This window comes from Rhizobium sp. YS-1r, assembly GCF_000757525.1.
In the GTDB taxonomy this organism is placed as follows: Bacteria; Pseudomonadota; Alphaproteobacteria; order Rhizobiales; family Rhizobiaceae; genus Neorhizobium; species Neorhizobium petrolearium.
In genome coordinates, this window is the sequence record NZ_JPYQ01000006.1 from 913959 (window position 1) to 971036 (window position 57078).

The 57078-nt window shown below is 60.4% G+C and carries 53 protein-coding genes and 1 pseudogene (1 of these 54 cut by a window edge); 20 read left to right on the plus strand and 34 right to left on the minus strand.

Going from position 1 to position 57078, the window contains the following annotated elements:
- Positions 1 to 24 precede the first annotated feature (24 nt).
- Positions 25 to 942, minus strand: a complete 918-nt coding sequence (locus JL39_RS08830; RefSeq protein WP_037148317.1) for a M14 family metallopeptidase — start codon at positions 940 to 942, stop codon at positions 25 to 27.
- 89 nt (positions 943 to 1031) lie between these two features.
- Positions 1032 to 2555, minus strand: coding sequence for an ABC transporter substrate-binding protein (locus JL39_RS08835; RefSeq protein ID WP_200883922.1), 1524 nt, complete (start codon positions 2553 to 2555; stop codon positions 1032 to 1034).
- Between the two features lie 398 nt (positions 2556 to 2953).
- On the opposite strand from JL39_RS08835, the gene JL39_RS08840 reads away from it, so the two are divergent.
- Positions 2954 to 4450: an ABC transporter substrate-binding protein gene (locus tag JL39_RS08840; RefSeq protein WP_037148319.1), complete on the plus strand. Its 1497-nt coding sequence runs from the start codon at positions 2954 to 2956 to the stop codon at positions 4448 to 4450.
- A gap of 51 nt (positions 4451 to 4501) precedes the next feature.
- On the opposite strand, the gene JL39_RS08845 is transcribed toward JL39_RS08840, so the two are convergent.
- The 7 genes from JL39_RS08845 to JL39_RS08875 are packed head-to-tail and all read right to left on the minus strand — an operon-like array spanning position 4502 to position 11764.
- A complete protein-coding gene (locus JL39_RS08845; protein ID WP_152601073.1) occupies positions 4502 to 5443 on the minus strand; it encodes an acetamidase/formamidase family protein in 942 nt (313 codons plus the stop codon).
- 58 nt (positions 5444 to 5501) lie between these two features.
- Positions 5502 to 6863, minus strand: coding sequence for an amidase (locus JL39_RS08850; protein ID WP_161784747.1), 1362 nt, complete (start codon positions 6861 to 6863; stop codon positions 5502 to 5504).
- A 2-nt stretch (positions 6864 to 6865) separates the two neighbouring features.
- Complete coding sequence (locus JL39_RS08855) at positions 6866 to 8281, minus strand: dipeptidase (RefSeq protein ID WP_037148324.1); 1416 nt, start codon at positions 8279 to 8281, stop codon at positions 6866 to 6868.
- Complete coding sequence (locus tag JL39_RS08860) at positions 8278 to 9024, minus strand: glucose 1-dehydrogenase (protein ID WP_037148326.1); 747 nt, start codon at positions 9022 to 9024, stop codon at positions 8278 to 8280. The genes JL39_RS08855 and JL39_RS08860 overlap by 4 nt, the downstream gene beginning before the upstream one ends.
- The gene (locus JL39_RS08865; protein ID WP_037148328.1) at positions 9021 to 10040 is read right to left on the minus strand and encodes a 2-dehydropantoate 2-reductase; all 1020 of its coding nucleotides are present in this window, start codon (positions 10038 to 10040) and stop codon (positions 9021 to 9023) included. Before JL39_RS08865 ends, JL39_RS08860 begins: the two co-directional genes overlap by 4 nt.
- A complete protein-coding gene (locus tag JL39_RS08870; RefSeq protein WP_037148330.1) occupies positions 10037 to 10738 on the minus strand; it encodes a creatininase family protein in 702 nt (233 codons plus the stop codon). The genes JL39_RS08865 and JL39_RS08870 overlap by 4 nt, the downstream gene beginning before the upstream one ends.
- A gap of 15 nt (positions 10739 to 10753) precedes the next feature.
- Positions 10754 to 11764, minus strand: coding sequence for a GntR family transcriptional regulator (locus JL39_RS08875; RefSeq protein ID WP_161784748.1), 1011 nt, complete (start codon positions 11762 to 11764; stop codon positions 10754 to 10756).
- 172 nt (positions 11765 to 11936) lie between these two features.
- On the opposite strand from JL39_RS08875, the gene JL39_RS08880 reads away from it, so the two are divergent.
- From JL39_RS08880 to JL39_RS08930, 11 genes are all read left to right on the plus strand, one after another.
- Positions 11937 to 13514, plus strand: coding sequence for an ABC transporter substrate-binding protein (locus tag JL39_RS08880; protein WP_052182750.1), 1578 nt, complete (start codon positions 11937 to 11939; stop codon positions 13512 to 13514).
- Between the two features lie 73 nt (positions 13515 to 13587).
- Positions 13588 to 14526, plus strand: coding sequence for an ABC transporter permease (locus JL39_RS08885; RefSeq protein ID WP_037148332.1), 939 nt, complete (start codon positions 13588 to 13590; stop codon positions 14524 to 14526).
- On the plus strand, positions 14523 to 15368 hold the full coding sequence (locus JL39_RS08890) for an ABC transporter permease (protein ID WP_037148334.1): 846 nt from the start codon (positions 14523 to 14525) through the stop codon (positions 15366 to 15368). The genes JL39_RS08885 and JL39_RS08890 overlap by 4 nt, the downstream gene beginning before the upstream one ends.
- The gene (locus JL39_RS08895; RefSeq protein WP_244446848.1) at positions 15368 to 16405 is read left to right on the plus strand and encodes an ABC transporter ATP-binding protein; all 1038 of its coding nucleotides are present in this window, start codon (positions 15368 to 15370) and stop codon (positions 16403 to 16405) included. The genes JL39_RS08890 and JL39_RS08895 overlap by 1 nt, the downstream gene beginning before the upstream one ends.
- The gene (locus JL39_RS08900) at positions 16402 to 17439 is read left to right on the plus strand and encodes an oligopeptide/dipeptide ABC transporter ATP-binding protein (protein ID WP_052182751.1); all 1038 of its coding nucleotides are present in this window, start codon (positions 16402 to 16404) and stop codon (positions 17437 to 17439) included. Before JL39_RS08895 ends, JL39_RS08900 begins: the two co-directional genes overlap by 4 nt.
- Positions 17436 to 18950 carry a carboxypeptidase M32 gene (locus JL39_RS08905; RefSeq protein ID WP_037148336.1) on the plus strand — a complete coding sequence of 505 codons (1515 nt, stop codon included), beginning with the start codon at positions 17436 to 17438 and terminating at the stop codon, positions 18948 to 18950. Before JL39_RS08900 ends, JL39_RS08905 begins: the two co-directional genes overlap by 4 nt.
- 301 nt (positions 18951 to 19251) lie before the next feature.
- Positions 19252 to 19749, plus strand: a complete 498-nt coding sequence (locus JL39_RS08910) for a DUF305 domain-containing protein (RefSeq protein ID WP_052182752.1) — start codon at positions 19252 to 19254, stop codon at positions 19747 to 19749.
- 13 nt (positions 19750 to 19762) lie between these two features.
- Positions 19763 to 21217 carry a YncE family protein gene (locus tag JL39_RS08915; RefSeq protein WP_037148338.1) on the plus strand — a complete coding sequence of 485 codons (1455 nt, stop codon included), beginning with the start codon at positions 19763 to 19765 and terminating at the stop codon, positions 21215 to 21217.
- A 52-nt stretch (positions 21218 to 21269) separates the two neighbouring features.
- Positions 21270 to 21794, plus strand: a complete 525-nt coding sequence (locus JL39_RS08920; RefSeq protein ID WP_037148340.1) for a sigma-70 family RNA polymerase sigma factor — start codon at positions 21270 to 21272, stop codon at positions 21792 to 21794.
- Complete coding sequence (locus JL39_RS08925) at positions 21791 to 22567, plus strand: anti-sigma factor (protein WP_037148342.1); 777 nt, start codon at positions 21791 to 21793, stop codon at positions 22565 to 22567. The genes JL39_RS08920 and JL39_RS08925 overlap by 4 nt, the downstream gene beginning before the upstream one ends.
- A gap of 194 nt (positions 22568 to 22761) precedes the next feature.
- Positions 22762 to 23142, plus strand: coding sequence for a lipoprotein (locus JL39_RS08930; RefSeq protein ID WP_037148344.1), 381 nt, complete (start codon positions 22762 to 22764; stop codon positions 23140 to 23142).
- 366 nt (positions 23143 to 23508) lie between these two features.
- Here the strand turns inward: JL39_RS08930 and JL39_RS08935 are convergent, their stop codons facing one another.
- From JL39_RS08935 to JL39_RS08960, 6 genes are all read right to left on the minus strand, one after another.
- On the minus strand, positions 23509 to 24510 hold the full coding sequence (locus JL39_RS08935) for an oligopeptide/dipeptide ABC transporter ATP-binding protein (protein WP_037148807.1): 1002 nt from the start codon (positions 24508 to 24510) through the stop codon (positions 23509 to 23511).
- A 13-nt stretch (positions 24511 to 24523) separates the two neighbouring features.
- Positions 24524 to 25492 carry an ABC transporter ATP-binding protein gene (locus JL39_RS08940; RefSeq protein ID WP_037148346.1) on the minus strand — a complete coding sequence of 323 codons (969 nt, stop codon included), beginning with the start codon at positions 25490 to 25492 and terminating at the stop codon, positions 24524 to 24526.
- A gap of 14 nt (positions 25493 to 25506) precedes the next feature.
- Positions 25507 to 26718 (minus strand): ABC transporter permease, encoded by a 1212-nt coding sequence (locus JL39_RS30885; RefSeq protein WP_081952750.1) that lies wholly within the window; start codon positions 26716 to 26718, stop codon positions 25507 to 25509.
- A complete protein-coding gene (locus JL39_RS08950; RefSeq protein ID WP_037148348.1) occupies positions 26715 to 27698 on the minus strand; it encodes an ABC transporter permease in 984 nt (327 codons plus the stop codon). The genes JL39_RS30885 and JL39_RS08950 overlap by 4 nt, the downstream gene beginning before the upstream one ends.
- Positions 27698 to 29101 (minus strand): adenylosuccinate lyase family protein, encoded by a 1404-nt coding sequence (locus JL39_RS08955; RefSeq protein ID WP_052182753.1) that lies wholly within the window; start codon positions 29099 to 29101, stop codon positions 27698 to 27700. Before JL39_RS08955 ends, JL39_RS08950 begins: the two co-directional genes overlap by 1 nt.
- A gap of 66 nt (positions 29102 to 29167) precedes the next feature.
- Positions 29168 to 30775 (minus strand): ABC transporter substrate-binding protein, encoded by a 1608-nt coding sequence (locus JL39_RS08960; RefSeq protein WP_037148350.1) that lies wholly within the window; start codon positions 30773 to 30775, stop codon positions 29168 to 29170.
- 154 nt (positions 30776 to 30929) lie between these two features.
- Here JL39_RS08960 and JL39_RS08965 point away from each other — a divergent pair, with 154 nt between their 5' ends.
- Entirely contained in the window at positions 30930 to 31784 is an 855-nt protein-coding gene (locus JL39_RS08965) for a LysR substrate-binding domain-containing protein (RefSeq protein ID WP_037148352.1), read from the plus strand.
- Positions 31785 to 31963: 179 nt separating this feature from the next.
- On the opposite strand, the gene JL39_RS08970 is transcribed toward JL39_RS08965, so the two are convergent.
- The 4 genes and pseudogenes from JL39_RS08970 to JL39_RS08985 all read right to left on the minus strand — a co-directional run.
- On the minus strand, positions 31964 to 32167 hold the full coding sequence (locus tag JL39_RS08970; RefSeq protein WP_152601074.1) for a hypothetical protein: 204 nt from the start codon (positions 32165 to 32167) through the stop codon (positions 31964 to 31966).
- Positions 32168 to 32696: 529 nt separating this feature from the next.
- Positions 32697 to 33137, minus strand: a complete 441-nt coding sequence (locus JL39_RS08975; protein WP_037148356.1) for a type II toxin-antitoxin system VapC family toxin — start codon at positions 33135 to 33137, stop codon at positions 32697 to 32699.
- A 2-nt stretch (positions 33138 to 33139) separates the two neighbouring features.
- Positions 33140 to 33391, minus strand: a complete 252-nt coding sequence (locus JL39_RS08980) for a type II toxin-antitoxin system Phd/YefM family antitoxin (protein WP_037148358.1) — start codon at positions 33389 to 33391, stop codon at positions 33140 to 33142.
- A 74-nt stretch (positions 33392 to 33465) separates the two neighbouring features.
- Positions 33466 to 34014, minus strand: a pseudogene (locus JL39_RS08985) (DUF3363 domain-containing protein); the annotation flags it as partial.
- Positions 34015 to 34399: 385 nt separating this feature from the next.
- On the opposite strand from JL39_RS08985, the gene JL39_RS08990 reads away from it, so the two are divergent.
- Positions 34400 to 35236 carry an alpha/beta hydrolase gene (locus tag JL39_RS08990; RefSeq protein ID WP_037148820.1) on the plus strand — a complete coding sequence of 279 codons (837 nt, stop codon included), beginning with the start codon at positions 34400 to 34402 and terminating at the stop codon, positions 35234 to 35236.
- Between the two features lie 361 nt (positions 35237 to 35597).
- Entirely contained in the window at positions 35598 to 36530 is a 933-nt protein-coding gene (locus JL39_RS08995; RefSeq protein WP_052182756.1) for a helix-turn-helix transcriptional regulator, read from the plus strand.
- Positions 36531 to 36621: 91 nt separating this feature from the next.
- Here JL39_RS08995 and JL39_RS09000 read toward each other — a convergent pair whose 3' ends face one another.
- Positions 36622 to 37041 carry a hypothetical protein gene (locus JL39_RS09000; protein ID WP_037148360.1) on the minus strand — a complete coding sequence of 140 codons (420 nt, stop codon included), beginning with the start codon at positions 37039 to 37041 and terminating at the stop codon, positions 36622 to 36624.
- Between the two features lie 12 nt (positions 37042 to 37053).
- Positions 37054 to 37803, minus strand: a complete 750-nt coding sequence (locus JL39_RS09005) for a glucose 1-dehydrogenase (protein ID WP_037148361.1) — start codon at positions 37801 to 37803, stop codon at positions 37054 to 37056.
- 98 nt (positions 37804 to 37901) lie between these two features.
- Between JL39_RS09005 and JL39_RS09010 the strand changes: the two genes are divergently transcribed.
- Positions 37902 to 38798, plus strand: coding sequence for a LysR family transcriptional regulator (locus JL39_RS09010; RefSeq protein WP_037148363.1), 897 nt, complete (start codon positions 37902 to 37904; stop codon positions 38796 to 38798).
- Positions 38799 to 38953: 155 nt separating this feature from the next.
- On the opposite strand, the gene JL39_RS09015 is transcribed toward JL39_RS09010, so the two are convergent.
- From JL39_RS09015 to JL39_RS09065, 11 genes are all read right to left on the minus strand, one after another.
- Positions 38954 to 39601, minus strand: coding sequence for a hypothetical protein (locus tag JL39_RS09015; protein ID WP_037148365.1), 648 nt, complete (start codon positions 39599 to 39601; stop codon positions 38954 to 38956).
- 96 nt (positions 39602 to 39697) lie between these two features.
- A complete protein-coding gene (locus JL39_RS09020) occupies positions 39698 to 40666 on the minus strand; it encodes an MBL fold metallo-hydrolase (protein WP_037148366.1) in 969 nt (322 codons plus the stop codon).
- A gap of 345 nt (positions 40667 to 41011) precedes the next feature.
- Positions 41012 to 41377 carry a response regulator gene (locus tag JL39_RS09025; protein ID WP_037148368.1) on the minus strand — a complete coding sequence of 122 codons (366 nt, stop codon included), beginning with the start codon at positions 41375 to 41377 and terminating at the stop codon, positions 41012 to 41014.
- 28 nt (positions 41378 to 41405) lie between these two features.
- Positions 41406 to 44057 (minus strand): PAS domain-containing protein, encoded by a 2652-nt coding sequence (locus JL39_RS09030; RefSeq protein WP_037148370.1) that lies wholly within the window; start codon positions 44055 to 44057, stop codon positions 41406 to 41408.
- 264 nt (positions 44058 to 44321) lie between these two features.
- Positions 44322 to 45812: a mechanosensitive ion channel family protein gene (locus JL39_RS09035; protein WP_052182757.1), complete on the minus strand. Its 1491-nt coding sequence runs from the start codon at positions 45810 to 45812 to the stop codon at positions 44322 to 44324.
- 29 nt (positions 45813 to 45841) lie between these two features.
- Positions 45842 to 46273: a CBS domain-containing protein gene (locus JL39_RS09040; RefSeq protein WP_037148372.1), complete on the minus strand. Its 432-nt coding sequence runs from the start codon at positions 46271 to 46273 to the stop codon at positions 45842 to 45844.
- 133 nt (positions 46274 to 46406) lie between these two features.
- Positions 46407 to 46817, minus strand: coding sequence for a cupin domain-containing protein (locus tag JL39_RS09045; RefSeq protein ID WP_037148374.1), 411 nt, complete (start codon positions 46815 to 46817; stop codon positions 46407 to 46409).
- 80 nt (positions 46818 to 46897) lie between these two features.
- Positions 46898 to 47656, minus strand: coding sequence for an SDR family oxidoreductase (locus tag JL39_RS09050; RefSeq protein WP_037148376.1), 759 nt, complete (start codon positions 47654 to 47656; stop codon positions 46898 to 46900).
- 54 nt (positions 47657 to 47710) lie between these two features.
- Positions 47711 to 48496 carry an alpha/beta hydrolase gene (locus JL39_RS09055; protein ID WP_037148378.1) on the minus strand — a complete coding sequence of 262 codons (786 nt, stop codon included), beginning with the start codon at positions 48494 to 48496 and terminating at the stop codon, positions 47711 to 47713.
- A 325-nt stretch (positions 48497 to 48821) separates the two neighbouring features.
- Positions 48822 to 49472: a response regulator transcription factor gene (locus JL39_RS09060; RefSeq protein ID WP_037148381.1), complete on the minus strand. Its 651-nt coding sequence runs from the start codon at positions 49470 to 49472 to the stop codon at positions 48822 to 48824.
- A gap of 216 nt (positions 49473 to 49688) precedes the next feature.
- Positions 49689 to 50222, minus strand: a complete 534-nt coding sequence (locus JL39_RS09065; protein WP_037148383.1) for an Rrf2 family transcriptional regulator — start codon at positions 50220 to 50222, stop codon at positions 49689 to 49691.
- 255 nt (positions 50223 to 50477) lie between these two features.
- Between JL39_RS09065 and JL39_RS09070 the strand changes: the two genes are divergently transcribed.
- Complete coding sequence (locus tag JL39_RS09070; RefSeq protein ID WP_052182758.1) at positions 50478 to 52073, plus strand: MFS transporter; 1596 nt, start codon at positions 50478 to 50480, stop codon at positions 52071 to 52073.
- Positions 52074 to 52129: 56 nt separating this feature from the next.
- Here JL39_RS09070 and JL39_RS09075 read toward each other — a convergent pair whose 3' ends face one another.
- Positions 52130 to 53029: a LysR family transcriptional regulator gene (locus tag JL39_RS09075; RefSeq protein WP_037148385.1), complete on the minus strand. Its 900-nt coding sequence runs from the start codon at positions 53027 to 53029 to the stop codon at positions 52130 to 52132.
- Between the two features lie 132 nt (positions 53030 to 53161).
- On the opposite strand from JL39_RS09075, the gene JL39_RS09080 reads away from it, so the two are divergent.
- Complete coding sequence (locus JL39_RS09080; protein WP_037148387.1) at positions 53162 to 54364, plus strand: HlyD family secretion protein; 1203 nt, start codon at positions 53162 to 53164, stop codon at positions 54362 to 54364.
- Between the two features lie 165 nt (positions 54365 to 54529).
- Here the strand turns inward: JL39_RS09080 and JL39_RS09085 are convergent, their stop codons facing one another.
- Entirely contained in the window at positions 54530 to 55450 is a 921-nt protein-coding gene (locus tag JL39_RS09085; protein ID WP_037148389.1) for a LysR substrate-binding domain-containing protein, read from the minus strand.
- Between the two features lie 127 nt (positions 55451 to 55577).
- Between JL39_RS09085 and JL39_RS09090 the strand changes: the two genes are divergently transcribed.
- Both JL39_RS09090 and JL39_RS09095 read left to right on the plus strand, forming a co-directional pair.
- Positions 55578 to 56498 (plus strand): ABC transporter permease, encoded by a 921-nt coding sequence (locus tag JL39_RS09090; RefSeq protein ID WP_037148391.1) that lies wholly within the window; start codon positions 55578 to 55580, stop codon positions 56496 to 56498.
- Between the two features lie 10 nt (positions 56499 to 56508).
- On the plus strand, positions 56509 to 57078 hold the 5' portion of the coding sequence (locus tag JL39_RS09095; RefSeq protein WP_037148393.1) for an ABC transporter permease. It continues 270 nt past the right edge of the window; 570 of the gene's 840 nt are visible here — the first part of the coding sequence; its start codon is at positions 56509 to 56511; its stop codon lies beyond the right edge, outside the window.

Consider the following 57078-nt stretch of genomic DNA (forward strand, 5'->3'; position numbering starts at 1 on the left):
AGAAGGAAGATCGAGGCGTCATCTTCAAACCGGCGTGCCGACGCCGAGCAACGCTTCCTTCTCGTTCACCGACAGGCTCGTCAGCCGGTAGAGAATGAAGCCTTCCTTTTTAGAATGGATGCTGACCAGCACCTCGCCGAACACGGTCCGGATTTCGCCGAGCAATTCGCCCTGGGCGACCGGTTCGCAGAGATCCTTCCGCGGGTACCAGAGCCCGGTCGCGGGCGCTACCGGCACCCACATCGTCACGACGTCGAGCGGCGTGACCGGAGCCGCGCCTGGCAGCATGCCGATATGCCGCATGACACCACGAATGCCGTCCGTCATCTGGGCGACGGTCGCGTCTCCCCATAGCCCGTTGCCGCTCACCTCCGGCAGGATGCTCGGGACTCCGAGCTTGTGGGCCGCATCCACTGTATAACCGGCTCCGCCGGTCGCGACGGCGACCGGAATGCCGAAGGCGGCCGCAAGCGCCTTCGACTTCTCGCATCCGGCGGGAAAGATCGTGAAGGGCTGAAGACCTTCGTCGAGGTCGCCGCCATGGCAATCGACATAGGCGTCGGCTTTCGGAAACACTTCCGTCACCAGCCAATGGGCGAGGCGCTCGCTGGTCGTGCCGTCCGGCCTGCCGGGGAACATGCGGTTCAGGTTCTTGCCGTCCTGCGGCATGATGTAGATGTTGCGCTTGCGGAACGCCTGCGTGTTGAGGATCGGCAGGATCAGCAGCGTCCCCTTGATCTCCACCGGCCTCGTCTGCATCAGGCGGACAGCCGCTTCGATCGAGCAATATTCCGAGCCGTGTACGCCGGCCGTGATCAGCAGGCAGGGACCCGGCTCGGCGCCTTCAATGATGGCGAAGGGGATTTCGAGTTCCTCCGTCGGACGGACATAGCCGAATTCCATACGCGGCTTCCCGCTACGAAGAGCTGGCAAGACGTTCATCGAACAAAATCCTCAAAGCGATTGAACCTGCTCGGCGAAAGGCGCTCGAGCGCCTTCCGTGAAATCGGCGTCTCTCCCGGCGGAGCTGGTCAGCTCTTCCTCACCCCCTGCAGCCGGATAAGCCCGTCCGGATAAGGAACGAAGCCGTCGACATTGCTGCGTGCCGCCCAGATCGACTTGTAGTGATAGAGCGGGATGAACGGCACGTCGGTGAGATAGATGCCGACGCTTTGCGCATAGAGCTTGGCGCGCTCCTTTTCATCGGTGACCTGCCGCGCCTGGGCGAGCAGCTTGTCCAACGCGGGATTGCAGTAGCGCCCCCAGTTCAGAAAGCCGTCGCAGGCGACCCACGGGCTGATATTGCCGTCCGGATCGGGCCGCCCGCTCCAGATCGCCATCGAGGCCTGATATTTGCCGGCATCCGAATTGGCGGCGAGCGTCGAGGATTCGAGCGACTGGATCTTCACGTCGAAGCCGGCCTCGGCAGCCATGACCTGAACCATCTGGCCGACCTGGGCGAGCGTCGGGCTGTTGGCGACGGAAAGTGTGAAGGACGGGCTCGTCACCCCCGCTTCCGCAAGCAGCATCTTCGCCCTGGCGACATCGCGGCCCTTCAGTGCGTGGGTCGGGTCGTAATAGGGCGCCCCGACGGGCTCCGTCTGGTTGGCCGGCGGGAACAGGCCCTCATAGACAACCTCGCTGATCGCGCCGCGATCGATCGAAAGCTCCAGCGCCTGGCGCACCTTCGCATTCCGGCCGAGCGGATTGTCGGCGCTTTCGCCATGGGCGATGTTGATGGAAATGACGTCGAAGGCAATCGATGGCCCTTCGATGGCCTTGACGCCCCTGTCGTCCTTGATCGCCGCGACATCGCTCGGCGACAGCCGCTCGATGAGGTCGAGGTCGCCGGAACGCAGGCTGAGCAGGCGCACGGCATCGTCCGGGATCATCCGGTAGGTGACGGAATCGAGCGAGATCGCGTCCTTGTTCCAGTATTGGTCGAAGCGCTTCAGAGTGATGTGGTCCTGCGACACGCGCTCCACGAACTGAAACGGGCCGGCGCAAACGGGATGCGCTCCGATATTGGCGCTGTCTTTTGCGAGCGCCGCCGGCGACATGATCATGCCGGCTCGATCGGCGAGCACGCTGACGAGTGGCGCATAGGCCTGGCTGAGCTTGATCGCCACGGTCAGCGGATCAACGACATCGACGCTCGCCACCGGCTTCAGCTCGGTCTTGCGCCTGGAGATCGGATCGGTGCGGTAGCGGTCGAGATTCACCTTGACCGCAGCGGCATCCATCGGCTGCCCGTCGTGGAAGACCACCTGATCGCGAAGCTTGAGCGTCAGCGTCAGACTGTCCGGCGACCATGACCAGGACGTGGCGAGTTGCGGCTGGAACGTGCCTTCGGGTGTCGTATCGATCAGCTTGTCGCACAGCGCCGCGAAGATCACGCGGCCGGCAACCGAGCCTCCTGTCGCGGGGTCGAGAGCATCCGGATCGGCTCTGAGGCCGATCTTCAGGTCTGCCGCCGAAGCGGAAGCGGTGACGAGAATTGCGGCAAGGAAAGCGGACATCGATCCGATGTCGCGCCGCCCGGTCATGGAAATCATGGACAATACCTCTCTCTTGTTTGCGGAAGGTACCCGCTGCCGGAAAGCAGTTCTAAAATTGTACTAACATAAGAGAACAGCAATGCACAATCTCGTGCATTGCCCATTTTATGGGCTCCATCACTGTTGTTCTTTTAGAATTTTCTTGGTCATTTTTGGAAATCATCCGATAAAAATTTGAAATCGACGAAACGACCGGTTCCTATTGACATGCTCAACCGCCTGCTCTGTTATAAAGATGTATAACGATTATAGATTTTGAACCGACTCAGATGTCCTTCCGGTCCTTCACGGCGCCACCGGTGTCACCTCCCGCCCGGCCCGCCGGAAGAAGGCCGGCAAGGAACATCGGACCGGCACCTTCCTGGTGAAAAACCAGCAACCAGAGGAGAATGAAAATGAGATTTTCGTCGCTGCTGCCTGCCGTGATGACTGCATTCATCGCGGCCGGCGCCCAGGCCGACGACCTGAAGATCGGTCTGCAGGACGATCTTGACGGTCTCGACCCGGCCCGCTCGCGCACCTTCGTCGGCGAGGTCGTATTCGAATCCCTGTGCGACAGCCTCGTCGCCATAGGGGCCGATCTCGTCGTCAAACCCGAACTCGCCGAAAAGTGGTCGTGGAACGCCGACGGCACCGAACTGACCCTGACGCTTTCCCCGAACCTGAAATTCCATGACGGCAGCGCCATCGATGCTGCCGCCGTCAAGGCCAATCTCGACCGCGCCGTCACTTTGCCCGACAGCATGCGCAGATCGGAATTGCAATCGGTCAAGGGCGTCGAGGTGGTCGACGGTCTGACGGTCAAGATCATGCTGAAGCAGCCGGATCCGACCCTGCTGCCGCAGCTTTCCAACCGTGCCGGCATGATGCTGTCGCCGGCGAGCTTCGAGAAAGCCGTGACCGCGCCCTCCTGCTCCGGTCCCTACAAGTTCGTCGCCCGCCAGCAGAACTACAAAATCGACCTGGAGAAGTTCGCCGATTACCGCAACGCGGCCGACTACCATTTCGACAAGCTGACATTCATGATCATCCCGGACACGACGGTCAGGCTCGCGAACCTCAGATCGGGCGCGCTCGACATGCTCGAACGTCTCGCCCCCTCCGACATTCCCTCGGTCAAGGCGGACGACAAATTGCAGCTCGCGCAGGTCACGAGCGTTGGCTACCAGGGCATGACGATCAATGTCGGTAACGGTACAACCCGCGCCAAGGGTCTGCTCGCCAAGGACAAGCGCATCCGGCTCGCGCTCGAACTCGCCATCGACCGCAACGTCATCAACGACGTGGTAGGCTCGGGCATCTTTCAGCCGGCGCAGCAGCCATTCGCCGGCGTCAGCCCCTATCACAACAAGGACATCAAGGTAACGGCCCGCGATGTCGCCAAGGCGAAGTCGATTCTCAAGGAAGCGGGCGTCGAAAAGGTTTCGTTCGAACTGCTCTTCGCCAATTCCACGACCAGCCAGCAGGTCGCCGAACTCATCCAGGCCATGGCGGCGGAAGCGGGCTTCGACATCAAGCTGCGCGCCGTCGAATTCACCTCGATGCTCGCCCAGACCCAGAGCGGCGATTTCGATGCCGTGCTGACCGGCTGGTCGGGTCGCTACGACCCGGACGGCAACCTGCATCAGTTCGTCACCTGCAAGGCATCGCTCAACTATGCCGGCTTCTGCAACGAACAGGTCGACAAGGACCTGAACACCGCCAAGGTGACGGCCGATTTCGAGACCCGAAAGAAGTTCTATGACGACGCCCAGTCGATCCTGCAGGACCAGCTGCCGATCATCTATCTCTACCACCAGCCCTGGCCTTTCGTACTTGCCAAGAACCTGAAGGGCTTCACGCCGCTGCCGACCGGCCTGATCAGCATCAAGGGCATGACCAGGGCCTCGTAGGTCCCGGTCCGATGCGCCCGGAACGGCCGGCAGCAAGGCCGGCCCTTTCCCTCAAGCCTCCCGGTGGACGAGCTTCTTCGCCATCATCATGTGAATGCCCTTGCAGCCGTTGACCGTCTGCGTGACGCGCAGGTCGCCGGCCAGGCTGCAAAGCGTGTAGGCGTCTTCCCGCGACAGCCCGCCCTTCTCGCCGAGCAGCACGATCATGTCGCGCAGCGCCATCACAGCGCACTGGTCGAGGTCCGGGTCCATGCCCATGGTGATGTAATGGGTCGGCGTCTCGGCGCGGGGATAGATGAAATCGAGGTCGTCGCGCACGATCATCTGGAACGTGCCGCGCAACGCTGTCTCGATCGCCGTGATGCAGACTTCACCATCACCTTGCGCACCGTGACCGTCGCCGCAGGAAAACAGCGCGCCATCGTTGAAGATCGGCAGGTAAAGCGTGGTGCCGGCGACGAGTTCCTTGTTGTCGATATTGCCGGCATGCGCGCGCGGCATGATCGAGGTGATGCGGCCCCAGTTCGGCGGCGGCGCGACGCCCATGACGCCGAAGAAGGGGGCGAGCGGCAGGTCGAGCCCCCAGGGCAGCCGCGCGACGTTCTTCTCCTTGTCGAGCGGAATGTTGAGGAGCCGCGAGGTCTCGAAATCGTAAGGCAACGTACCGGCGAGCGGGCGGATGACATTGTAACCCCAGTCCTGACGAAGCTCGATATCGAGGATCTTCACCTCCAGAACCTGGCCAGGTTTGGCGCCGCGCACCGCGACCGGGCCGGTCAGGATATGGCCCTGCATGATCGGCCGGCAGTTCTCATGGATCTCCAGATGTTCGGGAAGGATGGTGAACCCCTTCTTCGGCAGCACCTCGACCGGCCCAGAGACCGTGTCGATCACCACCGTGTCGCCGCTATCAATGGTGACGACCGGCTCCCGGGTGGGATCGAAATAGCCCCACGCGCAATTGGTCGAGGATGCCGGGACTTTATGTAACATGGCTTTATGCTCCATTGTTCCGCCCCGCAGGATCTGAAGCGGAGCACTCTTAAACTTCTTAAATCATCGGCCGGTGATAGGCGCCGAGCGCCGCCTCGATGGAATGCGCGGCCTGCAGCAATTTTTCGTCCCCGCCGAGCCTGCCTGTCAATTGGATGCCGAGCGGCAGATGGCCGTCCATGCCGCAGGGGATGCTGACCGAGGGATGCCCGGTCATGTTGGAAAATCCGCTCGACAACATTTCTCCCTCCTCGCCGTCCTCGGTGAATTCCGGATCCTCGACGGGCGACGGAAAGGGAACGCTCGGGCTGAGCAGCACATCCACGTCCGCAAGACGCGCTTCCACCGCCTGCCGGAGCTTTGCCTGAAACTGCTGCGCCCTCAGATAGTCGACCGCCAGCGTCTCGAAACCGGAAACGATCTGGGTCAGCGTCCGCGGCGCATAGCCCTGCGGATTTTCATGGTGCAGGTCCGCATGGATGAGCGACGCCTCCGGCTTGATGATGTGGCGCAGCATGGAATTGGCCGGCGACAGTTCGGGAATGTCGATCGTCCTGACGATCGCTCCCCGCTCCTTCAGCGCCTCGACGACCTCCCTGAGGTTCTGCGCCACCGCCGGTGTCAGTTCGGGACTGTCGCAATGATAGCTGGCAAAGCCGATCCGCAGGCCGGAAAGCGACGGCGGTGACAGCGCGATATCCAGGCCGGCAAGGCAGCCGAGCATCAACGCCGCATCGGCGACGCTGCGCGCCAGCGGCCCGGCATGATCGAGGCTCCAGGAGAGCGGGAAGACGCCCTCCGTCGGCACCAGCCCATAGCTCGGCTTCAGCCCGACGATGCCGCAATAGGAGGCGGGAATGCGGATCGAACCGCCCGTATCCGTGCCGACCGAAAGCGGCACGATGCCGGCTGCGACGAGCGCCGCCGAACCGCCGCTCGAACCGCCGGACGTGCGCGATGGATCATGCGGATTGTTGGTCTGGCCGATATCGGGATGCGCTATGCCATAGGCATATTCCAGCAGGTTGGTCTTGCAAAGGATGATGGCGCCGGCGGCACGCAGCCGGGCAACGAGCGGCGCGTCATCCGCAGCGATGGCCGGCTTGCGGACACGGCTTGCGAAACCGGTCGGCGCGCCGCGAACGTCGATGATATCCTTGATGGCGACCGGGATACCGTGCAGCGGCCCCAGGTTTGTCCCGGAACGAAGTGCAGCGGCGGCGCGCTCCGCATCGCGCATCGCCTCCTCCGGCATGACATGGGCGACGGCGTTCAGGCGTGGTTCGAGCGCCTCAAGCCGCTCCAGCGCCTGCGCCACCACGTCGACGGGAGACAGGGAACCGTTCCGATAACGGGCAGCGAACTCCTCCACGCCGAGAAAACCGATATCGCCTTCCGGCATGCGCCGTATCCCTTCCACGCTCATTCCTCCTTTTGCGAAATCCTCCGCTCCTGCGACGATATCAGTGGGGTTTCGGCAAGCCGTCTCAACAGCATCGTCCAGGCCTTCATACCGAGGCGGAAATTCTCCAGCCGGAAGAACTCGTTCGGAGCATGGTAATCCTCGTCCGCGGTCGAGAAGGAAAAGAAGATTGAAGCACAGCCGAGATGCTTGCGGAAAGCGCTGCCGATCGGGATCGTCGCGCCCATGGCGACGCGCAGCGGCTTTTGGCCGAGCAACTCGCCCAGCACATCCTCGGAAATCTTCAATGCCGGCAGATCCGGATCGATGGAATCCGCTTCGCTGCCCGGCCCGTGGCGGTGGACTTGGAGCGTGAACCCCTTCGGCAGGCGCTTTTCGAGATAGCTTGTGATCGCAGCAACAACCGCGTCCGGCTTCTGCCCGGCGATCAGCCGGCAGGTAATCTTGACGCTCGCCGAATTCGGGATGACGGTCTTGGTGCCCATGCCCTGGTAGCCGCCGGAAATGCCGTTGAATTCCAGCGTCGGCTCCAGCCATTGCCGGATCAGGAGTTCGCGGCCGGTCTCGACCGGGGCGGCTCCCGGAACGCCAATCTCGCGATAATAGGCTTCATTGTCGAACTCCGAAGCCTCGATCGCCGCGATGATGCGCGGATCCGGCGGGCTCGTGCCGTCGAGAAATCCGTCGACGCCGACGCGGCCGTCCGGCCCGTGCATCGAGGCGAGGAGCGCTGCAAGCGCCGCGATCGGGTTCGGCGCGCTGCCGCCATGGCGGCCGGAATGCAGGTCCTTCGCGGCGCCCGTCACCGTGACATCCAACGCGACGAGGCCGCGGCTTGCGACCGTGATCGACGGCCTGTCCGGCCGCCACATGGCGCCATCGGCCGAAAGCACGAGATTGCAGCAAAGCTTTTCACGGTACTTTTCGAGCGTCAGCTCGAAATGCGGACTGCCGGATTCCTCCTCGCCCTCGATCAGCACCTTGAGGTTGACGGGCAGCCGCCCCTCCTCGCGCATGAACGCCTCTGCGACGAGGATCGGGATCAAGAGCGGCCCCTTGTCGTCGGAGACCCCGCGGGCATAGAGCCGATCATCCCGTTCATCCGGTTCGAAAGCCGGCGTCTTCCATTTGTCGAGCGGGTCCGGCGGCTGCACGTCGTAATGTCCGTAGACGAGGAAGGTCGGCAGCGACGGGTCACGTACGAGCTCGCCGTAGACGGCGGGATGGCCGCCTGTTTCCAGCAATTCGACCTCGGAAAAGCCCGCACGGGTGAGCCGGTCCGCCACGAAATGTGCAGCCGCCTTGATGCCCTCCGCATAGGCCGGATCGGTGCTAACGCTCGGAATGCGGCAGAAAGCCTTCAGGTCTTCCAGAGCGGCGGTATAATTGGCGTCAAGAAAGGCCTCGACGCTCATTTGCCGCCGTCCACGCTGATAATCTGGCCGGAAATCCAGCCGGCATAGTCCGACGCAAAGAACATCACCATGGCGGCGATATCATCGGGCGAGCCGAGCCGCTTCAGCGCGATGTTCTGCAGGAGCCGCGCCTGTCCCTCCTCGCCCATCGCCTCCCACTGCTTTTCCGTCGTTGGGTTGGAGCGCACGAAGCCGGGCGCGACGTTGTTGACGGTGATATTCCAGGGGCCGAGTTCGTGGGCAAGCTGGCGGGTCAGCCCAATCTGGCCGGCCTTGGCGCTGGCATAGGCCTGGATGCCGGTGAGCGAAATGCCGATGCCGGCACCACTGGAAATGTTGATGATGCGCCCCGCCCGCTTCTTCTTCATCGCCGGCGCCACCGCCTGCGCCATGAAGAAGGCGCCCGAAAGGTTGACGTCGAAGATCGTCTGCCAGTCGCCTTCGGAAATCTCCTCGATCGGCCGGCCGGTCTGGCCGCGCACACCGCCGGCATTGTTGACGAGGATATCGACGTCGCCGAAGGTCGGGACGAGCTTCTGCACATCGGCGCGGCTGCCCACATCGAGCACGTGCGCGGACGTGTTCGGGCCGCAGAGTTTTACCGTTTCCTCGAGCCCCGCGGCATTGATGTCGCAGACATGCACCGTTGCTCCGCGGCTTGCGAACCCTTGTGCGATCGCTCGACCGAAGCCATGCGCCGCGCCGGTGACGATGACTATCCTGCCGTCGAAGGAAATGTTCATGCCGCAGCCCTCGCAAGTTCGTCGATATTGGCCATGTCGAGCGGCCGCTTGCCGTCCTCGATCTCATGGATCATCTCGATGACGCGCGCGGCGAGCGGCGTCGGCACGCAGGATTCCCGGCCGATCTCGACCACCGGAAGCACCTGCGCGTCCACTTCGGTCTTCCGCTTGCGGATCGCCAGATCCCGCCAGATGCCGGAATGGGATTTGGCCGACCTGCGGTTATGCGCCACCATATCGTCGAAGGACTTGTTGGTCTGTTCCGGCGTCGCGAGCGGCCCGAAGGCTGCGGGGTCGAAGCCGTCGAAGGCCTCTGGCTTGATATTGTTGACGGCCGCGACGGTCGCCACTTCCAGCGCGAGCTTGCGCAGCACCGGCCGGGCGACCGGATTTTCGAGCACGTCGGCGATGCTGTCATTGGTGAGCGCCGTGCCGAACAAGAGCGCGCCATAGATCAGCTTGCCCCAGAGGAAGCCCCAGATATTGTTGGTGATCAGCGCCTTCGGCTCGAAGGTCTTCATGAGCTGGTAGATGCTTTCGGCGCGGTCCGTGAAACGGCCGTCGAGCTCGCCGATGACGACGGCGCCGCGGCCGCTATATTGCACCACGCCGGGCTCGAAATAATCGGCGCCGAAATTCACGAAACAGCCGATCACCCGGCTATCGCCGGTGATGCGGGCGATCACCCGTTCGTTCAGGCCGTTCTGCGCCGAGACGATGTAACCGTCCGGCGCGAGATGTCTGACCAGCGCCTTCGCCGCCTCTTCCGTGTGATGGGCTTTGACGCAGAGGAAGGTGCGCTTATATTGGCCTTCGAGCTCTTCCGGCAGATAGGCCTTTGCCTTCACCACGTCCTCGAAGATCGGACCGACGATCTTCAGCCCTTTCTCGTTGATCGCGTCCACATGTTCCTTGACGTTGTCGACGAAGATCACCTCTTCGCCGGCCCGGATGAAGGCAGCCCCCAGCGTCCCGCCGATCGCGCCGGCACCCCAGATCAGGACCGGCCCGCTCATGCCCAGTCTCCTTCGAGAAGCGCGCGCGTCTCTTCGATCGCCACGTCCCAGATCGCCTGCATCTCCTCGTCCGGCCGCTCGTAGTAACCGCCGAAATTGCCGTCGCCGAGATAGGTCTTGACGGCCTCCGGCGACATCACCCGCATCCGCGCCGTGTCGATCATGGGCTTGCGCTGCAAGGGTTGCGCGACGCCCTCAAGTCGCGTCCAGGGAAAATTTTCCATCCAGGAAGCGTGCGAGGCGACGGTGTCGGTCTCTTGCACCTTGGCGAAGGTCTTCGGCGCGTTCCACCAGTTGTGAAACTTGACGGCGGTGTCCGGATTGTCCGCCATCCATTCCACCGCGAGGCTCCCGGCCGGTTGGTTGCCGCCATGGCCGTTGACGATCAGGATGCGGCGGAAACCCTGCCGCCTCAGCCCGTCGAGGATATCGCGGACGAGACGGACATAGGTTTCCTGGCGGATGCTGATGGTGCCCGGATAGGAAAGGAAATAGGGCGTAATACCATAGGCCACCACGGGAAAGACCGGAATGCCGAGAGGTGCCGCCGCCTCCACCGCCACTTTCTCCGACAGGATGGAATCGACGGATAGCGAAAGTCCTGCATGCTGCTCGGTGCTGCCGAGCGGCAGGACTGCTCTGTCGTCAGTCTTCAGATAGGCCTCGATCTGCTGCCAGTTACATTCCGATATTCTCATCTCCGTCTGCCTTCCTTATCCTTGCACATCGATCGGCGCTCGTTTCGCGTCGTCCACGGGCTGCGGCGAGACGCCGGCAGCGCGTATGATCGGCACGATTACCCGCTCGATATCGGCCGTATCGGGCGCATGGCGATATTCGATCGCCGGCACACCTTCTGGAACGTCAGCGAGAATGCTCTCCGCCCCGGAGGCGTAGACGACTACGGTGGCATTCGCGATCACCGCATCGAGGCCCGGCGTATCGAGCACGCCGGCGGCAACCTCTCCCACATGTGGCGCGAAGCGCTGCACGCCGCTCTTCATGATCGGCAGGAATTCAGGGAACCGCGAGATGACGGCGATGCGAGCAAGCGAGTCCAGCGAGGCGAGCGCCCGGCGCGTTTCCTCCGACGGCGTGAAGCTGATCGTCACGACCTTCGTATTCGGCACCAGCATCGCCACGTCTCGGTGCCGGTTGGCGATGGTGACGGCGAGGTCGGCGGAATTGGCAAGCGCCTTGATCTTGGCATCCCGCTCCAGGGCCGCGACCGTCACAGGCTCCACGGTGACATCGCGCCCCAGCCGGGCGGCGATGAAACGGGCATAGCTCGCAGTCGCGTCCTGAAACAGACCGATCATGACAATCCTGAGGCGCGGTCCGACGCTGTCGCGGTAGAAGACACGGGCACTGACTAGCGAGACGAGTTCGGTCGGCCGGATGCCGAGCGCCCGGCTTTCGTCGATCAGCTGATCGATATGCCGGCGTAACCCGCTGGCCTCGGTCCTGCCAGCCACCCGCGCCTGCTGGCTGTCACTGACAAAAGTGCCGGCGCCCGGCCTCGTATCGATGAGGCCTGCAGCTTTCAGATCGGCATAAACCTGGCTCACCGTCATCGGCGCAACACCGATCTTCTCGGCAAGCTCCCGCACCGAAGGCAAGGCTTCCCCAGGCGCCAGTTCCCCGTAGGTGATGCCGTATTCGATAAGCCCCTGAAGCTGCGTGCGCAGCGGCACCGGCAGCTCTCGGTCGATGAAAAATTCCATGAAGCTGTTCGTCATTGTCCGTTATAGTTGAATATAACGATTATCGCTCCACAGAAGGTGTGGTCAAGAACTATCCAACGTTCGGCGCGGAAATTCAGTTGACAGCGTTTCCAGCGCATGAAATCGTTATTACCAACAAGAACAGTTTCGTAAAATAACCAGGGGAATGGCCATGAAAACAATCGCTATGGCGGTGTTTACCGCTGCATTTCTTTTGGGAACCGGCATCTCGGCGTTCGCCTTGGAACGGGGCGGCACGCTGACCTACGGCCGCTACGCCGACAGCCTTTTTCTCGACCCGGTCCTGAACGACGCCAATGTCGACATATGGATTCTCTCCAACCTTTACGACACTCTGCTTCTGCCGACGGATGATGGCAAAGGAGTTCAGCCGGGGCTCGCCAGCGAATACAAGCTCGCAGACGACGGCATGAACCTCACGCTGACTTTGCGCGACGGCATCAGGTTTTCCGACGGCTCGCCCATCACGCCCGCCGATGCCGCATGGTCGCTGAAGCGTGCCGCCAAGAAGGATAACGGCATATGGGGCTTCATGATCGAGTCCATCGACGATGTGACGACCGAAGGCGATAAGACCATCCTCATCAAGCTCAAACATCCGGACCCAGCCATCCTGGCCGCACTGACCGTTTTCAATACCGCGATCCTGCCGCAGAAGCAGTTCGAGGCTTCGCCGGGCGCAACCGACGAGGAAAAGGCCAAGGCCTTCGCCGAGCATCCGATCGGTTCCGGCCCGTTCGTGCTGAAATCCTGGGATCGCGGCTCCAGCATGAAGCTGGTCCGCAACGAATATTACTGGGCCAAAGGCGAGGATGGCCAGCCGCTGCCCTATCTCGACGGCATCAACTTCGAGCTGATCCCGGATGACGCCACACGCATTCTGAAACTTACGTCCGGCGAGATCGACGGCGCCGAATTCATCCCCTACTCCCGCGTCAACGAGTTGAAGTCCTCGGGCAACCTCGACATGGAGCTCTTCCCCTCCACACGCGTCGCCTACATCACGCTCAATGTACGCCCGCAGCTCGGCGGCAAGGACAATCCACTGTCCAACCCGAAAGTGCGCCAGGCGATGAATTTTGCCGTCAACAAGGAAGCGATCATCCAAATCGTCACCCACGGCGTCGGCAAACCGCAGACCTCCTATATGTCCACCGCAACGCCGCTGCATGTCGGCGACAAGCCGCTTTATCCTTACGACCTTGACAAGGCGAAGGTCCTCATGAAGGAGGCCGGCTTCGAGGAAGGCTTCTCGACCAGCATCCTCGTGCTCGCCGGCAACCAGGACGAGATCGCCGCCTCGACAGCACTGCAGCAGATGTGGGCGCAGATCGGCATCAAGCTGGAATTGCAGCAGGTCGACAATCCGACCCGCACACAGCAGTATCGCGACGGCACCTTCGTGATGCGCAATGCCGCCTGGACCGACGACATCGCCGATCCGAACGAGATCACCTCCTACTTCGTCTATTCGAAGACTATCGACGCTCTGCATACCGGATGGAAGAGCGACGAGGCGGACCAGCTCTTCGAAGCCTCGCAGAAGGAGATGGATCCGAAGAAGCGGGCCGAGCAATACGCCCGGATGCAGGATATCTACAACGCGGAAGGTCCGACCGTGCCGCTCTACGAGACGCCCTATCCGGTGGCGCTCAGCAAGAAGGTTCACGGCTTCCTTCAGATTCCGCTTGGCAACAACATCTTCGCCAAGACCTGGAAAGAGAAATAAATCCGAGCCTGCTGCGCAGGCCTCGCTTTCGAGGCCTGCGGCCTTTTTCCGATAGAAAGTCCGGGAGAGGCTTTTGCCACTTTTCAGTTTCGTTATTCGCCGCCTGCTCCAGATGATACCGACGGTGATCTTCATCCTCATCGTCACCTTCATCCTCGTGCGTCTTCTTCCCGGTGATCCCGCCAGCGCCATGCTCGGCGACCGCGCCCGGGATGCAGACGTGGAGCGGATCAACCGCCAGCTCGGCCTCGACCAACCCGTCGTCGTGCAATTCTTCTATTTCGTGAGGCGCGTCGTCACCGGCGATCTTGGCAATTCGATCGGCCTCAAGGTATCGGTTTCGTCACTGATCCTGCAGCGCCTGCCGGTGACATTGATGCTGACGGGCATGTCGGCTCTGATCGCGCTTGTTCTTGCCGTGCCGCTCGCCTTCATAGCGGCGTCGAAACGGGAGCGGCTGCCGGACAGCATCATCCGCGGTGCGTTCCAGATGGGGCTCTCCATGCCGGTCTTCTATGTCGGCATCGTACTTCTCACCGTTTTTGCGGCCCAGTTGAAACTCTTCCCGGTCGGCGGCTATGGCGACACGCTGGGCGACCGGCTCTACCATCTCTTCCTACCGGCATTGACGCTGGCGCTGAGCTTCGCCGCAGTGCTGATGCGCAACCTGCGCGCCTCGATCATCGAGGTGATGAATGCCGAATATGTCGATTTCGCTACGGCCAAAGGCCTGCGCTCGCGGGTCATCCTCTTCCGGCATATCCTACGCAACGCACTGATCTCCACCGTCACCCTGTTCGGCCTGCAAATCGGCACGCTGCTCGGCGGCGCAGTCATCACCGAAACGGTCTTCGCCGTGCCCGGCGCCGGCCGCCTGCTGATCGACAGCATTTACGGTCGCGATTATCCGGTACTGCAAGGGCTGACGATCGCGCTCGCCGTTCTCGTCTCGCTGACCTTTCTGATCACCGACATAGTCCAGGCCTGGCTCGATCCAAGGATTGCCCGATGAGCGCCGCCTGGGCTGCGGCAAGATCCGCCTTTCGCCTGAAGGCGCTGCCGCGATCGCTTGTATCGGGCGGCGTCATTCTCGGCCTCAGCCTTGTCCTGGCGCTTTGGCCTTCTCTTCTGGCACCTTATGATCCGACCGCGTTCGACTACAGCGCATTGCTGGCGCCGCCGAGCTGGGCGCATCCCTTCGGCACCGACAATTTCGGCCGTGACGTGCTCTCGCGCGTTATCCATGCCTATACGATCGACATGCAGATCGCGATCTTCGCAACCATCGGGCCTTTCATTTTCGGCACGATCGTCGGCGCTTTCGTCGGTTATGCCGGTGGCCTCTCGGAGGCGATCTTCGGACGCATCGTCGATGCGACGATCACTTTCCCTTTCCTGGTCCTGGTCATCGCCATCGTCTCCGTACTCGGACCCGGCCTTGGTAATATGTATGTCGCCGTCGGCGTCGTTGGCTGGGTCTTCTATGCCCGGCTGGTGGCCGCCGAGATCAAAGTGCAGAAACGGCTCGATTATGCCGATGCCGGTCGGGTGATGGGCTACACGCCGCTGCGCATCATCTTCCGGCATCTGCTGCCCAACGCGATTACGCCAGCGATCGTCTACTGGATGACTGACATGGCGCTGGCGATCTTGCTCGGCTCCAGCCTTGGTTATCTCGGCCTCGGCGCTCAGCCGCCAGCCGCCGAATGGGGCGTGCAGATCGCCGACGGCAAGAATTTCATGAATACGGCCTGGTGGATTTCAGTCTTCCCGGGCGTGGCAATCGTCCTGACCGGTCTCGGCTTCAGCCTCGCCGGCGACGGGGTCGCAGACCTTCTGAGGGTGCGGCGGTGATGGCGATGTCCGCAAACATGGGGCCGAACGGAAACACCGGCGGAAACGAGAATGCCGGGCTCGTCGTGCGCGGCCTGACCACGACGTTCGATACGCCGCGCGGGCTGGCGATCGCCGCGGCCGATGTCGATTTCGATGTGGCACCGGGCGAGATCGTCGGGCTTGTCGGCGAATCCGGTTCGGGCAAGAGCGTCACGCTGCGTTCCATCATGGGGTTGATCCGCAAGCCGGGACGCACGACCGGCCATGTCGACTGGCGCGGCCGCGATCTCGTTGCCATGTCGGCAGAGGAACTCCGCAGGATCCGTGGCAGCGAGATCGCGATGATCTTCCAGGAACCGATGACGGCGCTCAATCCGGTCCTGCCGGTCGGCATGCAGATCGAAGAGAATCTGATCGCCCATACGACGCTCACCGCCAGACAGCGGCGGTCGCGAGCACTGGAGCTGATGAACATCGTCGGCATTCCCGCCGCCGACCGACGTCTCGACGAATATCCGCACCAGTTCTCTGGCGGCATGCGGCAGCGCGTGATGATTGCGATTGCGCTCGCCTGTTCGCCGAAACTTCTGCTCGCCGACGAACCGACGACGGCGCTCGACGTGACGATCCAGGACCAGATCCTCAAATTGCTGCTCGATCTGCGCGACCGGATGGCGATGAGCGTCGTGCTCGTCACCCACGATCTCGGCGTGGTTGCCGCGACCTGCGACCGGATGGCGGTCATGTATGCCGGCCGCATCGTCGAGACGGGCACGGTTGCGGAGGTTTTCGCTCGGCCGCGTCATTCCTATACGCGCGGATTGCTAGGCTCCGTGCCCCGATCCGGCACTTCGCGCACCATGCTGCAATCGATCGAGGGCACGCCGCCGAGCCTCACCAACCTGCCGACCGGCTGCGCCTTTCATCCGCGCTGCAGCTTCGCTACGGATATCTGTCTCAAGGAACGCCCGGTGCTGGAGGCTGTGACCTCGCCAACCCGCACGGTCGCCTGTTTCCACCACGAGCGAGTGGCGGCGGCGGAGGCGATCCTGTGAACGCGACCCTTCCCATTCTTTCGATCGACGGCGTCTCGAAACGGTTTCGCGGCCCTTATTCGCTGATGCGGCGCCTGAAAGGCGAACCGCCACTCATCGTGCACGCACTGAACAACGTGACGCTCGAAGTCCATCGCGGCGAGACGCTCGGCATCGTCGGCGAATCCGGCTGCGGCAAATCCACTCTTGCGCGCTGCCTGGTGCGCCTGCACGAGGCCGATGCCGGGGCGGTGCGCTTCGAGGGCAAGGACATCGCGCTCCTGCGCGGCGACGCACGGCGCGCCTTCAACAGAAGGGTGCAGATGATCTTTCAGGATCCCTACGGCTCGCTCAACCCGCGCATGACCGTATCGCAGATCCTGGGTGAAGCGCTTTTCGTCCACCGGATGCGGTCGAAACCGGAGATACCCGGCCGCATCGCCGAACTGCTGGACCTCGTCCGCCTGCCGCAGGATGCGGCGGCGCGCTACCCGCATGAATTCTCCGGCGGCCAGCGGCAGCGCATCGGCATTGCCCGGGCGCTCGCTGTGGAACCCGATGTGATCGTCGCCGACGAACTCGTCTCAGCGCTCGACGTCTCGGTACAGGCGCAGGTGATCAATCTGCTGCTGCAGCTCCAGTCAAGGCTCCATCTCACTGTTGTCTTCGTCGCTCATGACCTGCGCCTCGTGCGGCATATCTCGCACCGGGTGGCGGTCATGTATCTCGGCCAGGTGATGGAGGTGAACACCTCGGAAGGCCTGTTCGCCGCGCCGCGCCACCCCTATTCCAAGGCGCTGCTCGAAGCCGCGCCCGAGCTCGACCCGGGCCAGCGCAATCGCAAGGTCGCGTTGCGCGGCGAACTGCCGAGCCCGCTCAACCTGCCGCCCGGCTGTCCCTTCGCAGGCCGCTGTCCGAATGTCTTCGACCGCTGCCGCACCGAGCGGCCGCTTCTTTCGTCCCGCGGCCGCGGTCAGTTCGCCGCCTGCCATCTGACCGATTTCGGCACGCCGGCGCCAAACGCAAACGATCCAACAGGACTATTGCTTCCATGAGCTACGCAGCCTTCAAAAGCGAGGTCGCCAAGGTCAACGACATCCTTTGCGCAGTGAACCTGCTGACCTGGGATTCGCGGGTGATGATGCCGCCGGGCGGCGTCGATGCGCGCGGCAAGCAGATCGCGACCCTGATCGGCCTCGCCCGGGATATTGCGACCGGCGACGGTTTGCAGCGAGCAATCGAGGAGGCCCGCGCAGAGCTTTCCGGCGTCGCTCCCGGTGATACCCGCCTTCTTGCCGTCGAACAGGCGGCCGATGCAATCGGCACGCTTTCCCGCATCCCGGCATCGCTTGTCGGCGCTGCAGCGGAACTCAAGACCGTCTCCCAGGCGGCCTGGAGCAGAGCGCGAGCCGCCAACGACTTCGCGGCCTTCGCCCCCATGCTTGAACGCACGATGGATATGCAGCGCGAAATCGCCTCGGCGATCGGCTATGACGATCATCCCTATGACGCGCTGGTCGCGACCTACGAGCCGGGCATGACTTGGATCCGCCTGCGTGGTCTTTACGGAGAATTGCGCGAAGCCCTTCTGCCCCTGCTCGCCGAGGTGAAAGAAGCGAATGTCCGTGCCGAAATCCTCGAACGAGCATATCCGGTCGACAGGCAGCGGGCCTTTTCGAGCTTGATCTCCTCCCGCTTTGGTTATGATTTCAACCGCGGCCGCCTCGACGACACCGTCCATCCTTTCGAAATCTCCTTCACCCGCTCCGACGTGCGCATCACCGGCCGTTTTCGCGAAACCTGGTTGCCGGGCGGGCTCTTCGCCGTCTGGCACGAGGCCGGCCACGGCATGTATGAACAGGGCATTCCCGAAGAGTTCTCGCGTTCGGTCTTCGCCACCGATTTCGTCAATCTCTACGCCGTCGGCGGGGCGAGTTTCGGCACCCACGAATCCCAGTCGCGCCTTTGGGAAAACCGCATCGGCCGCTCGCGGCGCTTCTGGGAACTGAACTTTGCCGACCTCAGGAAGACCTTCCCCGACCAGCTTTCGGATGTCTCGGCCGAAGACTTCTGGCGCGCCGTCAACGCGGCGCGTCCCGGTTTCATTCGCGTCGAGGCGGACGAACTGACCTACGATTTCCACATCATGCTGCGCTCGGAGATCGAGGCGGGATTGATGGCGGGCGAGATCCGCGTCGCCGACCTGCCGGCCATATGGCGCGAGAGGATCAAGGTCTATCTCGGCCTTGATGTGCCGAGCGATACACTCGGCGTCTTGCAGGATGTGCACTGGTCGGCTGGCATGGTCGGGTCATTCCCGACCTACACGATCGGCAACATCATGTCCTCGCAGTTCTTCGCAGCCGCCCGCAAAGAGACCGCGGTGGCACTCGGGCTCGAAGCGGGCGACTACCTACCGCTGAAGACATGGCTGAACGACAACGTCCATCAGTTCGGCCGTTCAAAGAGCCCGAGCCAGCTGCTGATGGATGCGACCGGTTCCGATCTGTCGACGGCAGCTTATATCGCCGACCTCGCGCACAAGGTGGAAGAGTTAACGGAATAACGGCAGCAGGCAGGAACAACCGATCGCCGCGCCGGCCTGTTTCGCCGCGCCTTGATCATGACCTCTGCACGCGGCGCGATCAGATTGCTTGGCCTCCGACATCTCGGGCCATCGGGGTCACGGCTGACCGACCGCAAGTCCAAGAGAAAACCGGTTTCACCAATGCATATGCGTGGAGCAAAGATGCGCCATGGCTGCTACCGTCGAAACGAACCCATGAAAAAGATCCCGTCGGTGGGAATAATCTGAAAAGCACGATGTCTACCCTCCTGAACTCTTCGAGAAGGATCAGGAGACAACAATGACTCACTGCTTTTGCAGCACCCGCGTTCTGGTGACGACATCCCTCCTCGCCGTCATTTCCGTATCGGCCTTTGCCCATGATGCGCCGGCTCATCACCACGAAGCCGCGGCTGGAACGGCGGACGAAAGTCCGTTCCTGCAGGAAAACGACGCCGCGATGGTGAAAATGATGAACGATATGGCAGTCAAGCCGACCGGCGATGTGGATCGCGACTTCGTCGAGATGATGATCCCCCATCACCAGGGCGCTATCGACATGGCCGTCGCGTATCTGCGCTACGGCAATAACGAGCAGCTAAAGCGCCTCGCGCAGGAAATCATCGTCGATCAGCAGCAGGAAATCGCCGCCATGCGCATTGCAGTTGGCGATCCGCTGCCCGCATCCGATGCCGTGCCGACGCAGGTCAAATCAGGTGGGGCAAAGACAACACGGAGTTCCGACGAAGAGACATCAAAGGCTCCGACCATCCAGATGATGATGAAACCGGCCAACTGAAAAGGACCGAGATATGAGAACCAACCTGAAGATCTTTGCTTTGCTTGCAAGCACCATGCTTTTACCCGTGGTAGCCTTTGCCGGTCAGCCCCCTGGCCTGGCCTCCGATCCGGACATTCCGATCAGCCACAAGGATCGCATCTATGCCGCGGAGCAATTCTCCAACACGGTTTCGGTATCCGATCCGGTCGACAACAAGCTGCTCGGCGTCATCAAGCTTGGCGATCCGCAGCCCGGCAACCTGAGCCCGCTCTACAAGGGGCAGGTCCTCGTCCACGGCATGGGCTTCTCGCCCGATCACAAGACGCTTGCCGTCGTCTCGATCGGTTCCAACTCGGTCACCTTCATCGACACGGCGACCAACGCCGTCAAGCACACGACCTATGTCGGTCGCTCGCCTCACGAGGCCTTCTACACGCCTGACGGCAAGGAGGTCTGGGTCACCGTACGTGGCGAAGATTATATTTCTGTCATCGACGCGAACACGTTCGAAGAAAAGACCCGCATCAAGGTTGCTCCAGGCCCCGGCATGCAGATCTTCTCGCCGGATGGCAAATACGGCTACATCTGCTCGTCCTTCAATCCGGACGTCGCAGTCGTCACTGTCGCCGACCACCAGATCGTCGGCCACGTGAAGCAGGAAAGCCCCTTTTGCCCCAACATTGCCGCCTCAGCCGACGGCAAGCAGGTCTGGTTCACGCTGAAGGATATCGGCAAGACACAGGTCTTCAATGCCGAGGCACCCTTTGACCTCATCAAGACCATCGATACCGGACCGATTACCAACCACGTCAACCTCGTTATCAACAAGAACGGCAGCTTCGCCTATGTAACCGTCGGCGGTCTCAACGAGGTCAAGGTCTTCCGCACGGACAATTTCGAGCAGGTTGCGACGATCCCGGTCGGCAATCTTCCGCACGGCATCTGGCCATCGGGCGACGGCACACGCGTCTATGTGGGGCTCGAAAACGCCGATCAGTTCGCCGTCATCGACACGCTGAAGAACAAGGTCGTCGCCAATATTCCGATCGGTCAGGCGCCGCAGGCGGTCGCTTATGTCCCGAATGCTGTTCCCGAAGGCGACGGAATGCAAAACCTCGTGCCGCTCGGCGCTGCCGGAGACGCCGCTCACCTGAAGCTTGCAGCCACGGGAGACAAAGACAAAAAGCAGTCGACGAGCGTTACCCTGTTCAATCAGGGGCTGACGCAGGTGCTGCAGGCTGCCGTCGCCGGCCTTGATCCCAAGAAACCCTACGTCCTTGCTCTTTCCGACAAGCCCGATGGCAGCGGTCGGCTCCAGGGATTGGCGACGTTCATGACCAATCCTGCCGGTTCGGCCATCGTCAACGCGGTCGGTCCGATCCGACAGATCGTCGAGGCCAGGCACAAGGACGAGAAGCGATATCTCGTCGTCGCGACCTCGGCCGATGGCAAGCCCGGCGAGGTTGTGCAGGTCCAGGCGGAGTAAGTATAGTGGCCCGCCCGTTCGAGGCGGGCCATCCACCGGCAACAGGTGCGTTATGGATGATCTCCTCTCTCAAGTCGAACCGATGATCCCGGCGCTGCGGCGCTATGCCCGCGGTCTCATCCACGACGCGGTTGCAGCTGACGATCTCGTACAGGACTGCCTTGAACGGGTGATTTCTCATTGGCATAGGCGCCGAAACGATGATGCCCGCACCTGGGTGTTCGCGATCCTGCACAATCTTGCGGTCAATCGCCTCAGACAGGCCTCCAGGCGCGGAGAGCATGTCAGGATCGACGACATTGGCGAGGGTTTTATTGCGCACAAGCCGACGCAGGAAGACGGACTTACGAAGGCGGACGTCATGGCGGCGGTTCAGCGATTGCCGGAAGAACAGCGCAGCGTACTTCTGCTGGTCTCGGTCGAGGACCTGTCCTATGCCCAGGTCGCCGAAGTGATGGCGATCCCCATCGGGACCGTCATGTCTCGGCTGTCGCGAGGACGCGAGCGCCTGCGGCAGATCTTGGAGGATCCTGCGAGTGTCGCTAGACCAGGTTCGCATCTGCGGAGAGTGAAATGACTGACAGGCCAATCACGGAAGATGACCTTCACGCCTATGTAGACGGTCGGCTCGACGATGGCCGCAGTGCCGAGGTCGCGATCTATCTCGAAAGGCACCCGGATGTCGCCAACCGTTTTGCCTCCTACTCCGCCCAGCGCACCACTTTACGCTCGGTATTCGATCCTGTCACCGAAGAGCCGATCCCTGTCGGCCTCAATCTCAATCATATGATCGCCGCGAAACGACAGAACCGTGTCTCCGCCCTGAGGCTTGCGGCAGCGGCCATCGTGCTCTTGTTCGCAGGCGGCTCCGGTGGCTGGTACATGCACGGTGTGATGACCCCTCCCACCGAAGGCGTGGTCGCCCTTGCCCGGGAAGCCTCTGACAGTTTCGCCACCTATGCAGCCGACAGGATCAGGCCGGTCGAGCTACGGGCCGAAAACATGGTCGAGCTGGTCGATTGGGCGACCGAGCGGATGGGGCAGAAGCCTGTCCTGCCGGACTTATCCAAATCCGGATACCGGCTGATGGGCGGCCGCGTCGTCTCCACGCCTCACGGTGCCGGCCTGATGCTGATGTATGACAACGATCATGGCACGCGCCTTGTTATGTTGACGAGGCCTATGGTGGTGGATCAGACGCGAACGATGACGCCGCACTCTCAAGGCAAGGTTGACGGCTGGAGTTGGGCGTCGAATGGGATGGGCTATAGTCTCGTTGGCTTTCTTCCTTCGGAGGCCCTGCACCCCGTTGCCGACGAGATTCGCAAGCAGGTTCTGGGCAAGGCTTGATCGTCTGCTGGCCGCTTTCGATACAGACCAACCCCGGGCGAGATAGTTTCGCCCGGGGTTTTCCTGCATACGGCGAATGGCTCATCCTGTTGTTTTTACTACAATTATCACCAGAATGGGGAATAAAATCGCCGCGTCATGTGTCTTATGGTCGGCATCGCAAGAACGGATGTCAGAACCTTAGGAGATACACGATGAAGTCCATGAAATTCCTGCCGGCGCTTGCCGTCGCCGCATTCGCCGCCACGGCCGCTCTGGCTGCCCCGTCGGTCACCAGTGTCGATACCGCCAAGGGCAAAGTCCTTGCCGGCGAGAAGGGCAAGAGCCTCTACACCTTCAGGAACGACAAGAAGGATGTCTCCAATTGCTATGGCGATTGCGAGAAGAATTGGCCGCCATTGTTTGCTGACGCGAGCGCCAAGGCTGGTAACGGCTATTCGATCGTCACCCGGAAGGACGGCAAGAAGCAGTGGGCGAAGGATGGCATGCCGCTTTATTACTGGGTCAAGGACATGAAGCAGGGCGATGTCACCGGCGACGGCGTTCTTGGCGTCTGGGATCTCGCCCGTCCTTGAGTCTTGTCGCGGTGAAGACATCCGCACCCGAAGTTTCGAGGGCCATGTTCTGGCCCTCGTTTCCCGCTCGGGCACTATTGGCGACGCCCCGCCCGATATGATGCTGGACCGACGAGCTGCTTCAGGCCTGCATCGAAAAGGTGTCGGCCTCCGCAAGCGAATACCGCCCATAGTCGAAGTCAGCCGCCTCGGGCAGGAGTGCGGTGCGATCGCCATCTCCACCGCATCTCCCGCAACACCGTGAAGTTTCGGAAAGATCTGAAGGATTGAAAAGGCTGTATTCGCGTTGCCCACTGGGCATGCCCTCCACGCAGTTTGCGCAACGCGATGGAATCGCCGTTGGCTCAAACGCCTGGGCGGCTGCAGCTAGATCTCGCCTGAGGCTGAGCGACACTCGATGTTCAGGCATGCGTGAACGTGGCCCGGCGCGATCTGTCGCAGCTCGGGCCGGACGCGACTGCAGTGTTCGGCGGCGATCGGACAGCGTGGATGAAAATGGCAGCCGAAGGGTGGATGGAGCGGTGAAGGTATTTCGCCCTGGATCGGCATGAACCGGCGGCGTTGCAGCGAAATCTTGGGCATGCCGTCGAGCAGCATACGCGTATAGGGATGCGTCGGCGAGGCGAAGAGCTGCTTCGTTTCGGCGAGCTCCACGATGCGGCCGAGATACATCACCGCAACCCGGTCGCAGAGATGGCGGATGACGCCGAGATCATGGCTGATGAAGATCATCGCAAGGCCGCTGTCACGCTTGATGTCCATCAACAGGTTGATGATCTGCGCCTGCACCGAGACGTCGAGAGCCGCAACCGCTTCGTCGCAGATCAGCATGTGGGGCTTGACCGCAAGCGCCCGGGCGATGCCGACGCGCTGGCGCTGGCCGCCGGAAAACTGGTGCGGATAGCGATTGATGCTGTCGGCAGGCAGGCCGACGCGGGCGAGAATGTCCACGACATAGTCTTTTGCCTTCGAACGCGGCACTAGTCTGTGCAACACCGCTGCCTCGCCGACGATCTCCCCTACCCTCAGGCGCGGATTGAGGGAGGAAAGCGGGTCCTGGAAGACCATCTGGATCTTCAGTGCGTCGCGTTTGCGGGCCAAGAAGCTGTCATAGGCTTCGCCACGGAAGCACCGCTCGCCGGAAGAGGCCGGCAGAATACCGGCGATCATCCGCGCCAACGTCGATTTCCCGCAGCCGGACTCACCGACCACGCCGAGCGTCTCGCCTTCGCGCAGGGTCAGCGAGACGTTGTCGACGGCCCGCAGCACCGTTGGCTGCCGATCACGGAGAAAATGATTGGCAAATTCACGAATTGGGCTGCCTGCGACGGTGAAGCTGCGCGAAAGGCCCTTTGCCTCGAAGATCATCTCGTTCAAGTGGTCAATCCTCGAATGGATGGTAGCACCAGATGCGGTGCGTGCCGGACAGTTGGGTCGCCGGTACCGGCTCGCCGCAGATTTCCGTCGCCCGTTCGCAGCGGCTGGTGAAGGGACAGCCTTTTCCGAGCGCAAGCAGCGAGGGCATGTTGCCGGGAATCTGCTTCAGCTTCTCTCCCGGCGTGTTGCGCGAAGGAACGGAATCAAGAAGCTTGCGCGTATAGGGATGACGGGCGGAACCGATGATCTCCTGCGTCGTGCCGATCTCCATCATCGCCCCCGCATACATGACCATGATCCGGTCGGCGAGTTCCGAAAGCGTCGACAGATCGTGGGTGATCCAGATCATGCCGAGGCCGCGCTCATCGATCTGCCGGCGGATCTGATAGATGATCTGCGCCTGGATCGTCACATCGAGCGCCGTCGTCGGCTCGTCGGCGATGATCAGATCCGGCCCGAGAAGAAGCGCGATAGCAATGACGACACGCTGGCGCATACCGCCCGACATTTCGTGCGGATAGGCATTCAAGCGCTCCTCCGGCGACGGAATGCCGACGGCCTTCAGCGCCTCGATGCAGCGATCATGCATGTTCCGGCGAGAACCATCCTCATGCGCGCCGATTGCCTCGTACATCTGGTCGCGCACCCGCATCAAAGGGTTGAGCGTCATCAACGGGTTCTGGAAGATCATGGCGATCCTCCGGCCGCGATAGCGGCGCATCTCCTCGAAATCGAGGGTCGTCAGTTCCTCGCCATTAAGGGTGATCGAGCCGGAAACGATGCGGCCCGGCTCGTCGACCTGGCCCATGATCGACATGCCGGTAACCGATTTGCCCGAGCCGGATTCTCCGACGATGCCAAGCACCTCGCCACGAGTAAGATCGAAGGAAATATCGCGCACGGATTTGACCATGCCCTGGCGGGTGAAGAACCAGGTGTTGAGGCCGTCGACTTGGAAAAAGGGTTCACTCATTCGCGCGGGTTCTCCTAGCGATCAAGCCGCGGATTGTTGAGATCGCGCAACCGGTCGCCGAGCAGGTTCATGGCAACGATCATCACCAGCAGCACCACACCCGGATAGATGCTGATCCAATACTTGTGGGAAAAGATGAATTCGTAGCCGCTGGCGATCAGCATGCCGAGAGAAGGCCTGGTGAGCGGCAGGCCTACGCCGAGGAAGCTCAACGAGGATTCGAGCGAGATCGCCGCGGCGATGTTGAGCGTGAAGAGCACGATGATCTGTGGCATACAGTTTGGCAGCACATGGCGCAGCATGATGCGCGCCGGCGACAGCCGCAGGCACTGCGCCGCCTCGACATATTCCTTGCCGAGTTCACTAAGGGCGAAAGAGCGGGCGGTTCGAGCATAATAGGACCATTGCACGATGACGATGGCAAGCACGACTTTGCTGACGCCGTTGCCGAGGACGGCGAGGATCGCCAGCCCGACCAGGAGCGCCGGAAGGCCGAGCATAAAATCGACAGCGCGCATGACGATCGCGTCTGTGACGCCGCCACGCCAGGCCGAGAGAAGCCCGAGCCCAGTGCCGAACACCATGGCGACGCCGGCCGCTACCAACCCGACGAAAACACTGATCCGGATGCCGTAGAGGATGGCCGAGAGCATGTCGCGCCCAAAACCATCGGTGCCGAGACGAAATATGAAGTCCGTCTCCTGCTCCATGGACTTCGCAATAGCCAAAAAAGTGAAGCTCGCAGGCAATGGGGCGCTCGAGATGAGCCTGACCTTGCTGCCCTGTGGGGTGTCAACGGTCCACCAGGGCTGGATCGGGTGTTTCTTGGCACCTTCGACAGTCACGCCTGCCGGCAGGTTGCGGATCTGCAAACTTGCGAGCCGGACATCCTCCGGCTGAACAATGACGCTCAGACAATTCGGTGCGCAGGGCTCGGTCAAAAAGGCAAGGCGGGTCTTGGCCGGCGAAACGGGCTCGACCGATGCAGAGCCGCCATCGACCCGCATATTCGCCCTGATTTCCTCTCCCGGCAGCATGCGCTTGGAGCCCGTGGGCTTCAACGCGTCCGAGAGCTGCAACTGCGTCAGGTCGTATGGATCCGTCGGTGCCAGCAGTGGCGCAAAGATGGCGCAGGCGACGAATGTGATGCTCACCGCGAGACTGACCACGGCGGAGCGGCTTTCGGCAAAACGCCCGGTAAAATCCTTAAGGCCAGCCGTGCTCATGCGGTGCGCCGCCTCAGAACGGATTTGACGCGCGGATCGATGACCGTGTGTAAAATGTCGACGATGAAATTGATGGCGATGAACAGGAGCGCCGTATAGGTGAGCTGCGCCACGATCAACGGCCTGTCCAGTACCTTGATCGAGTTGATCAGAAGCTTACCAAGCCCCGGCCAGGAAAAAACGGTCTCGGTGATCACGCCATAGGCGAGAAGATTGCCCAGTTCGATCCCGGTGACGGTGACGAGCGGAACCAGCGCGTTGCGCAGGATGTGCCCGACGATCACCTTGCGGCTTCTCACGCCCTTGGCATAAGCGAACTTGACGAAGTCGAGGCGTGAGATTTCCATGGTCGCTGCGCGCGTCACGCGCATCAGCAGCGACATCTTGAGCAGCGCCAGGCTGAAAGCCGGCATGATGACGTGCGACCAGCCGTCGAGCGTCCAGAGGCTGGAGGTGATGCCGAAATGCGTTGCCAGTTGGCCCCGGTCGCCGACCGGCAAGATCGGCAGGGCAATGCCGAATGCGACGATGAGCAGCATGCCCTGCCAGAACGTGGGGATGCTCACTCCGATCAGCGAGAAGGCCATGATGCCTCGACCGAGCAGCGATTCCGGCTTCAAACCGGCATAAAGACCCGCCGGAATGGAAATGCCAACGGCGATGAGGAAGGCCACCAAGCCGAGCTCCAGGCTGGCGGGCAGCCGTTGCAGAAGGATACTGACGACCGGCTCCTTGTAGACGAAAGAGGCCCCCCAATCCCCCTGTGCCGCATTGCCAAGGAAGACCAGGTATTGGTGCCAAAGCGGCTTGTCGAGGCCGAGCGCGGCGATGGCGGCAAGCCGGTCAGCCTCCGAAGCTTCCGACGAGATCAGGATATCCGCCGGGTTACCGATCAGCCAGACCCCGACGAACAGCACGATCGACAGCACGAACACGACGATGACGCTTTGCAACAGGCGCTGCAGCACGAAGGACAGCATCAGCGGTCAACCTTCAGGTAGGCGTTGATGTTGCGCTGCTCGACGGTCGGAAACGATCCGGCTCCGATATCCTGAACCAGCGATCCAAAATGCACCGCGTATTCAGCGCATATGCCGCTCGTATTTCCGGTTTCAAGCCGATTCTCGATCTCTGCCCGAAGCGCCGGGCCGCCCGGCAGCAACGACAATTCCTCCAGGAAAGGAGCTTTGCCGCCTGCCGCCGCCAAGGCAGCGTCATGGACCAGTTCGTGCCCCTTGTGTTTGCCGAGCGTCTCACCGAGCCGCATCATGGCAAATTCGCCGAAGATGGCCCCCTGCGACAGATCCAGATTGGCCCGCATCCGCTCCGTATCGACATAGAGGTCGCGCACCAGAAGTTCGGTCCGCACGAGGATTTCGGAGATGGCACCGATGACTTCCGCCAGTCCATCCTCGAACATCTGGTTGGCGCTGCCGTCTGATTCAAACGAGCGGTGGGCGGTCGCCATCAGCATCCCCGCGCACGAATAGAGCTTGTTGCTGTTGGCGATGATGCCGTAGCACAGAATAGGATTGATCTTCTGCGGCATGGTGGAGGAACCGATGGTGCCCTCGATGCGGCCCTCGTGCAGTTCCCCATATTCCTCCGACGAGCTCTGATAGACCTCCTCGGCGATCTTGTGGCAGATGGACGCCGTCAAACTCAACGCATTGACATATTCACACATGTGGGTGCGGATCGCCCGCGAGGGAATGGCCATATCGCCCATGCAGAGAAGTGCGGCCACCCGTGATTGAAATGCGGGGCCTTGTCTGCCGAGAGCCGAAAAGCAGCCGACGGCACCACCGCTCATGACCACGAAGGCACGCTTCTCAGTCTCTTTGAGCCGGTCCATCGCCTGAAGGAATTCTTCGATCCAGACCGCCACCTTGAAGCCGAAGGTGATCGGCACAGCGTGGCGATAATGTGTGCGTCCGGCCATGATGGTGTTGGCATGGGTCCGGGCATGACGGCCGAGATGACGCAGGATGTCCGCGAGCAGTTCGTCCAGCACCACTTGAGCGCGCTTGGCGAGCAGCAGCAGTCCGGTCTGGATGACGTTCTGCGTGGTGATACCCCAGTGGACATATCCGCCGTGCTTTGGGCCGCAGAGCCGGACGAGCTCGTTGATCACCGGCATGAGAGGGTGCCGGGTTGTCCGGTACGATGTGTCCAGGCGGCTCATGTCCAAATACTCGTAACGGCAATGTTCTGCGATCGCCTCCGCTGAGGCGATGGGGATCATGCCGAGCTCTCCTTGAGCGATCGCCACAGCCTTCTCGACGTCCAGGAAGGCTTGGTAGATGGCCGGTGGCGCAAAAGCGTCCCGCAGTCCTCGGTAGTCGTATTGCGACGTAAGCGCGTCGTTGAATTCTGTACCCATTCGGCTTCGCACTTTCATGAAAACAAAAGCAAGGCCGGCTTGACCACCAGCCTTGCCGGTATCGTCTTATTCGGGACGCGCGGTGTAGAAAATGTTGGTCAGGTTGGCGTTGGCGTCGTAGTGCACGCCATTGCGAACGCCCCAGACCCCGAACTCGTGGTAGAGTGGCACATAGCCATCGTCCTTGTAGACTTCAGCCACCGCCGCACGGATCAGTTCCTCTCGCTTGGTGTCGTCCAACGTCGATTGTGCGTCTTCAAGCGCCTTGTCGGTGACCTTGCTGGAATATCGTCCGCGGTTCGCTCCACCCCAACCGCGGTCGGGATTTCGGGTGCCGGCAAGATTGATCATCTGACTGAGACCTTCGCCTGTGTCGGCTGCAGCACCTGCCAGATAGAGGCTGTACTCGTATGCGCTCGCCTTGGTGAAGTAGATGCTGAAGGGGAAGGTCTCCAGCGTTACATTCAGCCCGACCTGCGAGAGCATGGCAGTTACGGCTTGGGCGACCTGAGCGCCGTTGACATAACGGTCGCTCGGAGCGTTCAGCGTCAACGAAAAGCCGTTCGGATAGCCGGCCTCGGCCAGCAGTCGCCTGGCCTCCTGCGGGTCATAGGGATAGGCCTGCAGGTCCGGATTGTGCCCGAAAACGCCCTCGACGATGATCTGGCTCGCCGGCTGTGCCATGCCACCCATCACGATTTCGGCGATCTGCTCGCGGTTGATGGCGAGGTTGAGCGCCCTGCGCACGCGCGGATCGAGGAAGGGGTTCTTTCCATCCGTACCGGAAACCTTCGGCGTCTTTTCCTGTCCCTGGTCGGGCAACAGGAAGATCAAAAGCGTCGAAGGCATGGACGACAGATGATACTTGCCCGACGACTGGATGCTGTCGATACTATTGATCGGGACGGCGTTGATGACATCCACCGAGCCGCCGAGCAGAGCGGCGATGCGGGCGCTGTTGTCCGGAAGCGATTTGACCAGCACCGAATCGTAAGCGGGTGGCGCGCCGTAATAATGATCGTTGCGCTCCAGTTCGATCTCAACGTCGGGCGCGAACTTCTTGACGCGGTAGTGGCCGATGCCGGGCGATAGCTTTCCGCTGTTGAAGTCGGCCGTCTCTAGCCAATTATCGTTGCCGCAGGTCTTGTCGTCATAGGCCAGCGTAGCGCCGGTCGGATTCTGGACGATGCCGATATTGCTCAAGCTGCGCAGTAGGTTCGGATCGGGTTTCTTGGTGTCGATCTCGATCCTGCCCTCACCGGCATCCTTGATATCGGCAATGGTGGCGATGAAGCTGCTGAAGAGGCCGGGACTATTCGGCACATTGCGCACCCGGCAGATCGAATAGATTACGTCATCGGCTCCGAGCGCATTTCCGTCTTCGAATTTCGCCTCCGGCTCGAGCATGATGACCCATTTGGTCTCGCCCTGGATTTCCCACGATTTCGCAAGACGCGGCTCGACGCTGCCGTTGACGCCATTGGCGTAGACGAGTGCATCCGAGATGTTCTCGCGAAGATCGAAATTGTAGCCGGCTCGATGGAAATGCGGATCGACAGAGGTCGCGAGTGCGGCAAGGCCCACGCGCAACTGTTCGGCCGCAGCCGGAGACGGCGCAAGCGATGTCGCGGCTGCGAGCGCCGCGCCGAAAGATGCTAGTGACAGGCTTTTCATGGTCCTCCTCCCATTCATTTCGTGAGGGAACGGTAGCGTGGGCCGGCTGCAGGAAAAATCGAATTTTTTTCCTATCGATTGAGTTTTTCTCAACTGAACACTAGAGTAGACGGGAGGAGAACAGATGCAAAAATCGCGCAGAGGACTGCCACCAATGACCTCGCTTCCGGTATTCGAGGCGGTGGGGCGGCATATGAGTATTGCCAAGGCAGCGGGCGAACTCTGCCTCACGGCGGGCGCCGTCAGTCGCCAGATCCGAAACCTGGAAGCTTTTCTCGGCTGCCATCTCTTCGAGCGAACGAACCGAAAGATTGCGTTTACCCCTGTTGGCGAAGTTTATTGGGGCAGAATCCAGGCTTCGCTCGGCGAGATACGCGCCGTTACCAGCGACCTATCCGTTGGCGTCAACCGGCGACCGCTCGTCATCGGCAGCCCTCGCGTCTTTTTGCAAAAATGCATTATGCCGGTGCTGGGGACGCTTTATGCGCGCCACCCCGACATTGTCGTGAAATTCGTGACAGGCGGGCATGACAGCGAAGGAGCGGACGGGACGATTTATGTAGGCGAGGCTGTCGGCAGGAAAGGTTTTGTGTGTGAGGTTCTGGCCGATGCGGATCTCACTCCGGTCTGTAGTCCTGGCTATCTTCGGCGCGCGCCGCCTCTTGATACACCGGACGATCTCGAACGGCATGTCCTGCTGCGTTCCGCCGAATTCACCCGCAACTGGGAACGCTGGCTGGGACCACGCGTCGCGAGAACATTCGCAAATGCCCGCTTCATCGATCTGGAGAGCTCGGGCCTCGAATTGACTGCGGCCGTGGAGGGCCTCGGCATCGCGATCGTTCGACAAAGGCTGGTCAGGCAGGAATTGGCGGAAGGTCAGCTTGTCGCGCTTTTTGCGGACCACATGGTGCGCGAGCATTATGTATTCATGTTCGCCGAACCGAAGCTGCGATCGGACAGTTTCCGTTTCCTCCGGAAATGGTTGAACGATGCTGTAGCTCAATGATCCGGGCCGCATTTGGAAAGCTCGCCGACTTTTGCCGGCGAGCCCACGAAGCTGCTCGCCCATGTGTGATCGGCGGCAGCGACGTATTGGGATGAGAGTGTGAAAGCGATGCGATAGGTCAAGCGTTGAGGCTCAAAGCGCAATCCGCGTCTGGCGAGAGCGCAATTCGGCCGCAAGCGCTATTGGGTCAGCGCAGCGCGCAGCCGTGCGGTAGACTCTTTCGAAGGCTTTGCATCAACGGGAACAATATCGACGATCTCCGAGAGCATGAACTCCTTCGGAGCGCCGCAAATGGTAGCATAGACAACACGGTCTATTATTTTCAGATTTTCGGACACGAATGTCCGTTGGTCGCCGTTATCGAGCACCGATACAACATACATGTTGATCCCCATAGAGGTTAGGCGCGGAGGTCATTTCGCGCGAGATCAACTGTTAGCGAGCGATGGTTAATGCGCCATTAAACAGCCTGTCGTCGGCAACTTCGTTGCCTTCATGAGGCTGGGCGCTCTCCAGTCATGAAGCATATAGCTGACCGGAGCGCTTTGCCGCGAAAGGCTCCAAGACCCCTTCGGCAGCGGTGCCGGAAAGGCTTGGACATTCTCCGGAACCCGTGGATCCGCCGACGATGGCGCCTCGATTTCCTGCACGACGAGGACGGCACCCTGTCTCCAATCCTCTCGTCATTGGTCGCAAAGCTCATCCTGGCATGGCAATTTTCGAAGATGGGATTGTTCGCGCTGTAGGCGTTCTCGATCTGATTCAAGGACCGGGCGATCAGGAGGACGATGGCGGGTTGGCCCCAGAGAACGCGTGTAGCTGACAAGGTGGAACTCCTTTCCAGCGTGCCTCGGCGAAAGCCATCGTAAAATAGTTACAGGTTGCGGAACCGACCAATACCGGTACGGGCCATTACTGAATGGTCGGCAATTGCTTCAGGGGATTGGCGAGTGGCACGCCCAGTGGCTCGAAATGACGCTCATTAGCCGTCAGAACCGTGAGACCATGCGCGGCGGCGGTTGCGGCAATGGCGATGTCCTCGAAACCGGGATCATGAGCTCGCGCCCGATCGAGCATCAGGCCCGCATGTCTGGCCTCCTCGACGCCGAACGGTAGAATACGACCGGCATAGAAATGTTCGACGGCGGCAAGCCAGCGGCGCAGGTTTGTCGCCTTCGTCGTCGCCTCGATCCTGACGGCGCGGGCAATGCCCGCCTCGATCTCGGCGATGGTGATGGCCGAAAGATACAGCCTGTCACTATTCGCACGCACCCACGCCGCGAACGCCTCGACACCAACATGGCGCTTGGTCGGCGCATCGGCCGACACAATATTGGTGTCCAGAAGATACAAGATCAGAGACCGTTTTCGCGCAATGCGCGGGCGGGCTTCCCCGATCGTCCGGGAATATCCTCCGGCTCACCGGGAAAGGCTAAAAGCAGATCGGCAAAGTCCGGCACCTTGGAAACTCGTTCCCACTCCTCGAAGGAAACCAGCACGGCTTCCTTGCGACCATGACGGGTGATAACGGTCGGCTCGCCGGCCACGGCTCGATCGACCACGGCGGAAAGCGTAGCCTTCGCGTCCTTGAGCTGGATTTCCTTCATGGCAATCCTCCATATGACCACCAATAGTCATATACGATTCCGCCGGTTTGAATCAAGCGAAAGGCCGGAACATTTCATTCACAGCCAAACCCGCGCTTTCGTCCAAAGCTCGAGTCAACACCGCCATCGGCGCGAGCCACACCGGATATGGGCTGGCCGATGTGCTTCTCGACGGAAGGCGCCCACGGCCCGAGGCTGAAGCCGAGGCCGTCGTCGACCATCGCGAAGCGGCCGGATGCAAGGGTGAAGCGCCGGTTGTAGGTGCCGGCAACATACTCCCCGCCGGCGGATTGGCGGTACGGCATGTTCATTTCATTGGAGAGCTTTTCGCCGAGCGCGTCGAGTTCACATTGCCTGAGCGTACCAAGCAGGTTGCGGGCGAAGACGACCCGCTTGCCCTCGCGCCGTGCCAGGCCTTCTTCGACCAGATGTTCGGTTCTGGCTTCCATCGCTTGGCTCACTTCCAACCCGAAGCCCACGCCGAAATCGATCGGATCGCGAGCGACAAGCTGGCGATCGAGCCATGTGGCACCGTCGGCTGTTGTCTGCACCTCAATGGAAAGATCGGAGCGGACGGCCAGCGCTACGCGGTGCTCGCCTCTCGCATCCTCTAAGGATTGCAGCGAGTGCGTTATGCCGGAACTGGTTGCGGGGGGCTCGCAACACCCAGTTCCTGCGATTCGTCGAGCGGACAGTTCCCAGATTAGCCTGGCCGATCAAAAGAACAGCAATCTCGCGACACGAACAGCAATCCCGCAAGGTCATGGGTTTTCGTCCTCGCATAAAACGTCTGCGAGCAATGCCTCGAACAAGGAGATAGCCATGATCGGAAATTCTTTCCCAGATCCTTCCAACGCAAAAGAACATCTTTTTGCAGAATCGCTGCCACTTCGCCGCAGTGTGCTGATTGCCGGCCTTTCCGCCTCGGTACTGGCGGCCATGCCCACCGGCGCTGCAGCCAAAACCACCACCACCAAAGGCAGCCAGGCCAGTAAGGAAAGCCGTGAGATGAACCATGTAACCACCACCGACGGCGTTGAGATTTTCTACAAGGACTGGGGTCCGAAAAATGCCCAGCCGCTCGTCTTCCATCACGGCTGGCCGCTCTCAGCCGACGACTGGGATGCACAGATGCTCTTCTTCCTTGGCAAGGGATATCGGGTGATCGCCCATGACCGTCGTGGACACGGACGTTCGAGCCAGGTCAGCGACGGTCACGATATGGATCATTATGCTGCTGATTTCGCCGCAGTCGCCAAGCATCTCGACCTCCGCAACGCCATCCATATCGGGCACTCGACTGGCGGCGGCGAGGCGACACATTATGTTGCCAGGCACGGGCAGCCGAACGGGCGCGTGGCCAAGTTGGTGCTGATTGGTGCCGTGCCGCCGATCATGGTCAAGACAAACGACAATCCCGGCGGCCTGCCGCTTGAAGTCTTCGATGGCTTGCGCGCCCAGCTTGCCGCGCACCGGGCGCAGTTCTATTACGATCTCGCAAGCGGCCCCTTCTATGGTTTCAATCGGGAGGGCGCCAAGACGGTCGACACTGTCGTCCAGAATTGGTGGCGCCAGTCGATGATGGGCGGCGCGAACGCGCAATATCTCGGTATCAAGGCGTTTTCTGAAACCGATTTCACCGAAGACCTGAAGATGATCACGGTGCCGACATTTGTCATGCATGGCGACGACGATCAGATCGTACCGATCGCAGACTCTGCGCCGCTTTCGGCAAAGCTCCTGAAGAATTCCACTCTCAAGGTCTATCCGGGCCTGCCGCATGGCATGTGCACAACGCATGCCGAGATCATTAACGCCGACCTGCTCGCGTTCATCCAGAGCTAGGTCGGTCGGGAAGCGGCGCCATCCGCCGCCGGCGCCGCTTCCCTATCCGTCATCACTTTCGCCCCTCCGAAGATCGGCCTCACAAACACATCGATCGGCATCTGATCTAAAGCTGGAACGGCACTCCATCCGCGATAGAGCGATATCGCAATCGTTGATTGCCGGCTGGCATTTCGATCGGAAAAGCTATCCTTAGGCATAGGACATCGCGCCGATTTGCGAAAGCCACCAACGCCTCTTGTGCTGGGCGCCCATTCTTTGGGTCAGGTTTTGGCAGTCCAGCGAACAATGTCGCCAATAGCGGTTGAATTCTATTCTCCTTCCTAGTTCTCGACGACGAGCCCGCAGGAAGGAATCGAGCATGGCTTCCTTTGATATCAAGTCACCGAACCCGGCCGTGACATTCACGAAGCGTTTGGAAGCAGGCGTGACGCCCTACCACGAAATGCAGCGCGTGTTGCGTACCGCACCGGTGGAATCCCTATGCATCGACGACCCTTTCGATACCCGGCTCACGCGCTGGAAGCACGGTCCCATTCATGAAATCGTGCAGCCCATGTCGGACCACGTGCTCATGACCTATCTCGGTACGATGCAGCGTTTGGAGCGGCGGTCTGGAAGGGAATATTCGACGGGCATGGGGCGCCGCGGCAGCATCACCTTCATCCCAGCAGGCTCCAGTTCGCGATGGGACATCCACGGACCGATGGACATTGTGCAGCTTTATCTGTCGCCGGAGCTTCTCGACAGTGTCGCGCGCGAAGGCTCCCGCTCTGCGAGGCCTCTGGTCGAGAGCACAGCGCAACCGGACAATGTCATGGCAACCTTGCTTGAGATGACGCATAAGTCATCGGGCGATCCGGCCTATCTGGCAGGACTCTATCGGAAGCAATTAGCAAGTCTGATTGCCATCCACCTCGTCAAGACCCATAGTGGTGTCGCCCAAACCGCTGAAAAAGCCTCGGGCGGCCTCTCCCCGGCCATTCTCCGCATGTCGCTGGAGCGGTTGTCCTCAGAAAACGAGGAGGATTTTTCACTCGGCGCGCTTGCCGAGGCTGCCAATCTTTCGCGCTTCCACTTCTGCAGGGCCTTCAAGAAAAGCACGGGGCTCACGCCACATGAATGGCTGCGCCAGCGACGGATGGAACAGGCGATGGCGATGCTGCGCAATCCGGCGCTGCAGATAACCGCCATCGCCGGAACGCTTGGTTATGCAACGCTCACCGCCTTTTGCGTGGCGTTCAAGCGCCACACCGGATCGACGCCCGGGGATTGGCGCCGGGCCACCCTTTAAAACAAGACCGGGCAGAAACCACTGCAGCCGGCTCATCGGAAGCCGGCTGCAGTGCGTTGTATGGAGGAGAGGTGCAACACGCCCCTTTGTGTCAATATTCACGGGGCGGAAGGAACCCTTTGACGGTGGCAAGGTCTGGCCAGGGCAAGACCGTTTCCCCCGACACTTTCCAGTCGCCGTTTATCCGTCGCATGCGCAACTCGTAGAAAGCCGGCGACGCACGATCGCTCATGCGACGATAGAGAACTGCCGTCGCCTCATCGCCCTGTTGCTCGATGTGCAATATCCTTTTCTCGGTCGAAAGCGGCTTTTCACCTCCATCGCGCCGGGCACGGAATTCGGCAAACATTTCCGCCTTGGAAAACCGGGCGATTGTGCCGTCGGGGGTGAGGACCAGAAAGCCCAGGTCTTCGGTGTACAAATCCTCCATCTCTTCCATTCGATAATTGCTGCCGGCTTCTGCCAGCCGATCGATGAATGCGGCAATTTCGGAATTATGCTGCTCGTTCATAACTTTGCTCCTTCAAGCCAGGGTCATGCCGCCATCGACATGCAGTTCGATGCCGTTCACGAAGCTTCCTGCATCGGACGCGAGAAACAGCGCCGCGCGAGCCAGTTCCTCCGGCCGCCCCATGCGGCCGGCGGGAATGAGAGACGCCATCTGACCTTCAAATGCTGGGCGATCGGCTTCCGAAACCCCAAGCTTGCCGAGGATTGCGGTTTCGACCGGTCCGGGGCTCAGGATGTTCACGCGAATCTTCCGTGGTTTGAACTCGATGGCCCAGCTCCTTGCGAAGGCGGCAACCGCGGCTTTCGAGCCGGAATAGACGGCATGGTCCGGCAGGACCTTCGTTGCGGCCAGCGAACTCGTAACGATGATGTTGCCGCCATCGCGAAGAAGCGGAGCCATCGCCTGTACGCCGAAGAAGACGCCGCGGGTATTCGTTGCGAAGTGACGGTCGTAATCCTCAAGGGTGACGCTGCCGGAAGCTTTAAGGTTGATGACGCCGGCATTGGCCATATAGATGTCAAACCCGCCGAAGCGGCGCTTCACCAGCTCAGCGAGTTTTTGGTGATGCTCCAGATCGGCGACGTCGCCGGCGATGCCGATAGCGCCGTGGCCGATTTCGCCGGCCGCGTGCTCGACAATATCCCGGCGTCGGCCGGTAATGATGACCTGCGCCCCTTCCTCTGCGAAGAGCTGCGCGGTTGCCTTGCCGATACCGCTATTGCCGCCGGTAATCACGGCAACCTTGTTTTTGAGATGCTGCATTTGTTTATCTCCTGCTTTTCATCGCAGATGAGATAAATGCTGACAGCGCATGCCATTAGACCACGATCAGGCACATGATCTGTGCCACGGAGACGCGAATGCCAAACCTGCTGGACGAAACGCCGGGATTGATGGCGTTTGTGCGGACCGTTGAAGCCGGATCGTTCACCGCGGCAGCGCGCGACCTTGGCACGACGCCATCGGCAGTTTCGAAAAGCGTGGCGCGGCTGGAGAGGAAAATTGGCTCGCGGCTCTTCCTGCGCACCACCCGAGCGCTGACCCTGACCCAGGATGGGCAGATGTTTTTCGAGCGCGTCGCGCCGCTTTTGCGGGAAATCGATGCGAGTGACGATGCCATCCGGCTCCAAACTGCCCCATCCGGCAGGCTGCGGATCAGCATGCCTGGCGAGCTTGCGCAGCTCTTGCTTCCGAGCCTGTTTGGCACATTTGCGAAGAGCTATCCGGATCTCCAGCTCGATGTCAGGCTGACCGACCGCTTCGTCGATCTGGTCCGGGAGGATTATGACGTCGCCTTGCGCGCCGGAATCCCGATACAGGAGGATCTGATCGTCCGCCGCCTGGCGGATCTGCCGATGGTCATTGTCGCCTCCCCTGCCTTTCTCGATACGTGGGGCAGCCCGAAATCCATCGAGGAACTGGCTGGGCTGCCCTTTGCCCGTTACGTGATGGACGGCGTGGTACAGTCAGTCCGCTTCGCCGATGGTACCGACTTCATTCCAAGGGGAAGGGTCGATTGCGATACGGGAATGGCCTTGATTCAAGCCGCGCGCAGCGGACTTGGCGCCGCTTATCTGCTTCGATGCCTTGTGACGAACGATTTGCTGGCCGGCACGCTTGTCGAACTTGCACCGGATTTCGCGCTTCCCACGTTGCCCTTCAGTGCCCTGCATGCCTTCGGGCGGACTGTTCCGGCGCGCGTAAGGCTATTTTGCGACTTCATGGCCGGCGAAGCCAAAACCCTCGCCGGCTTGTAACTTCGGGGTCAGATAGTTCAGAAATGACTTGAGAATGCCCCCGGCGGACAACGATGGCTATTCAACTCGGGATTCTCCGCCTATCCAAAGGTTCAGGTCGTCTGGCGGAACCTTTAGCCGTGTTGCGGGCACATTGACCCCGCCGGATGCCGCCGTCACTCGTCGAAGGGGGCGGCCGCGACGAGATCGACGGACGACGGGACGCGATAACCCGGGACGAGGCGCTCACCGAAATCCCTGACGAAATTGTCGTAGGTGGTTTCCGGCTGCGTTTTCGCGATATGGCAGAAACACGCCGTCATTTTCTGCTTCATTCCGAGCCGCGGGAATTCAGCGACAATCGCCTGTACTTCGGATGACGGAATGACGCTGTATTTTAGGCCTACGACATCAAAACAGATGCCGGTCGTGCAGAGCATAACCTCCGCCTCCTTGTAGAGCCCGATCGAAGGCGTGGAATTGAGTGCTACACTGTCCCAAATTAGTTGGGCGCGGCGCTTGTCCAATCCGGCCTTCTTTGCAAAATCCCGTGCCATATCCGCGGCCTCCACCTCAAACCGACGAGGACCTGCAAATCTCTCGTTAAGAGTGATGTCGTGCAGCAACACGCCGAGGGCAAGGACTTCCCCATCATGGGCGATGTCCTGAAGCTCAGCAATCCTGACCGCGAATAGCCAGGACCGGAACACGTGGTTGAACAGGTAGGTTTCGTATGTTTCGCGAGCATAGTCGATCGCCAAATCGACAAGCGGCGTTTTGGGAACTGAAATGCCGGCAAATAGGCGTGTCTCTGTCGTGGTCATGTCGTATCCCTCTGACGATTGGGGCGGGTAGACTTGGCGATCCCGGCGGACCGGGATCGCGCGCGGGGCCTCATCGGCACGTCGGCTATTTTGCGGTCAATAATCCCAGAAAACCGGCACCCAACGGAAAGCGTCGCCATCAACGCCAACATGCCCAACCGAGGGGAACGGCATGTGGGTGGCTACCAGCAACTCGCCGGTCGTCGCCAATTCCTTCAAAAGCCGGACTCGAACGCGGGCGGCCTCCTCGGGATCGTGTTCGAAGCCGTTGAACCAGTCAGGGTGTTCGAAACCGACCGCGAACACGGCGTCGCCGGCAAACATCAGCCGGTCGTTGCCGGATACCACGCGGACCACGCTGTGCCCGGGCGTATGGCCGCCCGTGCGGGAGACGACGACGCCTGGAGCAACCTCATATTCCTCGTCAAACAGCCGCAGTTGGTTATGGTATTCCTTGGCGAATCGTTTGGCGGCGGCGCGAAGGGCATCCGGGAAGCCCGGAGGCATGTTTACATGCGTGAAATCGGGCGCTTCCCAGAATTTGACTTCGGCGGAAGCGACGTGAATCCGCAGATCCGGGCGCAGCCGTTCCTTAACGCCATCGACGAGCAGCCCGCCAACGTGATCCATATGCATGTGGGTCAACACGATGTCGGTCACCGACGCGAGATCGATTCCGGCGCTCTCCAGCCGCTTGACCAGCTGCCCTGCCCGCGGCAGGTTTAGTTCTGGATCCAGTCCCAGCCCGGCGTCGATGAGGATGGTCTGCGCGCCGCTACGCACCACGACAGCGTTCAGTGCCCAATCGAAAGCGTCCACCGGCAGGAACATATTTTCCAACCAGACGGCGCGTTCTGCTGCGTCGACATTGTGCCCCAACATCTTGGTCGGAAGGGGCAGTACGCCATCGCTGATCACCAACACCTCGATCTCGCCGATTTTCACCGCGTAGCGCGATGGAACCAGTTCTTCGGTTGTCGGCTGACCGGGACGTGAGATGTTTTCCATACTCACATCTGTCTTTTGCTGACCCATCATATGGGGATTTGCTTCTACCTGCGTCATGATGTGCTCCTGTTCTGCGGGGGTGGAACGTGCGAGGCACGGACCATGCGGCAGAGTGTATTGGGGCGCGTTTTGGCGGTCGATTGGGCCGAGGAAGAGGGAGAGCTAGCCCCAAGAACAGGGTAGGTGCCCCATTCGTTTACGAGAGCGAGGATTGAGTCATGGCTACTCTGCTATGGGGACGGAGACGCTTGATATTTTGAGGGTGGGCGCTGGCCGCGCGGTGATCGCCGTTGACCAACGCAAGCGCTCCAAGCCGATGCTTGCGCCTGTCAAACCGGCTATTTCTACCCAAAAAAAAGCGTAATGTCGGGACCGAGAAAGTGACGTAAACGCGGGTCGGGCTCAGCCTTTCCGTTCGCCCAGCGCGTCGCGAACAGCCGCAAGCAGAGCATGCCCGTCAAAGGGTTTTCGCAGAAAACCGCCAATCCCTCGGGCTCGGTCCTGATCCGCTATCTCATGCCGCCCGGTGATCAGGAATACGGGAAGTTGCGGGTTCTCCCGCCTGGCAAGGTCGCGGAGTTCGAACCCGTCGGCACCGGGCATGCCGATATCGGTGATCAACACATCCACTCCCTTAAGACCGGAGGAAAGCAGCGCCTCCCCCGAGGTGAAGCTGCAGGCAGTGAACCCCGCCGATTCAAGGAGTTCCACCAGTGAGGCAAGCACGTCCGGATCGTCGTCGACAATCGCTACAACAGGCTTGTGCATACTGTCCCCTTCTGGCCCGGCGATCGCGTCATGGCATCTTCGCCACGTCGAGCGGCAGGGTAAAAACGAATTTCGCGCCGCGAGGTTCGTGCTTTTCTGCCCATAACTGCCCGCCATGCGATTCGACGATCGAGCGGGAGATCGCGAGCCCCATACCCATTCCTTCATCCTTGGTGGTGAAGAAGGGCTCGAAAATCTTGTCGGGGAACTGGATGCCCCACCCCCGGTCCCTGACCTCGATGCGGACCACATCGTCCGCCCGGAAGGCACGGATCTGGAGGACACGGTCGTTCGAAACGGATGACATGGCATCCATGCCGTTGCGCATGAGATTGACCATTACCTGCTGGATCTGCACCCGGTCGAACGGGACGAGCCGGAGACCGCTCTCGCCCTCGATATCCATCCGGATACGCCGCCGCCCCGCCTCCTCCGCAAGCAGATCACGCGCTTCCCTCACGACGGGGCCGAGCTCGATGCTGTCCCGCTTATCCGTCGATTGCTTGAAGAGGGCGCGAATGCGGCTGACGACATCAGCGGCGGAATTGGCGCTGTGGACGATGCGTTCCAACGTCTTCTGAGCGCGTTCGATATTCGGCGGCTCGGCGGTGAGCCAGCGCTGGCAGGCGCTGGAATAGTTCATCACCGCCGAAAGAGGCTGGTTTACCTCATGCGCGATGGAGGCCGACAACTCCGCAAGGCTGGCCGCCTGACTGGAGCGGGCGAGATTTTCCTTGGCGCGGCTAAGCTCCTCCTGGGCATGCACCTGATCCTCTATATCCAGGCAGATGCCGTTCCACTGCACGATCTCGCCGTCGCCATTGCGCATGGCCGAGGCACGGGTCTCAACCCAGCGGTACACGCCGTCGAAGCGCCGCAGTCGGTGTCGCAGCAAATAGGGCTCGCCAGTCGCCAGCGAATGGGCATACCGTTCCTTGACGACGGCCAGGTCATCAGGATGGATCACGGCGTCGAGCGTGCCGTCCAATCGGGATTTTCCCAGACCATCCGTGTCTTCGAGATTGAAGCCGAGATATTGGCGAAGACGCTGGCTGCGATAGATCGGCTTGCCATTCGGAAGAGCGCAATAAATCAGCGCAGGCAGCGTTTCGACCAGTTGCTGGAGGTGCTGCTCGCTTTCGCGCAGCGCCTCCTGGGTGGTTATGAGGTCATGGATGTCGGAGCTCAGGCCGTACCACTGGACGATGGTGCCTGCCTCATCACGCGACGGTTCCGCCCGCGTTTCTGTCCAGCGATAGCTGCCTCCGGCTCGTTGCTGGCGGTAGCGCTGAATGTATGGGGCACCTGCCCTGACCGAATGCAGGAAGGCTTCCCGCGCCGCCACCCTATCATCGGGATGCACAACGCCGAGCGAAGGCGAGCCATCCGGTGCCGTCATGTCTTCAAGCGTAGCCCCGGTCACTTCCGTGAAGCGCTTGTTCACAAAGGCCGGTGTTCCGTCCGCCATCGTGCTCCAGATCAGCGCCGGCACGGTATCTATAAGCTGCTGCAGTTGCCGTTCGCGTTCACGAAGCGCCGCCTCGGTTCTCTTATACACGTCGATGTCCAATGCTGTTCCAAACCATCCGGTGATACGTCCTTGCTCGTCGCGCGTCGGGCGGGCCGCTGCCCGGTGCCAGACATAGGCGCCGTTGGCGCGCAGCACCCTGTATTCAACATTCCAGTGCTCGCCCGTCTTGAGCGCGCGGCGTAACGCTTCTCCCGCTCTTTCGCTATCGTCGGGATGCGTGCCGCGCTGCCAGCCCTGCCGCCCACCTTCAAGAAAAGGCTTTCCGTCCAGGAGAACGTTGAGGTCCTCGAGCGTCATCGCGATCGAGGTCTGCGCCGTTGGGGTCGCATAGGTAAACTGCCCGGTTGTGTCGATTGCCCAAGCACCGCCATAGAGTTTTTCGATGGCGAGAGCTGCCTGAACCGCATCTCCCGTTTCACCGAAAGAGCTTGCCATCGTCCACGGCTCGTCCTGCCGCGCGACCGCCGGGTCGACATCGACGCTGATGCTATAGTCCGGCTCGACCCGGAACTCGACCCAGCGATAACTGCCGTCGGACTGCAGTTGACGATAGCTGCTGATCTGAGGGATGCCGTGAAAGAAGGCTCGTGCTGCCGCCTGCTCGACGGTGGACCTGTCATGCGGATGGACCGCGTCCATCGACTGAGGCGCATCCTGGGCCGATCGATCGGCGAGCTGATCATCGATGTCTTTGGCTCGGTATTCGCCGATCCGGGACGGAAGGGCCATGTCGATGACCGTGCCGTACCATCCGGTGATCGTGCCAGCCGCGTCGCGTATCGGCTGCCCTGTGCTGCGGGCCCAGCCATAGCTTCCGGTCGCACGCAGCATCCGGTGTTCTACGTTGTAATGCTCGCCCGTCTGCAAGCACCGACGCCAGGCGGCAGCGGCGGCGTCATAATCTTCCGGATGGATGACACGCCTCCAGCCGAACGTGTTCTCGTCAGGCTGTGAATTGAGGCTTTCCAGGCTGGTGCCGAAAAAAGCGAGTGCTGCCGGCGTCACGTAGATAAAATTGCCATCGGCATCGGTTGCCCAGGCATTGCCGGTGACCCGCTCGACGACCTTCGCCGCTTGCACGGCGTCGATATCTGGGGACCGGGCCGATCCACCACCATCTACCCCCGACGTTCCGGCGAACCTCGACATGCCTCAACCCGATCCCGTTGCATTTGAGATCGCCATGGTGCCTTAAACCGGGACCGCACCATAGCCCTCTGACGAGAACGGTATATGGGAGCTTGCGACAAAAACACCTGTTCCGAAGGATAGGGCGGAGATTTGCAATCCGAATTCACTCGTCCGGCCCCTGCGGAATCGCCGGTAAAAGGGGCTGGCAAAGCTTTTCGGGGTTACTTCTTCGCTCAATATCGGTTGCGGAATCGATCGCGGCACATCCAGAGTGGCGCGTATTCAGGCACTGAAGATCGTCCGGATCGACTTCAGGAAAGCGGAGGCGCTCCGCTCATGCTTGGCCGCCGTAAGCGGCAACTGGCTGATGTCATTCGAGTATGTTGACAGCATTGCCGCAATCTCTTCGGCTATCGCCGGACGGTCGGCGATTAGGCGGGCGAAACTTTCCTGGTCAATCTCGTAGGCGGTGACCCGCGTCAGCGCCTGCAGCGTGTAAGCCTCCCCCATTCCCGCGAGGAGCCCGGTTTCGCCAAAGAAATCCCCCGACGAGAGGCGCCGCTTTTCCTGCTCGTCGTGCTGCACCGATACGACGCCGGTGCGGATAATCATCATCGAGGGCAGCGCTTGGCCTTGGGAGACGATGACGTCACCCTTTTGATACTCGCGCTCTATGCCCGACCGGGCCAATTTTTCTCTTTCAGACTGCGTCAGACCGGAGAAGATCGGATTTTCATCGATAACCTCCTGCAGCATCGCTTCAGGTAGTGGGGAGACGTCCTGGGACGGAATTCCATCGACGACGATGATCGCCGAGGGCGGCATCGCGAGTTGCAATCCGGTGGATCTGCAATGGCGATAGAAACGGTCTATCACCTCATTCTGAGCCTTGATTCTTAGCATCGGATTGCTCACCCGGAAAAACAGATGGATTTCCAGTGCGGCGGCATCCAGATGGCCCAGCGCTACCAGAGGCGGCGGCTCCCTCATGATCGAGTTGCAGCCGACCAGGACTGTCAACATGGCCTCCTCGACAACGGACGGAGCATGCGTCGGCACGACCCGCACCGTCATCTTGAGAAGATGCGTTTCGTCGGGCCGGCTGACATTCGTAAGCTTCAGCTTGGCAAGGACGCTGTTGGGCAAGACGACGATGTTGTTGGCGCCGGTCAGGATTTGCGTCGAGCGCCAGGTACTCGCAATGACGCGTCCCTCCGTGCCGTCCTCAAGAAGAATCCAGTCGCCCAGCGCATAGGTGCGCCCGAGATTGAGGGCGACACCGGAAAAAACGTCGCCGAGCGTGTTCTGGAGAGCGAGACCAAGCGCGATGGCGATGACGCCGGAGGTCGCGATCAGCGTTCCGACCGGTGCGCCGAAGACGAAAGCCAGGGCTGCGAGCGTGACACACATATAGACGACACCGACGACGATGTCCTGCAGCAGGCGAGCCTCGCGCGGCCTTCCCTCCAGGACCAAATAGATTCGCACGAAGCCGATGACGGCCCAGGAAAGATGGAGCCACCACAACGACTGGGCAATGACGACAAAAACGGCATGCTCGTCGCCAATCCGCAGACCGTCCGATTGACCGAGCGGAATACCCTCCAGAACGAGGACGAAGGTCATGGCCGTGAAAAAGATGATCTGCACCACAAGCCGCAGATTGGAACGCATAGGGCCTATGAGCTTCCACACCACCATTCCGGCCAGACCGAGAATGATCAGCCAGGCCAGCGGCGCGGCGGCGATTTTACCGAGATATGCCTGCAGCATGGTAGTTGTTCCGTATCGATCTGCGGCGGTCAGTAACCGATGCCGGCGATGTAGTTCGCCAACATATGTTCCTGCAGCTGCTCCTGCTCGAAGAGCACTTTCAGGGCGTCGCGGATATCGAGAACGCCGAGCGGTTTTGCATCCGCACTAAGTACCGGCATGTTCTGGATGCGGTTTTCAACCATAACCTGCCATGCTACCTGCAATTCGTCCGCCGGACTGCAGGAAATGACGTTGCGGCTCATCAGCGCCTCGACGCTGGCCTTTGCCTCACGGTCCGTCAGATGGCGAATAAGATCGGATTTGCTGAGCACCCCCGCAGCCTTGCCGTTTTCCTCGCTGACGACGACAAGTCCGATCCCGGGATTGGAGAGCGTCAGCGCGGCGACCTGCAGCGTGGCAGCTACATCGATCACCATCAGGCGCGTCGACGTCATGGGATAGAGTTTTTCGATACGCATGGGATCCTCCTGACGGCACTCGCTGGCACAGCAGGGTATTTCGGTGTTGGTTGTAATCGGAGCTGGAATGGCGCCGGCTGCGGGCGCCATTCAGTCATTGATGTCACGCGAGCGCTGGGCGCCCGGATCGAGATTATTTTTCGTAAGTCGTCAGATTGGTTTCGTTCGTATCGACCACGAACACGGCCAGTAGGCGAGCACGTTCGGTCTTGCTTGCATTTTCGCTGACGGCGTGATGGTCGCCGGGGAATTCCGAAAAGCTCTCGCCGGCATGGTAGACGGTCACCGGCCCGCCATTGACCTGGCTGGCGATCGCCCCTTCCAGAACCGTCGCATAAATGAACGCGGACTTGGGATGGGTATGAGCGGGCGAAGTGCCGCCGGGCGCATATTCGACGAGCACGCCCTTCATGCTCTTGCCCGGCACGTTCGGCAGCGGTTGGTCGTAGACCAGCGTCACCTTTTCGTCGCTGCCGTCATCGGCCGTGACCGCAGCCGCGGAGGCAAATACGAGAGCTATAGCGCAGAGAAATGTCCTGATCATCTTTCGTCTCCTTGTTGAGCAGGGGCCTGCCGGCCCGAGGGACCGGCAAGGCGGGGAGGAATTATTCGCGAGGGAACCGCTTATTTCTTCTGAGCGGCGGGAGACTGCAGCCAGTTTTTAAAGCTAATGGCACCGAGGCGGGCGCCGTCATTTGGAACCAGCGTCCGGTCGTCGATCTCGACTTCGAAATAACGGGCGCGCGGGTCAGCGACGACGGTGCGCGGATCGTTGGTGGCCTTGAGGTAGCGCGCGATGAATTCATTCATTGGTGCGCGCTCGGGGCCGGCGATCTCGATCATGCCGTTCACCGGTTCGGCCAGCGCGGCATCGGCCATGGCGTCGGCGACGTTGTCTGCTGCGATCGGCTGGAATGCCCCCGTCGGCACGCGAACATTCGTTCCCTCGGTTGCCGATTGGGCGATGGCCGCTACGAATTCGAAGAACTGGGTCGCATGGACGATCGTGTAGGGAATTCCTGACTTGCGGATATGCTCTTCCTGACGCAGCTTGGCGCGGAAATACCCCATCGTCTGCATACGGTCGGTGCCGACGACCGACAGTGCGACGTGATGGCGAACGCCGGCTGTCTTTTCTGCGGCAAAAAGGTTGCGGCCGGCTGCTTCGAAGAATTCCATGGCGACTTTTTCTTCGAAGGAGGGTGAGTTTGCCAGATCGATCACGACCTGGGCGCCGGCCAGAGCTTCGGCAAGGCCTTCACCAGTGACGGTGTTCACACCCGAATTCGGAGAGGCGGCAAGCACCTCATGTCCCCTCTTGCGAAGCCGTTCGACGGTCTTCGAACCAATGAGGCCCGTGCCTCCGATGACGACGATTTTCATGTTCGATCTCCTGGTTTCAAGTTGATGACGGGATTAAGAGATTGCCTGCGGGCGTTACCTCGCCGAGGCTGCTTCCTCGATCAGCGAGGCGATTTCCTTGGGATGCGAGACCATCAGGGCATGCGAGCCGCCCTCGATGACGACGGTCTTCACCGCATGCGCACGCTGCGCCATAAAGCCCATCACAGCCGGCGGGATGTTGCGATCTGCGGTGCCGTAGATCGCGTAGGACGGTAGTGTCTTCCACGAGGCGACGCCCGACGGTTCGGCCAATGCGGCCTGCGTGATGGGGCGCTGGGTGGCCGCCATCAGCCGCGCCTCGTCCTCGGGCACATCGGCGGCGAATTGATCGTGGTACCGCTCCTGCCGGATGTAGAGATCCTGGCCACCGTCCGGCAGCGCAGTCGTCGTTAGCGCATCCGCCAGGGTGCTGCCGGGAAATTTGCCTGAAAGGCGCGCGCTCGATTCGCCGGTGTCCGGGGCAAAGGCGGCGACATAGACCAGCGCCTTGACGTTGGAATTTCCGTTGGCCGCTTCGGTGATGACCGGTCCACCATAAGAATGACCGACCAACACGACCGGTCCCGGGATCGAGCGGAGAACGCTTGCGACTGCCGCGGCATCACTCGTCACACTGCGGAGCGGGTTGGCGGCTGCGATTGCCGTATAGCCGTCCTTGGCAAGCGCCTGAATTACGCCGTTCCAGCTCGATGACTCGGCAAATGCGCCGTGTACCAACACGATCGTCGGCTTCGTCCGAGGTTCCGCAGCCTGTCCAAACGTGGCAGCTGCCGTGCCGATCGTCGCAGCAAGTGCCAGAATATTGATGATATCACGCATCTGATGTCTCCTGTTGCAGCCTTTCGACCGAGCAGGAGAATGCGTCACGGCAGGCCGCCCGCCTATCGAACAGAGGCATCGACCGTCTAGTCCCAGAGTACAGGTAGGATAGATCGGGTGATTAGTTGCCCCGCCCGCCTCGGTGCAATCGCCTCCCGCTGCGAGCGTCCAAGGTACGCCAGTGACAGGCGCCATAACTCTTGGAGTGAACTCGCAGCCTTGAGAGGCCACGAATGGCAAAAACATGTCGCGGCGCTATGCGCCGAGAGCCGTTGTTTTCGAAAGTGATAAATGCAGGGCGCGCGAAGACGGTGATGCCGCAAGCTCAGGCTTGCGGCGCCTCGCGAAGGCTGGAAGGCAGTGAATCCCAAGCGCGAATGAGTTCGCCAACAGAAATAGTCCGCATCTTGCGCATCACATTGCTGCGGTGGAGTTTCACGGTGATCTCGCTGATTCCAAGCTCGAAAGCGATCTGCTTGTTCAGGCGGCCGCGCGCTACCTCGCGAAGCACCTGGCGTTCACGCGGCGTCAGGGTCGCGAACCGGGTGGTTTGCTGATAGATGTTTTCTGCCTGCGCCCTCTGCTCTACATCCCGCTGGATGCCGGCAATCACGGCGTCCAGCAGCGTCTGGTCCCGCACTGGTTTCGTCAGGAAATCGACGGCCCCGGCTTTCATGGCCTGCACGGTCATCGGAATATCGCCATATCCTGTAAGGAAGACGATGGGTTTCGTGATCCCGCGCGTTGACAGCTGGTTTTGCAGGTCCAGGCCGCTCGCGCCTGGCATACGGACGTCCAGCACCAAGCAACCGGGCCGATCAGGAAGGCCCGCGTTTAGCAACTCGCGAGGCGATGGAAAACAGGCGACGTCGAGGCCGACGGATTCCATAAGCTCCCGAAGGGAGTGGCGAACATCTTCGTCATCATCAACGACAAGAACCAACGGACTATCTGTAGCGACAGTTGAGCTAGCCATCGTGTCACCTCCCGGAACAAAGGATTGCGGACATGATGACGCATGGCTCGCTAGCCCCATCGCGCTCCGGGCGGATACGTACCAGCGAGTGAAAAATGCCGTTGCGGGTCAATATGAATGTATCCTTCATCACTCTACATCCCCATCTCCCAGAGAGGCCGCATCTCCAACCTCGTCAGCCGCAATTCAAAGTCCTGGTCCGCCTTTATCTCGGGACTACGCCCCATCTTCCGCCGCAAGCCCACGGCCTCGGTTCGCCGCCCTATCGGCAAGCCACTTGCGAACATCGCTTGAGAATTCCGGTGGCGCCTTGCGCTCCACGTCCCCAGCGATATTGGCCAGCGTCTGGCTCGCAAGCGAATCCCGCATCGCCTTCTCCGCACGCAGCATCACCGCATGGATTGCGCATACGCCTTTCGTCGCCCATGACGGCGGCCGCTCCCGATATACGGCACAGCGGCCGCGAATCTCCTGGCAATCGAACAAGGGCTTACTGCCTTCGATTGCGTCAACAACCTCCAGGACGGTGATGTCCCTGGGCTGCTTTGCGAGCAGGTATCCCCCTTTTACGCCTTCCGATGCGGACACGATCCCCGCTTTTTCCAGCTTCGGAAATATCTTCGCCAGAAAGCTCGGGGAAATTCCTTGAAAATCAGCCAGATCGCGGCTGCTGAGCGGCGCCTCGGGCGAGCTCGCCAACCACAGGAGACAATGCAACCCGTATTCCACGCCTGCCGTCATATGAGCCATAACGCAGACTATAATAGTCCGCGTTATACTTGGCAAGCATCAATTTGGGCCTCACCGCGAAGTGCAGCCAAAATCGATCAGCGATGCATCGCAATCTATGGGATGGAAGGAAATGGGATCCAACGATCTTAAACCCTCGTTTGAGAGTGCATCCACGAAAACGGCCATTATCAGCGACGTCGTCGCAATGCATTGTCGATCTCTACCACGCACCACCTCCCCCATTCTGGTGGTGCACGCGCTTGAGAGACTGCGATGGCAAATACTTCCCATCCGATCGAGACCACCACTGCCGCCTCAATGGCCGGCCCGCTGTTTCTATTGGCAGGCTCAACGGTTATCGTTTTAACGGACGCGTTGGCAGGAACTGCACTATCCATGGCTCGCCTCGACATGATGGGGGGTACGCATGCATCCGCCGACGAGTTCGCGAAGCTGGACTATGGCTATACTACCGCCAAACTCATCGCCTTCTCACTCACGCCTTGGCTAGCGGGACTGCTCACCCTTTACCGATGCGTCGTGATGGCAGGAGTTGTGATGACGGCAGCCTGCTTCGGTGCAGCCCATATCAACGATCTTGAACTCCTATTTGGTCTTCGGCTTCTCCAGGGCATGAGCGGTGGGGTATTGTTAACTGGCACGCAGGCGCTGCTGTTTCGGTCTTTTACCAGAAAGCACCAGCCAGTTGTCCAGAGCATCTATGCGGTCGGCGCAGTCGTCGCTCCAGCCACCCTCGCCCCTTACATGCACGGTTGGCTACTCGACAGGATCGACTGGTCTTTCATCTTTCTTTGGTCGGTTCCCTTCGGCATTGCGGGGATCGCCATGTTGGCGCTATCACCTCATTCTCAGGAGGTGCAAAGCAAGAGAGTGCGGTTCGACCTGGAAGGCTTGCTCCTGTTCACGGTTGCCGCGTCCTCCTTTACCTACGTCCTCAATCAAGGCAACCGGTGGGACTGGTTCAACGATCGCACCATCGTCATCGCATCTGCCGCCGGGTTCGCGGCTCTCGGCCTGCAACTGATCCGCCAGTTTTGCGATCAGCCGTTCGCCACGATCTTCAATTTTACTGTTTTCCGAAACGCCAATTTTGCATTTGGAATCGTCGCCAGTCTGGCAGCCGGTTTTGCGCTGCTCGGAAGCAGCTTCGTCATACCGTCGTTTGCCGTTTCCGTTCTCAAGATGACCCCGGTTGCCGCTGGCAGTCTGTTGCTTCCAAGCACGCTGACATTCATCGGCTCACTTTTTCTGACGGCGTTTTTGATCCAGAAGCTCAACTTGCCGGGCATTGTTACTGTCCCCTTCGGCATACTGGGTTTAATGTTCGCAATGTGGCTTCTCTCAGCCTCCAGCGGTGACAGCGGCATTACCGATATGACCCCTGCGATCCTGATACGAGGCCTTGCTCTTGGCTTCTTGTTCCTATCGATCACGCTCGTTACGCTCATGAGCCTGGATGAGTCACTTCTCCTTTACGGAGTCGCCTTGTTCAACATCGGCCGCCAGGTCGGTGGTCTGGTCGCAATATCTTTTCTGCAGACCTTTATCGAAGACCAGACCGCTTACAATCGCGCCGTGCTGGCTGCGCATATTCACCCGGGGAGTGAAGAGGTGATCGCGCGTATCGGCTCGGTTAGCAGGCTTCTCTCAAACCACGGGCTGGAATTCGACCTCGCTGACAAAACGGCAGTGTCGCTGATCGGCAAAAAGGTCGCCCTGCAAGCAACGACGATAGCCTTCGACACGGCCTTCTTCGCCATCACGATCTTCTTCCTGGCTGCAGCGCCTTGTTTGATCCTGTGGAAGATCGCACTGGGCCGCATCCATCCTGCAAAGGACCGCGCCTGAAACAGCTTTGCTCCATCCATCCGTCGCCGGTGACCGGTGCGTTGGAAGCCCAATCGCTACCCTGCGAACTGAGGCAATTTCGAAAGCCGCTCAGCCAGCAGGTCTATGAACAACCTCACCTTGGTGGGCAGGTAGTTGCGATTGGGAAAGGCAGCGCTAAGAGCAAACTCTACGCCCTTATGGGCCTTCATGATGTGGACAAGCCGTCCGGCCGCGATTTCCTCAATGACGACAGGTGCTGGCGCAAGAAATATCCCGCGCCCGCGTAGGGCGAGATCAAGGAGCAGGTCTGCACTGCTTGAAACGACATTGCCCTTCACCTTCGCCTCAACAACAGCCCCTTGGGGACCGATAAAGCGCCATAGATCGCCGTAAGCGTATAGGGAATATTGCAGGCAGTTATGCCCGAGCAGATCGCCCGGACTTTCAGGTTCTCCATGTCGTTCGATATATTCCGGGGCGCAGACTGGAAGGTGCCTCCACGTCGCCAGCTTCCTTACGATCAAATTGGCTTCCGGCATGATCATGCGGATCGCCAGATCGTAGCCGGCGTCGATCATGTCGATCATCCGCTCGCCGATATCCAGGCTGATGGTAACCTGGGGATGCCGCTCCAGGAATTCATCCGTGATCGGCCCCAGGCTCTTTATCATGGAGGAGTTTGTATAGATTCGCAGCGAGCCGCGAGGCATAGAAGAAAGGGCAGCCGTGGCTTCGTTCGCTTCTTCGAGATCCATCAAAATTGCAGAGGAACGATCGTAAAAGAACTTTCCTGTCTCGGTAACGCTTACCTTCCGCGTCGTTCGCTGCAGCAGCCGGACACCGAGACTATCTTCCAGCGCCTGTATGTGATTGGCCACCATCGTGGTTGACATGTTCAACTTCCGTGCCGCGGCGGAGAAGCCACCTGTTTCCACAACCCGACCGAAGACCTCGAGACTCTTCAACCTATCCATCGGTCCTTACCTTACACCTGTGCTTGATAATCCTTTTACATCTTCCCTCATTATCACGATCAAATTTTGCAGGCATCTATTCCGTCGAACGGGTGGACGGTCTTTCGTCTGCCACGGTGAAGGAGTTGGAAGATGGTTGAGTTAGCGAGCGCGAAAGCTTTTGAGGCCAAAGAGCCCGAGGAAAGCTTGCGCATCGTCGCCACGACCGAGTCGGTAGTTCCTGAGCCTCCCAATGCCGGCGCCCCAGCGCGCAAGTCCGCCAAACGAGGAGCGGTGCGGACGGGAATTCTCGCGATCACCCTTGCCGCCGGAGCTGCGATCGGAGTCGATACCGGATATAGGCACTTCGTTGTCAACCGCTACGTCCAACAGACCGACAATGCCTATGTGAAAGCTGACTTCACCACGGTCGCTCCCAAGGTGTCGGGATACATCAAGGAAATTCTTGTCGAAGACAACGACACGGTAAAGGCCGGCCAGCTTATTGCCCGCATTGACGACAGGGACTTCCAAATCGCACTCTCTCAGGCAAAGGCTGATCTCGAATCTGCGGATGCCGCGATCAGGAATGTCGACGCTCAGATTGCTCTGCAGCACTCGTTGGTCGAGCAGGCGGTAGCCGCTCTGAACTCGTCCAATGCTGCCTTCGCCTTTGCGCTGGCGGAAGCCGACAGATCAACCAAGCTGATTATGAACGGCGCCGGAACCCGGTCCCGTGCCGAACAAAGCGCTTCGCTGCGCGATCAGGCGGCCGCCGCAGTCAAACGCGACGAAGCAAATGTTATTGCAACCCGAAATAAAATTCCCGTGCTGGAATCACAGAAAGATCAGGCTGTGGCCCAGCGTCACCGCGTAGCGGCTCAAGTGGCGCAGGCGGAGCTCAACCTTTCTTACACGCAGATTGTGGCCCCCGTTGATGGCACGATCGGCGCGCGGACACTCAGAATCGGTCAACTCGTAAATGCCGGCACACAGCTGATGGCAGTCGTCCCGCTGGATGCGATTTACGTCGTCGCCAACTTCAAGGAGACCCAAGTCAGCGATATCCATCCTGCCCAGCCGGTGACGATTAGGGTAGACAGCTTTCCCGGTATTGAAATCGGCGGGCGAGTGGAAAGCCTCTCGCCCGGAAGCGGTTCTGAATTTTCTCTCCTCCCCGCCGACAACGCTACAGGTAATTTCACGAAAGTCGTCCAGCGGGTTCCTGTGAAGATAACGATTGATGACAAGACACTCGCCGGACGCCTTCGCGCCGGTATGTCCGTTGTCCCTCGTGTTGATACCCGAGACGGCCGCAACGATTTCTGGGATCACTGGATATTGCAATCGAACTAGAGCGATATGTTTTAAGCCCGTTCATCTCCAGCCTCCTTGAAGTAGGCTGCACACGCTTGCGGGGGCGATGGCTTTAAGAATTTGACGCACTCCGTCATGGATTGCGCTCGACTGGGCGAGGCCGAGGAAAATCCGACGGCTGCGCCAAAGAAAGGCCTCGCATCTTTAGCTCGAGATTCCGACGAACTCTTTTTTCGCCGCAATCTGTCGAGTGATCTCGATAAAGTCGATTACGGTTTTCGATTTTTCCTCCGCATGCCAAGCAACCAGCAGTTCGACTTCTGCAGGAATATCGTTGAGACGGCGGTAAACCACATAGGGGCTTGGGTTGTGAGCCAGCCAGGATGGTGCGATCGCCACACCGACGCCCGCCGCGACTAGGGTTCCGATTGCTAATGTGTGCGAGACTTCCTGCACGATCACCGGATAGACCCCTGCGCGGCGAAGTGCGTCCATGATTGCGTGATAATAGCTCGCGCCGACAAGCGGCGCATAGGTGATCAGCGGCTCACCGGCAAAGTCCTTCACTGTCAGGTCGTCTTTCTGGGCCAGCCGATGGTCTTTCGGCAGAACCGCCACGAAGCCCTCCTCCAGAATATGTTCCGTTTTCAAGAAGCCAGCCGGATTGGTCGAACGGATGAATGCGACCTGGACCTTGTTGCTCTGCAGCAGTTCCAACTGCTGCGCTGTTCCCAGAACCTGCACGTCGACCGTCATCGCCGGATAGAGTTTGCGAAAGTCGGCAATGACAGGCGGCATGACATGCGATAGCGCCAAATGGACTCCGCTGACGCAAATCGTTCCGCTGTCCTCGCCGGAAATGGAACGCGTATGCGTGACCGCCCTGTCTATGCCGCCCAGGATTTCCTGTGCGTGACGCAGGAATATCTCACCCGCCGGCGTGAGCTTCACACGGCGCGTCGTGCGGCGAAAGAGCCGGGTACCGAGCCGCTCTTCGAGCTGGCGGATCTGCTGGCTGAGAGGTGCCTGGGCCATGCCGAGCTTGTCGGCCGCGCGGCTGAAATGCAGTTCTTCCGCCACGCATGCGAAATAGTGGAGATGACGAAATTCGATGCCGTATTTCATATTTCATACATATCAATGATCCCGCGATTTTGTAATAGATAATAATCTATTCCCGTGATTAGCTTTCGAAAAAAATGACATAAAAATTGGAACAGCTGGGGTCGCCAGGCCCCGAAACGGGGCATTTATGACGCGTTTCTGGTTGCTGAAGATTCTGCGGACCGCGCTGACGCTCTGGTTCGTCGTGACGTTCACATTCGTGGTCTTGAGGACCTCCGGCGACCCGGTCGTCGCACTTGTCGGGGCCGACGCCACCCCGGAGGAAATCGAACAGTTCCGTGCGCTCTGGCGCCTCGATGACCCGCTATGGGTCCAATACTTGCGCTACGTCATGCAAATGGCGATCGGTGAGTTCGGCGTTTCCTATCGCGACGGTCGCGAGGTGATCGACATCATCGCCGAGCGTATCCCCTGGACGCTGATGCTGGGGCTCTTCTCCTATCTCGGTGCCATCCTGATCGGCGTTCCAGCGGGCATTGTCGCCGCCATCAAGCGCGGCTCGACTTTCGATAATCTCATCATGGCCACCGCAGTCTTCGGCTTCGCGCTGCCGAACTTCTTCCTCGGGGTCCTTATGATTCTGCTCTTCTCCCTGAGTCTGCAATGGCTTCCGAGTTCGGGCACGGGCTCCATCTGGCACCTGATCATGCCGGCGATCACGCTCGCCACGTTCACGGCTGGCACGCTCGCCCGCTTCACCCGCTCAGCCATGCTGGAAGTGCTCGACAGACTCTATATCCGGGCCGCCGCTGCAAAGGGAGTAAGTTATTGGAAGCGCATCATCTTCCATGCCCTGCCGAATGCCAGCATTCCCCTCGTGACGATCATCGGCCTCAACCTCGGCGAATTGATCGGCGGTGCGATCGTGGTGGAGACCGTCTTCGCCTGGCCGGGGGTCGGTCGCCTGCTGGTGACCGCCGTCTCGTCCAGGGATCTGGCGGTTGTCCAGGGGCTCGTCCTCATCATGGCCGTCACCATGGTGCTCGCAAACCTGGTGGTCGACCTGCTCTACGGCCTGCTCGATCCCCGCATCCGCGTACAGAATTGAGGACAGAAGGATGAAGCGCATCTCTCCCATCCTCGTCCTTGCCATTACGGTGCTCGTCATCGCCGTGCTGGTCGCGATTGTCGGCAACGTCTTCACGCCCTACGGCATGTCGCAGCAGAACCTGCTCGCGCGCCTCAGGCCACCGGCTTTCCTCACCGGCGGCAATCCGGATTTTCCGCTCGGCACCGACCGCATCGGCCGCGACATGGTGGCAAGGGTCATCGCCGGACTGCGGATGTCGCTCTCGGTCGCGATCGCCGGCACGATCATCGGAGCGGTCTTCGGCTCCGCGGTGGGCTTCATCGCCGCACATTTTAGGGGATGGGTGGAAGAAGTTCTGATGATGCTCGTCGACTTCCAGGCATCGCTCCCCTTCATCCTCATCACCTTGACGCTGCTTGCCTTTTTCGGCAACAGCATGACGCTCTTCGTGATCCTGATGGGCCTGTTCGGCTGGGAAAAATATGCGCGCCTCTCCCGCGGCGTGGTCCTGTCGGCGATCAGCCAGCCCTATGCCAAGGCGATCGTCGCACTCGGCGCAGGCAACGGCCGGCTTTATCTCAAGCACGTCCTGCCGAAT

Bases quoted from the DNA above. Each gene is read 5' to 3' on its own strand.
- JL39_RS08970 (WP_152601074.1), bottom strand. From the start codon at position 32,167: ATGTATGTTGTATCGGTGCTCGATAACGGCGACCAACGGACATTCGTG.
- JL39_RS08990 (WP_037148820.1), top strand. From the start codon at position 34,400: ATGAACCATGTAACCACCACCGACGGCGTTGAGATTTTCTACAAGGAC.
- JL39_RS09045 (WP_037148374.1), bottom strand. From the start codon at position 46,817: ATGATCAGGACATTTCTCTGCGCTATAGCTCTCGTATTTGCCTCCGCG.
- JL39_RS09065 (WP_037148383.1), bottom strand. From the start codon at position 50,222: ATGGCTCATATGACGGCAGGCGTGGAATACGGGTTGCATTGTCTCCTG.
- JL39_RS09085 (WP_037148389.1), bottom strand. From the start codon at position 55,450: ATGAAATACGGCATCGAATTTCGTCATCTCCACTATTTCGCATGCGTG.
- JL39_RS08930 (WP_037148344.1), top strand. From the start codon at position 22,762: ATGAAGTCCATGAAATTCCTGCCGGCGCTTGCCGTCGCCGCATTCGCC.
- JL39_RS08965 (WP_037148352.1), top strand. From the start codon at position 30,930: ATGACCTCGCTTCCGGTATTCGAGGCGGTGGGGCGGCATATGAGTATT.
- JL39_RS08910 (WP_052182752.1), top strand. From the start codon at position 19,252: ATGACTCACTGCTTTTGCAGCACCCGCGTTCTGGTGACGACATCCCTC.
- JL39_RS08835 (WP_200883922.1), bottom strand. From the start codon at position 2,555: ATGATTTCCATGACCGGGCGGCGCGACATCGGATCGATGTCCGCTTTC.
- JL39_RS09005 (WP_037148361.1), bottom strand. From the start codon at position 37,803: ATGCAGCATCTCAAAAACAAGGTTGCCGTGATTACCGGCGGCAATAGC.
- JL39_RS09030 (WP_037148370.1), bottom strand. From the start codon at position 44,057: ATGTCGAGGTTCGCCGGAACGTCGGGGGTAGATGGTGGTGGATCGGCC.
- JL39_RS09060 (WP_037148381.1), bottom strand. From the start codon at position 49,472: ATGGCTAGCTCAACTGTCGCTACAGATAGTCCGTTGGTTCTTGTCGTT.
- JL39_RS30885 (WP_081952750.1), bottom strand. From the start codon at position 26,718: ATGAGCACGGCTGGCCTTAAGGATTTTACCGGGCGTTTTGCCGAAAGC.
- JL39_RS09055 (WP_037148378.1), bottom strand. From the start codon at position 48,496: ATGCGTGATATCATCAATATTCTGGCACTTGCTGCGACGATCGGCACG.
- JL39_RS08920 (WP_037148340.1), top strand. From the start codon at position 21,270: ATGGATGATCTCCTCTCTCAAGTCGAACCGATGATCCCGGCGCTGCGG.
- JL39_RS08915 (WP_037148338.1), top strand. From the start codon at position 19,763: ATGAGAACCAACCTGAAGATCTTTGCTTTGCTTGCAAGCACCATGCTT.
- JL39_RS09040 (WP_037148372.1), bottom strand. From the start codon at position 46,273: ATGCGTATCGAAAAACTCTATCCCATGACGTCGACGCGCCTGATGGTG.
- JL39_RS09000 (WP_037148360.1), bottom strand. From the start codon at position 37,041: ATGAACGAGCAGCATAATTCCGAAATTGCCGCATTCATCGATCGGCTG.
- JL39_RS08845 (WP_152601073.1), bottom strand. From the start codon at position 5,443: ATGTTACATAAAGTCCCGGCATCCTCGACCAATTGCGCGTGGGGCTAT.
- JL39_RS08905 (WP_037148336.1), top strand. From the start codon at position 17,436: ATGAGCTACGCAGCCTTCAAAAGCGAGGTCGCCAAGGTCAACGACATC.
- JL39_RS09020 (WP_037148366.1), bottom strand. From the start codon at position 40,666: ATGACGCAGGTAGAAGCAAATCCCCATATGATGGGTCAGCAAAAGACA.
- JL39_RS09075 (WP_037148385.1), bottom strand. From the start codon at position 53,029: ATGGATAGGTTGAAGAGTCTCGAGGTCTTCGGTCGGGTTGTGGAAACA.
- JL39_RS08895 (WP_244446848.1), top strand. From the start codon at position 15,368: ATGGCGATGTCCGCAAACATGGGGCCGAACGGAAACACCGGCGGAAAC.
- JL39_RS09080 (WP_037148387.1), top strand. From the start codon at position 53,162: ATGGTTGAGTTAGCGAGCGCGAAAGCTTTTGAGGCCAAAGAGCCCGAG.
- JL39_RS09050 (WP_037148376.1), bottom strand. From the start codon at position 47,656: ATGAAAATCGTCGTCATCGGAGGCACGGGCCTCATTGGTTCGAAGACC.
- JL39_RS08830 (WP_037148317.1), bottom strand. From the start codon at position 942: ATGAACGTCTTGCCAGCTCTTCGTAGCGGGAAGCCGCGTATGGAATTC.
- JL39_RS08890 (WP_037148334.1), top strand. From the start codon at position 14,523: ATGAGCGCCGCCTGGGCTGCGGCAAGATCCGCCTTTCGCCTGAAGGCG.
- JL39_RS09025 (WP_037148368.1), bottom strand. From the start codon at position 41,377: ATGCACAAGCCTGTTGTAGCGATTGTCGACGACGATCCGGACGTGCTT.
- JL39_RS08940 (WP_037148346.1), bottom strand. From the start codon at position 25,492: ATGAGTGAACCCTTTTTCCAAGTCGACGGCCTCAACACCTGGTTCTTC.
- JL39_RS08865 (WP_037148328.1), bottom strand. From the start codon at position 10,040: ATGAGCGGGCCGGTCCTGATCTGGGGTGCCGGCGCGATCGGCGGGACG.
- JL39_RS08980 (WP_037148358.1), bottom strand. From the start codon at position 33,391: ATGAAGGAAATCCAGCTCAAGGACGCGAAGGCTACGCTTTCCGCCGTG.
- JL39_RS09035 (WP_052182757.1), bottom strand. From the start codon at position 45,812: ATGCTGCAGGCATATCTCGGTAAAATCGCCGCCGCGCCGCTGGCCTGG.
- JL39_RS08840 (WP_037148319.1), top strand. From the start codon at position 2,954: ATGAGATTTTCGTCGCTGCTGCCTGCCGTGATGACTGCATTCATCGCG.
- JL39_RS09015 (WP_037148365.1), bottom strand. From the start codon at position 39,601: ATGACCACGACAGAGACACGCCTATTTGCCGGCATTTCAGTTCCCAAA.
- JL39_RS08880 (WP_052182750.1), top strand. From the start codon at position 11,937: ATGAAAACAATCGCTATGGCGGTGTTTACCGCTGCATTTCTTTTGGGA.
- JL39_RS08925 (WP_037148342.1), top strand. From the start codon at position 21,791: ATGACTGACAGGCCAATCACGGAAGATGACCTTCACGCCTATGTAGAC.
- JL39_RS08935 (WP_037148807.1), bottom strand. From the start codon at position 24,510: ATGATCTTCGAGGCAAAGGGCCTTTCGCGCAGCTTCACCGTCGCAGGC.
- JL39_RS08950 (WP_037148348.1), bottom strand. From the start codon at position 27,698: ATGCTGTCCTTCGTGCTGCAGCGCCTGTTGCAAAGCGTCATCGTCGTG.
- JL39_RS08995 (WP_052182756.1), top strand. From the start codon at position 35,598: ATGGCTTCCTTTGATATCAAGTCACCGAACCCGGCCGTGACATTCACG.
- JL39_RS08960 (WP_037148350.1), bottom strand. From the start codon at position 30,775: ATGAAAAGCCTGTCACTAGCATCTTTCGGCGCGGCGCTCGCAGCCGCG.
- JL39_RS08955 (WP_052182753.1), bottom strand. From the start codon at position 29,101: ATGGGTACAGAATTCAACGACGCGCTTACGTCGCAATACGACTACCGA.
- JL39_RS08855 (WP_037148324.1), bottom strand. From the start codon at position 8,281: ATGAGCGTCGAGGCCTTTCTTGACGCCAATTATACCGCCGCTCTGGAA.
- JL39_RS08875 (WP_161784748.1), bottom strand. From the start codon at position 11,764: ATGGAATTTTTCATCGACCGAGAGCTGCCGGTGCCGCTGCGCACGCAG.
- JL39_RS08860 (WP_037148326.1), bottom strand. From the start codon at position 9,024: ATGAACATTTCCTTCGACGGCAGGATAGTCATCGTCACCGGCGCGGCG.
- JL39_RS08870 (WP_037148330.1), bottom strand. From the start codon at position 10,738: ATGAGAATATCGGAATGTAACTGGCAGCAGATCGAGGCCTATCTGAAG.
- JL39_RS09070 (WP_052182758.1), top strand. From the start codon at position 50,478: ATGGCAAATACTTCCCATCCGATCGAGACCACCACTGCCGCCTCAATG.
- JL39_RS09090 (WP_037148391.1), top strand. From the start codon at position 55,578: ATGACGCGTTTCTGGTTGCTGAAGATTCTGCGGACCGCGCTGACGCTC.
- JL39_RS09010 (WP_037148363.1), top strand. From the start codon at position 37,902: ATGCCAAACCTGCTGGACGAAACGCCGGGATTGATGGCGTTTGTGCGG.